This is a genomic window from Pseudomonas sp. GW823-FHT05G12, from assembly GCF_058795575.1.
The window spans coordinates 567,501-624,214 of sequence record NZ_CM179501.1 but is presented as its reverse complement, the minus strand read 5'-3'; the positions used below and the strand labels follow the sequence as shown (position 1 = coordinate 624,214).

Here is a 56,714-nt window from a genome sequence, read left to right as displayed (position 1 = left end):
TCGTCCTGACCCAGAACTCGCTGGCCGCCGTAGTCGGTGACTGGGGTCGCGTGTTCGTCAGCGTGGCGCTGTCGCTGTTTGTCTTTACCTGCATCCTCTACAACTACTACCTCGGCGAGAACAGCCTGCAGTTCCTCAGCCGTAACCGCGTAGTGTTGATGGTGTTCCGTGGCCTGGTACTGGCACTGGTCGTTTGGGGTTCGATGCAAGACCTGTCGACCGTGTTCGCCTTCGCCGACATCACCATGACCTGCCTGGCCTTCGTCAACCTGGTGGCCCTGGCCCTGCTGTTCAAGGTCGGCCTGCGAGTCATGCGCGACTACGACGAGCAGCGCAAGGCCGGTGTAAAGCAGCCTGTGTTCGACTCGTCCAAGTTTGCCGACCTGGACCTGGACCGCAATGCCTGGCCTGCCAATCCTCAGGTGGAAACAGCCACTGACAAAGCAGTCGGCCAAGTTCAGACGCAGCGCTGATATCCTCCCCTGCCCAGCCGCCCCTTCCGCGGGCGGCTTTTCTTTGTCCGCTCACCGCTACGGATGCTTTCCATGCGCGCAGTAAAGAATCTTCTCGTTCTCTATACCGGTGGCACCATCGGCATGCTCGAAACCCCCGAAGGCCTGGCACCGGCCGGTGGTTTTGACGCGCGGATGCGTGAACACTTTGCCCAGATGGCCAATGCACCCCAGGTGCAATGGACACTGCACGAGCTGAACCCGCTGCTCGACAGCGCCAACATGCAACAGCACAACTGGCTGGCGATGCGCGATGCCATCGTCGCGGCGGTGGATGTAACGGGCCACGATGGCGTGCTGGTGCTGCACGGTACCGACAGCATGGCCTACAGCGCTGCAGCGTTGTCGTTCCTGTTGCTGGGCCTGCCAGCACCGGTAGTGCTGACCGGCTCGATGCTGCCGGCAGGTGCCCCGGACAGCGATGCCTGGGACAACCTGTGCGGCGCATTGCGCCAGTTCGAGCACGGCCTGGAAGATGGCGTGCAACTGTACTTCCACGGTCAGCTGCTGCATGGCTGTCGGGCGTCGAAGCTGCGTAGCGAAGCGTTCGATGCCTTTGCTGCGCTGCCGCGCCATCGTGACGCTGAGCGGGCCGATACGATCCCTGCCGAGCTGGGTTACAAGCAACCGCGCAAACCGGTCAACCTGGCGGTTGTGCCGGTGTTCCCGGGGCTTCAGGCCGGGCATTTGCAGGCCTTGATCGACAGTGGTGTGCAGGGCTTGCTGCTGGAGTGCTACGGCAGCGGTACCGGTCCGTCGGATGACCAGGCGCTGCTGAATGTGCTGAGCGCAGCGCGCCAGCGCGGCGTGATGTTGGCGGCGATCAGCCAGTGCCCGGAAGGCTCGGTGGTGTTCGACACCTATGCAGCGGGTAACCGCTTGCGCGGGGCCGGGCTGGTCAGTGGCGGTGGCATGACCCGTGAAGCGGCACTGGGCAAGATGATGGCGCTACTGGGCGCAGGGTTGGATGCTGACGCAGCAGACCGCTGGTTTGTCCTGGATTTGTGTGGCGAGCGGGCTTGATCAGCGCCCTTTAGGGCCTCTTCGCGGGTAAACCCGCTCCTACGACGATAGCGTTTCCTGTGTAGGAGCGGGTTCACCCGCGAAGAGGCCCTAAAGGGTGAAAAAATGGCGGAAGGCAGCGGGAGTCGAACCTGCCCGGGAACGGCTGCCGTCCCCAACCGGGTTTGAAGCCCGGCCGCGCCACCGGGCGCGATTGCCTTCCTTGAACTCAGTGCCTGGCGTGCTGTTGAGCCAGGGCGCTGTCGGCGCGGATGTGACGCTGGTCGGCCACCCTCCGGGTCAGGCCGATGCGGTCGAAGTATTCCAGAATCTGCACACTGCGCTTGCGACCGATGCCCAACATATCGCGAAACGCGGCAACCTGCACTATCGTCGTTTCGCTGGCCTGCCCCAGCATCAACGCTGCCATGCGCTGTAGCGTCGCCTCGGGGTAGAACAAGTCGCGCACCACCTGATGTACCAGGCCCAGCCGGGCCAACTTGCGCAGTAACAGGCGCACATCGGCTTCGGCACGGTTCTCCTCACTCGCCAGCGTCCTGACCCAGGGTGGGTCAAATTGCCCTGCGATCAACTTCGGCTGCAGACGTGCCCACAATGCACTGTCGGCTTCGCTCAACTGTACCTTGTGATCGGGCAGATGCAGCCATGGCCCGCTGCTGGCGATGGCGCTGTCGTCGAGCAGTTCATCCAGCAAACTGACGAATGCCGGCCGTTCCAGAGGCAAGGCTACAAAGCGCCGCAAGCGATCACGGTCAGGGCCAAGCTGGTCGGGCTCTTGCTCGTGAAAGCGCGCCAGCTGCTCCAGGACCTGCTGCTTGAGCGCCTGCCATTGAGCGTTGGCGAACAGCAGTTGGCCCTGCCGGGTGGCCACCACCCGCACATCGTCCGGTAACTGCCAGGTTTCCCGCAGGCGGTTGAACTGCCGCTCGAGCCGCTGCGGGCTAATACCGCCCGGTGCACTGGCGAGCAGCGCTGGCAGTGCCTGCTCCAGATCCACTGCGTCGCGCAGCACCAGCAACTGTTGCAGACGGGCATCGCTGCGGCGTTGGCGACTTGGCGCGAACGGGTCGAGCACCTTGCCGCCGCCCAGTGTGCGCTGGGCGCGCTGATCGCGCAGCACCAGGCGGTCGCCGTGCACGGCCTGCAACGGCGCGTTGAGCAGCAACTGGGCAAACATGCGTTGGCCGGCAGCCAGGCTTTCGCCTTCGAGCAAGGCGACCCGGGCCGTTACATCCTGGGTGCCGAGGTGCACATGCACGGCGCTGAAATGTTCGAAAGTACGCTTCTCGTCCGGTAACAGGTACAGCTCGATATCCACCCGAACACTGGGCGCATGCAACCATTCGGGCACCAGCCAGTCGCCCCGGTGCACCTGCTCCACGGCCAGGCGCTCGGCAGCGATGTTCAGCGCCACCCGTTGGCCTGCTTCTGCCACCAACGCGGCCTGGTTCTGCGCATGCAGGCCACGCACGCGCACCACCTTGCCGGCCTTGCCCAGCAACAACGTATCACCCGCACTGACCCGCCCGGCCAGTGCCGTGCCGGTGACCACCACACCGGCGCCGGTAACCGCAAAGGCACGGTCGACGGCCAGGCGAAAACCACCGTGCACACTGCGTTGCCGTGTACCTGCTTCGGCCTCCAGCAGGGCCTGGCGCAACGCTTCCACGCCCTCCCCGCTGATGCTCGACAGCGGAAACTGCCGCGCACCGGCATACGGCCCAGGCGCCAGCAGTTCACTGACTTGCATCTGCACCTCGGCCAGACGCGACGGCTCTACCCGGTCGCATTTGCTGATCGCCACCAAGGCCTGGGGAATGCCCAGCAGCTCGATGATCGCCAGGTGCTCACGGGTCTGCGGCATGACCCCGTCGTCGGCCGCCACTACCAACAGCACCAGGTCGATGCCATGGGCGCCGGCCAGCATGTTGTGGATAAAGCGCTCGTGGCCCGGCACATCGATGAAGCCGGTCAGCGGCCCGCCTTCGCTCAGCGCCGCATAGCGGTAACCAAGGTCGATGGTCATGCCGCGGGCGCGCTCTTCTTGCCGCTGGTCGCCGGCCTGGCCGGTCAGCGCCAGCAGCAGTGCGGTCTTGCCGTGGTCGATGTGGCCAGCGGTACCAACGATCACTGCACCGGCCCCAGCTGCAGGGCTGGCAACTGGGCCAGCCACTGGGCTTCGTCATCCAGCTGGCGCAGGTCCAGCCACAGGGCATCGTCGTCAATGCGGCCCAGCACCGGCACCGGCAGGTCGCGCAGGGCGCGCTCCAGCACATGCAGGCTGCGCCCGCGCAACTTCTTCGACACTTGCGGGCGCAGGCACAGCGCGGCACTGGGCAAGCGCGCAACCGGCTGGCTGCCACTGCCGATCATGCCCAACGCGGGCTCTACGCTAATTGCCCATTGCTCACCGAGACGCGCCTTGAGTTCAGGCGCCAGGCGCTCGGCCTGGGCCTGAATCTCGGCCTGGCTGCGGGTCAGCAGGCGCAGGCTGGGCAGGCGCTCGGCCAGGCGATCGGGGTTGCGGTACAGCGCCAGCACCGCTTCGAGTGCAGCAAGGGTGATCTTGTCGACGCGCAACGCACGCTTGAGCGGATTTTTCTTGATCCTGGTGATCAAGTCCTTGCGGCCGACGATGATCCCGGCTTGCGGACCACCCAGCAGCTTGTCGCCACTGAAGGTGACGATATCGGCACCATCGGCCAGAGCCTGGCGTACCGTGGGTTCGGCGGGCAGGCCCCAGCGGGTAAGGTCGAGCAGGCTGCCGCTGCCCAGGTCTTCAAGCAGTGGCAGTTGATGTTGGTGGGCGATACGTGCCAGCTCGGCAGTAGGCACCTGGGTGGTGAAGCCCTGGATGCTGTAATTGCTGCAATGCACCCGCATCAGCAGGCCAGTGCGCGGGCCGATGGCGGCCTCGTAGTCGCGGGCGTGAGTACGGTTGGTAGTGCCAACCTCGTGCAGCTTCACGCCGGCGCGGGCCATGATGTCGGGAATACGGAACGCACCACCGATCTCGATCAGCTCGCCGCGAGAGATGATGCCTTCCTTGCGCGCGCCCAGGCTGTTGAGCGCTAGCAGCACGGCGGCGGCATTGTTGTTGACCACGGTGACGGCTTCGGCACCGGTCAGCTCGCGGATCAGGCCTTCGATCAGGTCATCACGGTCGCCACGTTTGCCGGTGGCCAGGTCGAATTCCAGGTTGAGCGGGTAACGAGCCGCGGTCTGCATGGCCTCGATGGCTTCATCCGGCAGCAAGGCGCGGCCCAGGTTGGTGTGCAGCACGGTCCCGGTGAGATTGAACACGCGGCGAACCTGGCTGCGTTGCTGGAGGGCGAGGCGTTCGCCGCTGCGGCCAAGGAGGATTTCCGGGGCCAGTTCGGCGCTGCCGAGTTCGCCATTACGGGCGGGCTCGCGCAGGTCATCGAGCAACTGGCGCAGGGTATTCAGCACGGCGTCACGGCCGTGGCGATCGATCAGAGGGAGGCAAGCCGGGTGGCGAAGGAGGGTATCGATGGACGGCAGGCGTGGGGTGTCGCTGGCAAGGCTGTTGGACATGCGGTACTACCTTGGACTGATCCGTTGTCTGTGCTGGCCCATTCGCGGGTGAACCCGCTCCTACAAGTACAGCGTGATCCGGAAGGTTGGCGCAATTACCTGTAGGTACGAAGGCAAGTCGGTGTTTCAGTGTAGACCCTCAGCCACTTCCCGGGGCGAGCATCAGGTTGGGCGCCAGGCGATGGAACCCCTCCCCGTCCAGGCGTATATCCAGGGCCAGGCTGGCCAGGTCATCGGCCAGCGGCTCGGCCGCCGCATCGTTCTCCAGGTAGTTCTGCTTCAGGTAGCTGTCGCACCCTGGGCAGCATTCGGCGCGCAGCGGCGCTTTGCCTGGCGCATGGCGATCATCCTCAAGGCTGGTGTAACGCAAGTCCTTGCTGGACTCGCAGTACACGCACTTGACCCGCACCACATGCCACTCACAGGCACACAACGAACAGGCCAGGTAACGCAAACCGTTGTGCTTTCCACGGTTGCGCACCACCCCGGCCATCGCCGGCGAACCACAAGCCGGGCATTGGGCCAGGCTGCCGGCAGGCTCGAGCTGGTGTGCGGGCAGCGCCAGCAGCCAGCTGGACCACGCCGCCTGCAACGCGGCCCCGAGGAACGGCACCAGTGCTGCAGGCACACCATCGTACTGACCTGCCAGCAAAGCAATGCCCCAGCCCTTGCGCTGATTGTCATCACTGCCTCGTAGCACCTGCAGCGCCTCACCCAGCGGGCCACTGCGTTCGCCGCTGAGGTGCTCTAGCAGTGCCTGCAACCAGACCAGCCACGGCCCTTCACGCACCAGGCTGTCAGCCGCCAGCGGCGGCAAACCATGATCCATGCACAGGCGCTGACGCTCCTCGGCCACGGGCAAGCCGCTGGGCGGGTTATCCACAAGCTGCTGCTGGATGCGGCATAAACGCGCAATCAACCTCAGGTAGTCGCCAAGCGCGTTGCCCTCGGCCAGTTGCTCCAGGCGGGCGGCGCGCAGTTCAAACAGGTTGGCGGCGGGCAGGTGCAGAAATGGCGGCGTGACTGCCGACGCTTCGATCTGCCCGGGTTCGAGTAGGGTGCTCAAGCGCTTATCCTTCTTTTCGTCCGTGATCACCCGGCGTCTTGTCGCCGGTCACTTCGCGGTACCACAACTCATGATGCTTGCGGGCCCAGGCGCGGCTGACCCAGCCATGCAGCATGGCGCCGATCGAGCCCTTGATCCAGATGCCGGCGTAGATGTGCACGATGATGCTGAGAATCAGCACGAAGGCCGCCAGCGCATGCAGCAGCGCAGACAAGCGAATGGCATCGATGCCAAACCAATGGCTGAAGTATGCGCGCCAGATCACCACGCCACTGACCAGCAATACCAGCATGCACACCAGCAGGGTCCAGAACAGCAGCTTCTGCCCGGCATTGTACTTGCCGATCGGCGGTACGCCCTCCTCCTCGTTGCGCATTACCCGGTCCACCCGGCGCAGCCACAGGCGATCATTGGCGGTGATGAAGTTGGCCCGCCAGAAGCGCAATACCAGGCCGAGGAAAAACACGAACATCGCCACCCCGATGAAGGGATGCAGAATGCGCGTCCACGGCCCGCCGCCGAACAGGTTGCTGAGCCAGAATAGCGCCGGATGGAACAGCGCAAGCCCCGACAGCCCAGCCAGGATGAACAGGATCGCCACCACCCAGTGGTTGCTACGCTCGTTGGCGTTGTAGCGCAGGATGGGTTTGTTGTCGTTCATGGCCGCTGCTCCCCTTGCCCACCGGGCTGCTTCGGATCATAGACATGGACCGACGGGTCCACTTGATGCACGCTTTCGTCCGGCGGTGTCGGGTGTTCATCCTCCTCGACACGCTGTGGGCCGATCCGCACATAGTGGAAGAACCCCGCCAGCACCGCCGCGCCCATGGCCAACAGCGCCAGCGGCTTGGTGAAGCCCTTCCACAACCCCACCAACGGGCTGATCACTGGCTGGTCCGGCAGGCCGGCATACAGCTTCGGCGTGTCGGCATGGTGCAGCACGTACATCACGTGGGTACCACCGACGCCGTCCGGGTCGTACAGCCCGGCCTTGTCGTAGCCCCGCGACTTCAGATCGACGATGCGCTCGGCCGCATGCACTTTCATCTCGTCCTTGCTGCCGAACACGATTGCCCCGGTCGGGCAGGTTTTCACACACGCCGGCTCCAGCCCCACGCTCACGCGATCGGAACACAGGGTGCACTTGTACGCCTTGTGGTCTTTCTGCGAGATGCGCGGGATGTTGAACGGGCAGCCGGTGATGCAGTAGCCGCAGCCGATGCAGTGGTCCTGGTTGAAATCGACGATACCGTTGGCGTGCTTGATGATCGCACCCGGGCTCGGGCAGGCCTTCAGGCAACCTGGGTCGGCACAGTGCATGCAGCCGTCCTTGCGGATCAGCCACTCCAGGTTGCCGTCGTCGCGCTCGTGCTCGGTAAAGCGCATCAGTGTCCAGGTCTCGGCAGTGAGGTCCTGGGGGTTGTCGTAGGTGCCGTGGTTGTGGCCAACCTCGTCACGCAGTTCATTCCACTCCGAGCACGCCACCTGGCAGGCCTTGCAGCCGATGCACTTGGTAGTGTCGATCAGCTTGGCGACCTCCTCCTGCTGACGCACCGAGGGCGGCACGGTAGTGGTGGCCGAGCGGGCGATGATGTCTTGGCTGGCCATCAGAGTTTCTCCACTTTCACGAGGAACGACTTGGACTCTGGCGTCTGCGTGTTGCCGTCACCGAGGAACGGCACCAAGGTATTGGTCAGGTAGCCATGCCGGGTAGCGCCGGTGAAGCCCCAGTGCAACGGAATGCCGATCTGGTGCACGGTCTGATTGTTGACCTGCAGCGGGCGAATCCGCTTGGTCACCACCGCCACCGCATCGATATGCCCACGCTTGCTCGACACCCGTACCCGGTCGCCGGCCTTGATGCCTTTCTCGTTGGCCAGCACCTCGCCTATCTCGACGAACTGCTCGGGCTGGGCAATGGCGTTGAGCCGGCAATGCTTGCTCCAGAAGTGGAAGTGCTCGGTCAGCCGGTAGGTGGTCGCCGCATAAGGGAACTCGTCGTGCGTGCCAAGGGTGTCCCACACAGAATCGAAGATGCGCCCGGCCGGGTTGCTGGTGGCCTTCTTGTTCTGCGGGTGCAGCGGGTTGATGCCGATCGGTGTTTCGAAGGGCTCATAGTGCTCGGGGAACGGGCCTTCGGCCATCTTGTCGATGGCGAAGAAACGCGCCACGCCTTCGGGGTTCATGATGAAGGGGTTCATCCCCGCCTCGGGCGGCGAGTCGACCTTGAAGTCCGGCACGTCGGTGCCGGTCCAGGCCTTGCCGTTCCACCATACCAGGCGCTTTTTCTCCGGGTCCCACGGCTTGCCTTGCGGGTCGCTGGAGGCACGGTTGTAAAGGATGCGGCGGTTGGCCGGCCAGGCCCAGGCCCAGTTCTGCACCTGGTGCATGCCATACGGGTCGCTGTTGTCGCGGCGAGCCATCTGGTTGCCTTGTTCGGTCCAGCTACCGGCAAAGATCCAGCAGCCAGACGCGGTGCTGCCATCGTCCTTGAGCTGGCCGAAGCCCGCCAGTTGCTGGCCCGCCTTGATCACCGCGCCAGTCGGGTCGGTGACATCGGCCACCGCCCAGCCGTTCATCTCCTTGGCCAGCTCCTCCGGGGAGGGCTCCTCAGGGATCTTGTACGGCCAGCTGATATTCATTATCGCGTCAGGATAGGCTCCCCCTTCGGCCTGGTAACGTTGGCGCAGGCGCAGGAACAGCTCGCTCATGATCTGCACGTCGGTACGCGTCTCGCCCGGGCCGTCTGCGCCCTTCCAGTGCCATTGCAGCCAGCGGCTGCTGTTGACCAGCGAGCCGTCTTCCTCGGCAAAGCAGGTAGTGGGCAAGCGGATCACTTCGGTCTGGATAGAGGCCGTGTCGACATCGTTGAACGGCCCGGCGTTGCGCCAGAATTCCGAGGTCTCGGTGGCCAAGGGATCCATGACCACCAGCCACTTGAGCTTGCCCAGTGCCGCAGTGACGCGGTTTTTGTCCGGCAGCGCGGCGATCGGGTTGAAGCCCTGGCACATATAACCATTGACTTTGCCCTGGCCCATCATCTCGAACATGCGCAGCACGTCGTAGGCCGGTACATCGAGTTTGGGCAGCCAGTCATAACCCCAGTTGTTTTCCGCCGTGGCGTTGGCGCCGTACCAGGCCTTCATCAGGCTGACGTGGAACTTGCCGTAGTTCTGCCAGTACGACAACTGCCCAGGCCGCAGCGGCTTGGAAGCGCGCTTGTCGATGTAGGCGGCGTAGTCCTGCTCGGCGTCACCGGCCAGGGTCAGGTAGCCCGGCAGCGAGTTGGACAGCAGGCCGAGGTCGGTCAGGCCCTGGATGTTGGAGTGCCCGCGCAGGGCATTGACCCCGCCACCGGGCATGCCGACGTTGCCGAGCAGCAGCTGGACCATGGCCGCACTGCGGATAATCTGCGCACCGATCGAATGCTGCGTCCAACCTAGCGCATAAAGGATCGTCATGGTCTTGCCCGGAACCGAGCAGGAGGCGATCTCTTCCCAGACCTTCATCATGGCGTCCTGTGGCATGCCACAGGTCATGCTCGCCAGTTCCGGGGTGTAGCGGCTGTAATGCTGCTTCATCAGCTGGAACACGCAGCGAGGGTGCTGCAGTGTCGGGTCGACCTTGGCATAGCCGTCCTCACCCAGCTCGTAACCCCAGCCGGACTTGTCGGCGTACACACGCTTGGCCTCGTCGTAACCGCTGAACAGGCCATCCTCGAAGCCATAGTTCTCTTTGACGATGAACGACACGTCAGTGTAGTTGCGCACGTACTCGTGCTGGATCTTGTCGTTGCTGAGCAGGTAGTTGATCAGCCCGCCCATGAAGGCGATATCGGTGCCGGTACGGATCGGCGCGTAGTAGTCCGCCACCGAAGCGGTACGGGTAAACCGCGGGTCGACCACAATAAGCCGCGCCTTGTTGTGCGCTTTGGCCTCGGTCACCCACTTGAAGCCACACGGATGCGCTTCTGCTGCGTTGCCACCCATCACCAGGACCAGATTCGCGTTGGCGATATCGGACCAGTGGTTGGTCATGGCGCCACGGCCGTACGTCGGGGCAAGACTTGCCACCGTCGGACCATGTCAGACACGTGCCTGGTTATCGAACCCCAGCATGCCTGTTGCGCGGATGACCTTGTGGGTCAGGTAGCCAGCCTCGCTGGAAGCGGCGGAGGCGGCAAGAAAACCGGTGGTGAGCCAGCGGTTGACCGTTTGGCCTTGGGCGTTCTTCTCGATGAAGTTGGCATCGCGGTCCTGCTTCATCAGGTCGGCGACGCGGTCCAGCGCCTCGTCCCAGCTGACCCGCACCCACTCTTTGCTGCCTGGCTTGCGAACCTCGGGGTACTGCAGGCGGCTCGGGCTGTGGATAAAGTCCAGCAAGCCAGCGCCCTTCGGGCAAAGTGTGCCACGGTTGACCGGGTGGTCGGCATCCCCTTCGATATGGATGATGTTCTGTTTGACGTTCTTACCCGCATCACCCTGGCTGTACAGGATCAGGCCGCAGCCGACCGAACAGTAGGGGCAGGTGTTACGGGTTTCTTTGGTATGCGCCAGCTTGAAGTGACGCACCTGCTCGGCGAATGCCGGCGTCGGGGCCATGCCCAACGCCGCAAGGCTCGAGCCTCCAAGGCCGACGGCGGCGACCTTGAAGAACTGCCGACGGTTCAGGTCCATCGTGCACTCCTGATCAGGTGGTGGACGCGCGGAACATTGCCGGCGCCTCTTGGTAGTCACGGTGGCGGCCAATTGATGGCCGCCAAAGGATAAGACTAGTCAAGAATCCAGAAGGTGCGATGACCTGGGTCAGTGGTGCGGCCCCGATCAGGCACGTGGCAGGTTGCGCACCACATTCAGCGCCGCACTGCTCTGCGCCACAGGCATGATCTCGATGGTATTGATATTCACGTGCGCCGGCTGCTCGGCAACCCAGGCTACCGTCGCTGCGATGTCCTCCGGCAGAAGGGCCTCTACATCACGATACAAGGCCTGCACGGCGTCCATATCACCATTGAGGCGCACAACCGAGAAGTCAGTGCCTGAGCACAGCCCCGGCTCGATGTTGCTCACCCGCACCCGGGTGCCAGCCAGGTCGGCACGCAGGTTGAGGCTGAACTGGCGGACGAACGCCTTGCTGGCGCCATACACGTTACCGCCCGGGTAGGGGTAAGTGCCGGCGATCGAGCCGATGTTGATGATCATGCCGCTATCGGCTTCCACCATCTGCGGCAGGATCTTGTGGGTGACCATGGCCAAGCCGGTGATGTTGGTGTCGATCATCTGCTGCCAGTTTGCGGCACTGCTGGTTTGGGCACGGTCCACGCCCAGCGCCAGTCCCGCGTTGTTGACCAGCAGATCGATCTGCAGCGACGCCTCACGCATCTGCTCGACCGCCTTCTCGAGCGACACTGAATCAGTGACATCCAGCGCCAGCGGAATGAAATTTACGCCCAGTTCGGCCTCCAGTGCTTTCAGTTTGTCCATGCGCCTGGCTCCACCGATCACACGGTAGCCTTTGCCGATCAGGGTGCAGCAGATGGCGCGGCCAAAGCCTGAGGAAGCACCGGTTACAAATGCGGTTTTCATTCGTTATCTCCTATCAATGGGTCAGGTCAGGTACTTCACGCCCAGGCTGGTGAACAGGCAGAGCATCGAGAACACCAACGCCTTGCGCACCACGTCGTTGCCTTTACGCAAGGCCAGGGAACTGCCCAGGTGGTTACCGAGGATGTTGCAGGCCACAAGTGGCAATGCCAGCAGGTAGACGACCTTGCCTGCGCTGACGAACGCCACCAAAGCACCGATGTTGGAAGCGAAGTTGAAGGTTTTGGAGTTGGCCGAACTGGAGACCAGGTCCATGCGCAGCAGGTAATGGAAAGCGATGATGAACATGCTGCCGGTACCGGGGCCGAAGAAGCCGTCGTAGAAGCCAATGGCCAGGCAAGTCAACGGCACTACGGTGTACAGCATTCGCGAAGACAGTTTGCGCTCCTCGACCGGACGATCCTTGGGGGTAAGGAAAATGAGAATGCCGAGGGGGATCAGTACCAGGATGATCTTGCCCACCGTTTCCTGCGAGATCGATACGATCAGATGAGCCCCCAGGTAGGCGCCTAATAGCGAAAACGGCACCCCGACCAACGCTACCTGCCAGACCATCTTGCTGTTGGCCAGGAAGTTGCGGATAGCAGCCAGCGTGCCAAGGGTACTGACCAGTTTTTCCTGGCCCAGTGCCACCTGGGGCGGCATGCCAACCAGCAGAAAACCCGGCACCAGAAACAAACCACCACCACCGGCAATGCTGTCGACGAAGCCCGCAACGAAGGCGATCGCGCCAAGTATGAGGACTGCCAGCAACCAGTGCTCCGCCCAGTAAGAACCCAACATTTCCATAGCGATGTCCATCCAGTGGAGCGTTATGCCAGGCACAGCCCGAGTGCGGCCGGCCTGATCGGTGCGATGATTGTAATTTCAAAAATTGAATCGATTCAATCCAAAATAAATTCAACTCAATTTAGCCGATTACCATCATTACCTGCATCCGAGCTTTCATGCTAGGCTTTCGCGCTCTTGCAGAGCCTGGTGCCATCTCCATGTGGGTCCCCCAATACAGCCATCAAACACAGCCGGTTTACCTGATGATCGCTGATGCCCTTGAACAGGACATCGAAAGTGGTCGGCTTGCAGAAGGCGATCGCTTACCCACGCTCAAGGACCTGGCCGAGGCGCTGAATGTAACCCCCGGCACTGTTGGCAGGGCCTACGACGAAGCAGCCAAGCGTGGTCTGGTGGCTGGCGAGGTGGGCCGAGGCACATTTGTCAGGCAACTGCGGCAGCCATTACCCGCCCCGTCGGTGCCCACACCCGTTGCCGGCGAGAGTAGCCAGATCGACCTCTCGATCATCAAGCCCAACGACGCTCACATGAGCGAGTGGCTAGGCACGGCTATCAGCGAACTGGCCGCCTCATCGGACTTGGGGCAGGTACTCGACTATGTGACAGAGGGTGGTCACACGTCCCACAAACAAGCCGGTGCGACCTGGATACAGCGCTGGCTGCCTGATGCTCGCTGGCAGCAGGTAGTACTGACCGCTGGCGCCCAACATGGGCTGCTGGTGGCCATCAGCAGCCTGTCGAAGAATGACGATGTGGTGCTGTGCGAGTCGCTCTGCTACCCGGGCATCATATCCCTGGCCCACAGCCTGGGCCGGCGCCTGCGCGGCGTCGCCATGGACGAACACGGGCTCATCCCGGAGGCATTGCGCGCGGCCTGCCTGGAACACCGCCCTTCCCTGCTGGTGTGCGTCACCACGCACCAGAACCCGACCAACTCGATCATGCCCCCAGCAAGGCGCCAGGCTATCGCCGAGATCGCCCGTGAGTTCGACCTGTTCATCGTGGATGACGATATCTACGGTTTTCTCGAGCCCAGCCCGGACTACAAGCCGCTTGCAGCGTATGCGCCTGAACGCTCGGTATACCTCACCAGCCTGTCCAAAAGCGTACTGCCGGCGCTGCGCATCGGCTACCTGTACGCCCCGCCGCAAACCCTGTCGCGGTTATCATCGATGGTACGCAGCAGCGTGTGGATGCCATCGCCTCTGATGGCGCAATTGGCCAGTAACCTGATCAACAGCGGCAAGGCCGACCAGTTGGTGCGTATGCAGCAGCAGGAGGCGGCCGCGCGCCAGCACATGGCCCGGGAGATTCTTGGCCAATACAAGATCCGCAGTCAGCCCCACAGCTTCCATATCTGGCTGGAGCTGCCAGAACCGTGGACCAGCGACGAGTTTGCCAACTTAGCGCGTGACAACGGCGTAACGGTGGTCAGCGGCAGCCAGTTCCTGCCTGAACGCAGCCACGCCACCAGCGGTGTGCGCATCGCCCTGATGGCACCCAGCCGCCAAGAACTGGGCTTTGCCCTGACCAAGCTGGCAAGCCTGCTGGATTCGCCGGAGCCCCGGTTGTTCTACTGAAAGCGATGCCAGATACGCAGTGCTGCCCATAAAAAAACCCAGGGCAACGGCCCTGGGTTTCTGGTCTTGCTGAACGCCCTACCGCTCTGATCAGAACGGAATATCGTCATCGAAGCTGTCGAAGTCAGCCGCCGGCTGCGGCGCAGGCTGTTGCGGCGCTGGGCGCTGAGGGGCCTGTTGCGGGCGCTGGGCCTGCTGGCGTGGCGGTGCCTGGTTGTACTGTTGCTGCTGGCCGCCACCATAATTGCCGCCACCCTGGTTGTACGGGTCGCCGCCCTGCTGCTGGCCCTGCGGACGACCGCCGAGCAGCTGCATGGTGCCGTTGATGTCGACGATGATCTCGGTGGTGTAGCGCTTGATGCCGTCTTTTTCCCACTCGCGGGTCTGCAGCTTGCCTTCGATGTAGCACTGCGAACCCTTGCGCAGGTATTCGCCAGCGATTTCGGCAACCTTGCCGAACAGCGACACACGGTGCCACTCGGTACGCTCGACCTTCTGGCCCGACTGCTTGTCAGTCCACTGCTCGCTGGTGGCCAGGCTCAGGTTGGTCACGGCGTTACCGTTGGGCAGGTAGCGGACTTCGGGATCCTGGCCACAGGTACCGACCAGAATGACTTTGTTAACCCCACGGGCCATAACGTTCTCCTAGGCTTCGCACGCCGAAGAGGCTGGATTCACCAGTCGCTCGAGGGTCGCACGGTCCAAAATTTTCGTATCCAGTTTGATATAGATGGCGGCTTCTTCTTCCACCACCACAGCGTCGGTCACACCCGGCACGGCCATCAGGCGCTCGGTCAGGCCGGCTTCCCGGACCGCCTCAGGCGTCAGGGGCATGCGCAGGCTGGTCACATATGGCGGCTCGTTCATGCGCAAGGCGACGATCAGCCAGATAGCACACAGCACCGCGCTACCGAGGAACACCGTGTTCAGCCCACCGTGCTGGAACAGCCAGCCGCCAAGAATCCCGCCTAACGCTGCACCGAGGAACTGGCTGGTGGAATACACCCCCATTGCCGTCCCCTTGCCACCGGCAGGCGACACCTTGCTCACCAGAGAAGGCAGCGAAGCCTCCAGCAGGTTGAATGCGGTAAAGAATACCACGGTGCCAATCACCAGTCCGCGCAAACCGTCAGCCCACTCCCAGAAGTATATCTCCGTCAGCAGCAGGACACTGACCGCGCCGGCCAACACACGTTTCATCTTGCGCTTTTTTTCGCCGTAGATGATGAACGGGACCATTGCAAAAAATGAGATGAACAGCGCGGTCAGGTACACCCACCAATGCTGCTCCTTGGGCAGGCCACCACGCTCGACGAACGCCAGCGGCAGCGCAACGAAGCTGGCCATGAGGACGGCGTGCAGGATGAAAATGCTGACGTCCAGGCGCAGAAGGTCCGGATGGCGCAGGGTCGGGCCGATGGCCTGGCGCGCCACACCCGACTCGCGGTGCTGCAAAATGCTGTGGGTGCTGGGCACGACAAACGCGATCAACAGCATGCCGACCAGGGCAAGCCCAGCCGTGACCAGGAACAAACCTGACAAACCAAAGGCACTTGTCAGCAATGGACCGACGACCATGGCGACAGCAAACGACAGGCCGATGCTCATGCCGATCATGGCCATGGCCTTGGTCCGGTGTTGTTCGCGGGTGAGGTCCGACAGCAGTGCCATGACCGCAGCAGAAATTGCCCCCGCGCCCTGCAGGATGCGCCCGGCAATCACGCCCCAGATAGAGTCGGCTTGGGCCGCCAGTACACTGCCCAGGGCGAAGATCACCAGCCCCAGATAAATCACCGGCCGACGACCGATGCGGTCGGAAATCATCCCGAACGGGATCTGCAATATCGCCTGGGTCAGGCCATAGGCACCAATGGCCAGGCCGATCAGGGCAGGCGTGGCGCCAGCCAGGTCCATGCCGTAGGTGGCCAGTACCGGCAAGACCATGAACATGCCCAGCATACGAAAGGCAAAGACCAAGGCAAGGCCGCCAGCGGCGCGGGTTTCGCCGCCACTCATGCGCTCGTTGTGGGTGTCGTGCATGGATTAACCTCGTGTGAACCGGCGGCGATTCTATCAGTCCGACAGCTTGACGGCATCTACGCGACGCTTTGCCGCGTCATACTGGCGCGCCGTATACTTCCTTGTTTATGCCCGCCAAGCGAGGCCGCAGTGGACAAGATCCTGATTCGTGGGGCACGTACCCACAACCTGAAGAACATCGACCTGACCCTGCCCCGGGACAAGTTGATCGTGATCACCGGCCTGTCCGGTTCCGGCAAGTCGTCCCTGGCGTTCGATACCTTGTACGCCGAAGGCCAGCGCCGCTATGTGGAATCGCTGTCGGCCTACGCCCGGCAGTTCCTGTCGATGATGGAAAAGCCCGACGTCGACACCATCGAAGGCCTGTCGCCGGCGATTTCGATCGAGCAGAAGTCGACCTCGCACAACCCGCGCTCCACGGTCGGCACCATCACCGAAATCTACGACTATCTGCGCCTGCTGTACGCCCGCGTCGGTACTCCACGCTGCCCGGACCACGATATCCCGCTGGAGGCGCAAACGATCAGCCAGATGGTCGACCTGGTGCTGGAGCGCCCGGAAGGCAGCAAGCTGATGCTGCTCGCGCCGGTGGTGCGCGAGCGCAAGGGCGAGCACCTGGCAGTGTTTGACGAGCTTCGCGCCCAGGGCTTCGTGCGGGCCAGGGTCAACGGCAAGCTCTACGAACTCGATGAGTTGCCCAAGCTGGACAAGCAGAAGAAGCACAGCATCGATGTGGTGGTGGACCGCTTCAAAGTCCGCGCCGACCTGCAACAGCGCCTGGCCGAATCGTTCGAGACCGCGTTGAAGCTGGCCGACGGTATTGCCCTGGTGGCACCGATGGACGACGAACAAGGCGAAGAGACGATCTTCTCCGCGCGCTTCGCCTGTCCGGTGTGCGGCCACGCGATCAGCGAGCTGGAACCGAAGCTGTTCTCCTTCAACAACCCGGCTGGCGCTTGCCCAACTTGCGACGGCCTGGGGGTCAAGCAGTTCTTCGACACCAAACGCCTGGTCAACACCGAGCTGACCTTGGCCGAAGGCGCGATCCGCGGCTGGGACCGGCGTAACGTGTACTACTTCCAGATGCTCGGTTCGTTGGCTGCGCACTACGGCTTCAGCCTGGAGGAGCCTTTCGGCGAGCTGTCAGCCGAACACCAGAAAGTGATCCTGCAGGGCAGCGGCAAGCAGAGTGTCGATTTCAAGTACCTCAACGACCGAGGCGACATCGTCAAGCGATCGCACCCGTTCGAAGGCATTGTGCCGAACCTTGAGCGCCGCTACCGCGAAACCGAATCGGCCACCGTGCGTGAAGAACTGGCCAAATTCCTTGGTACGCAACCGTGCCCGGATTGCCGGGGTACGCGCCTGCGCCGCGAGGCGCGCCATGTGTGGGTGGGCGAGAAAACCCTGCCGGCGGTAACCAATTTGCCGATCGGTGAAGCCAGCAACTACTTTGGTCAACTGACCCTTACTGGCCGGCGTGGCGAAATCGCGGCAAAAATCCTCAAGGAAATCTGCGAACGACTTCAGTTCCTGGTCAATGTCGGTCTCGACTACCTGACCCTGGATCGTAGCGCCGACACCCTGTCCGGTGGCGAAGCGCAACGTATCCGCCTCGCCAGCCAGATCGGCGCTGGTCTGGTGGGGGTGATGTACATCCTCGATGAACCGTCCATCGGCCTTCATCAACGCGACAACGACCGCCTGTTGGCCACCCTCAACCATTTGCGCGACCTGGGCAACACGGTGATCGTGGTGGAACACGACGAGGACGCCATTCGGCTGGCCGACTACGTGGTCGATATCGGCCCGGGCGCCGGTGTTCACGGTGGGCAGATTGTCGCCGAGGGCTCGCCCCAGGAGGTCATGGACCATCCCGATTCGCTGACTGGCAAGTACCTGTCCGGGCGCAAGAAGATCGTCGTGCCGGCCAAGCGCACGCCGCGCAACAAGAAGCTGCAGCTCAAGCTCAAGGGCGCACGTGGCAACAACCTGCAGAACGTCGACCTGGAAGTACCGATCGGCCTGCTGACCTGCGTGACCGGTGTATCCGGCTCGGGTAAATCGACGCTGATCAACAATACCCTTTACCCCTTGGCCGCTACCGCCCTCAATGGCGCAAGCAGCCTGGAAGCCGCACCGCACAGCAGCATGGACGGCCTGCAGCACCTGGACAAGGTGGTGGATATCGACCAGAGCCCGATCGGCCGCACACCACGCTCCAACCCGGCCACCTACACCGGCATCTTCACGCCGATCCGCGAGCTGTTCTCCGGTGTCCCGGAGTCACGCTCGCGTGGTTATGGCCCGGGGCGTTTCTCGTTCAACGTCAAGGGTGGCCGTTGCGAGGCCTGCCAGGGCGATGGCCTGATCAAGGTGGAAATGCACTTCCTGCCGGACATCTACGTGCCGTGTGACGTGTGCAAGAGCAAGCGCTACAACCGCGAAACCCTGGAGATCAAGTACAAGGGCAAGAACATCCACGAGGTGCTGGAAATGACCATCGAGGATGCCCGCGAGTTCTTCGATGCGGTGCCGGCGCTGGCGCGCAAGCTGCAAACGTTGATGGATGTGGGCCTGTCGTACATCAAACTGGGGCAATCAGCGACCACGTTGTCCGGCGGTGAGGCGCAGCGGGTAAAGCTGTCGCGCGAACTGTCCAAGCGCGATACCGGCAAGACCTTGTACATCCTCGACGAACCTACCACCGGCCTGCACTTTGCCGATATCCAGCAACTGCTGGACGTGTTGCATCGCCTGCGCGACCACGGCAATACCGTGGTGGTGATCGAGCATAACCTGGATGTGATCAAGACCGCCGACTGGCTGGTTGACCTGGGGCCTGAGGGTGGCTCCAAGGGTGGGCAGATCATTGCCTGCGGTACGCCTGAAGAGCTGAGCGAGATGAAGCAGTCATATACCGGCCATTACCTGAAACCATTGCTGGAGCGGGATAGGGCCTGAGTATTGCCGGCGCAATGAAAAAGCCCCTGGTACCGATGGTGCCAGGGGCTTTTACTTGAGTCTGTGGATAACTTACATCTGCGACTGCAGGTAGTTTTCCAGCCCGATGGCCTTGATCAGGCCCTGCTGCTTCTCAAGCCAGTAGGTGTGATCTTCTTCGGTGTCGGCCAGTTGCGCACGCAGGATGTCACGACTGACGTAGTCCTTGTGCAGTTCGCACAGCTCGATGCCTTTGCAAAGCGCACCGCGCACCTTGTACTCGAGCTTGAGGTCCGCCTCGATCATTTCCGGCACGGTGCTGCCGACCTCCAGGTCATCCGCTCGCATGTCAGGGGTCCCTTCGAGCATGAGGATACGACGCATCAGGGCATCGGCGTGTTGCGTCTCTTCCTCCATCTCGTGGTTGATGCGCTCGTAGAGCTTGGACAGGCCCCAGTCTTCGTACATACGCGAATGAATGAAGTACTGGTCGCGTGCCGCCAGTTCGCCCTTCAGCAGCGTGACGAGATAGTTGATTACATCCGGGTGGCCTTGCATCGCCCTGATTCTCCATGTGAAAACGTCTATGCCACATAGTGTGAACCAGCTTTTGTCTATGGTCACTGAAAAACGCGCAATCAAACGCAAAAAATCGGTTAAACAGTAGTGATATTCATTGAAAAACCGCCCAAATGAGGGCGGTTCTTCTTATCACTTCGACTTAGGCGAGATTGATGCCCAAAGCCCTTGCAATCCCTTCGCCGTAAGCCGGATCCGCCTTGAAGAAGTACTGTAGCTGACGCTGAATGACATCTTCGCTGACGCCCGCCATGGTACCGGCGATGTTGCTGATCAGCAGGGCCTTCTGCTCATCGTTCATCAAACGGAACAAAGCGCCGGCATGGCTGAAGTAGTCGGTGTCCTCGCGGTGATCGTAGCGATCAGCCGAACCATTCATGGCCAATGCTGGCTCAGCATGACGTGGCGACTGTTTCGGGGCATCGCTGTAGCTGTTTGGCTCGTAGTTCGGTGCACTAGCGTAACTGCCGGTGGCCATCGAGCCGTCACGCTGGTAGCTGTTCACCGGGCAGCGTGGCGCGTTGACTGGCAATTGCTGGTGGTTGGTCCCCACGCGATAGCGGTGCGCGTCGGCGTAGGCGAATACACGGCCTTGCAGCATGCGGTCCGGCGAAAGACCGACGCCGGGCACCATATTGCTCGGCCCGAACGCGGCCTGCTCGACCTCCGCAAAATAGTTGAGCGGGTTACGGTTGAGCTCCAGCACACCCACCTCGATGAGTGGATAATCCTTCTGCGACCAGGTCTTGGTCACGTCGAATGGGTTCTCGTCGCGGCTGGCAGCCTCGGCTTCGCTCATCACCTGAATGCAGACAGTCCAGCGCGGGTAGTCGCCACGCTCGATGGCCTCGAAGAGGTCGCGCTGAGCGTAATCCGGGTCGGTACCTGCCAGGCGTGCAGCGTCTGCCGGGGTGAGGTTCTTGATGCCTTGCTGGGTCTTGAAGTGCCACTTGACCCAAGTGCGCTCACCCTTTGCATTGATCAGGCTGTAGGTGTGGCTGCCAAAGCCATGCATGTGACGGTAGCCGTCCGGAATGCCACGATCGGAAAACAGGATGGTGACCTGATGCAGCGCTTCTGGGGAGTGCGACCAGAAGTCCCACATCATCTGAGCATTCTTCAGGTTGGACTGCGGGTGGCGCTTCTGGGTGTGGATAAAGTCCGGGAACTTCAGTGGGTCGCGAATGAAGAACACTGGCGTGTTGTTACCGACGATGTCCCAGTTGCCTTCTTCGGTGTAGAACTTCACAGCGAAGCCACGCGGGTCACGCTCGGTATCTGCAGAGCCGCGCTCGCCACCAACGGTGGAGAAGCGTAAGAAAGTCTCGGTTTGTTTACCGACCTCTTCGAACAGCTTGGCGCTGGTATAGCCGGTGATATCGTGAGTAACGGTAAAGGTACCGTAGGCGCCCGAGCCTTTGGCATGGACGCGGCGCTCAGGAATGTTCTCGCGGTTGAAATGGGCGAGCTTCTCGATCAGGTGGAAGTCGTCGAGCAGCAGCGGACCGCGCGGGCCGGCGGAGCGGGAGTTCTGGTTGTCGGCTACAGGTGCACCGCTAGCGGTGGTGAGAATCTTGCTCATGGGCTCTCCATTTCGGTCTTCAAGGGCCGGCTGATCGGCTGTAGAGAGAGTATTGACGAGCAAGATTACAGGGACAAATTCATTACATGACTTACATCAATAGAAATAAACAATAGATGTATAAACAAAAAACCGGGCACTAGGCCCGGTTTTCTGTAGCAGACAGAACGTCTTACTCAGCAGCTTCTACAGCACCGCCGACCGGACGATCAACCAGCTCGACATACGCCATAGGCGCGTTGTCGCCAGCGCGGAAACCGCACTTCAGGATGCGCAGGTAGCCGCCCTGACGGGTGGCGTAACGCTTGCCCAGGTCGTTGAACAGTTTGCCAACAGCGGACTTCGAACGGGTACGGTCGAAGGCCAGACGACGGTTAGCAACGCTGTCTTCCTTGGCCAGGGTGATCAGCGGCTCGGCAACGCGGCGCAGTTCCTTGGCTTTCGGCAGGGTGGTTTTGATCAGCTCGTGCTCGATCAGCGACACTGCCATGTTCTGGAACATAGCCTTGCGGTGAGAGCTGGTACGGCTCAGGTGACGTCCACTTTTACGATGACGCATGATTCATTCCTTACCAAACACTACGTTCGGTGATTACGACGATCAGGCGGTCGCCTTGTCGTCTTTCTTAAGACTTGCAGGCGGCCAGTTGTCGAGGCGCATGCCGAGAGACAGACCACGAGAGGCCAGAACGTCCTTGATTTCAGTCAGGGACTTCTTACCCAGGTTAGGAGTCTTCAACAGCTCTACTTCGGTACGCTGAATCAGGTCGCCGATGTAGTAGATGTTCTCCGCCTTGAGGCAGTTGGCCGAACGTACAGTCAGTTCCAGGTCGTCAACCGGACGCAGCAGGATCGGATCGATCTCGTCTTCCTGCTCGACTACGACAGGCTCGCTGTCACCTTTGAGGTCGACGAACGCGGCCAACTGCTGTTGCAGAATGGTCGCAGCGCGGCGGATAGCCTCTTCAGGATCCAGGGTGCCGTTGGTTTCCAGATCAATGACCAGTTTGTCCAGGTTGGTACGCTGTTCAACACGGGCGTTCTCGACCACATAGGCGATACGACGCACCGGGCTGAAGGAGGCGTCCAACTGCAGACGGCCAATGCTACGGCTTTCGTCTTCGTCGGTTTGACGGGAGTCGGCCGGCTCGTAACCACGACCACGAGCTACAGTGAGCTTCATGTTCAGAGCGCCGTTCGACGCCAGGTTCGCGATTACGTGATCGGGGTTGACGATCTCGACATCGTGATCCAGCTGAATATCGGCAGCGGTAACCACCCCCGAACCCTTTTTCGACAAGGTCAGCGTAACTTCGTCACGACCATGCAGTTTGATAGCGAGACCTTTCAGGTTCAACAGGATTTCAATTACGTCTTCCTGAACACCTTCGATCGCGGAGTACTCATGGAGTACGCCATCGATCTCGGCCTCGACTACTGCACAGCCAGGCATGGAGGACAACAGGATGCGGCGCAGCGCGTTGCCCAGGGTATGGCCGAAACCACGCTCGAGAGGCTCGAGCGTAATTTTGGCGCGGGTCGGACTGACTACCTGCACATCAATGTGGCGGGGAGTCAGGAACTCATTTACCGAAATCTGCATGGATGCACCTATTTTCTAGCCCTTACTTGGAGTAGAGCTCGACAATCAGGTTTTCGTTGATGTCGGCAGACAGGTCGCTGCGAGCAGGAACGTTCTTGAAAACGCCCGACTTTTTAGCAGCATCCACGTCAACCCACTCAACGCGGCCACGCTGGGCGCACAGTTCAAGGGCTTGAACAATGCGCAACTGGCCCAGCGATTTCTCGCGGACTGCGACCACGTCACCCGGACGAACTTGGTAGGATGGAATGTTTACAGTCTTACCGTTGACGCTGATCGCTTTGTGCGAAACCAGCTGACGGGACTCGGAACGAGTCGAGCCGAAGCCCATACGGTAAACGACGTTATCCAGACGGCACTCGAGCAGTTGCAGCAGGTTCTCACCGGTTGCGCCTTTTTTCGAGGCAGCAGCTTGGTAGTAACCGCGGAACTGACGCTCCAGAACACCGTAGATACGACGGACTTTTTGTTTCTCACGCAGCTGGGTGCCGTAGTCGGACTGACGGCCACGGCGCTGGCCGTGGATACCTGGGGCTGCTTCGATATTGCACTTCGATTCCAGAGCGCGAACGCCGCTCTTCAGGAACAGATCAGTGCCTTCACGACGAGACAGTTTGCATTTTGGACCAATGTAACGTGCCATTCTTCTGTCTCCTGATTACACGCGACGCTTCTTCGGCGGACGGCACCCGTTGTGCGGGATTGGCGTCACGTCGGTGATGCTGGCGATCTTGTAGCCGCAGCTGTTCAATGCACGAACGGCGGACTCACGACCTGGACCTGGACCCTTGACGTTAACGTCGAGGTTCTTCAGACCGTATTCCAGCGCAGCTTGACCAGCACGCTCAGCAGCGATCTGAGCTGCGAACGGGGTGGATTTGCGCGAACCACGGAAACCCGAACCACCGGAGGTCGCCCAGGACAAAGCATTGCCCTGACGGTCGGTGATGGTCACGATGGTGTTGTTGAAAGAAGCATGGATGTGGGCGATGCCATCAACCACTGTCTTTTTGACTTTCTTACGAGGACGAGCAGCAGGTTTTGCCATGTCTATATTCCTGGGCGATTACTTGCGGATCGGCTTACGCGGGCCCTTACGGGTGCGTGCGTTGGTCTTGGTGCGCTGACCGCGAACCGGCAGACCTTTACGATGACGCAGGCCGCGGTAGCAACCCAGGTCCATCAAGCGCTTGATCTTCATGTTGATGTCACGACGCAGGTCACCTTCGGTGGTGAACTTCGCGACTTCGCCACGCAGGGTTTCGATTTGCTCGTCGCTCAGATCCTTGATCTTAGCGGCTGGGTTTACACCAGCGTCTGCACAAATCTTCTGTGCAGTTGTGCGACCGACACCATAGATGTAGGTCAGCGAGATAACAGTATGCTTGTTATCTGGAATGTTGACGCCTGCAATACGGGCCATTCAGTGGGACTCCAATTGACAGCTACCTACGCCCCGGAAGCCAAGAAATAGGGCGCGAGATAATATCGCTGTAGAAACGAATAATCAACCCAGCAGCACACTAGCTGCTGGGTTTGAAGCGCAGATCACACTCAGCCTTGGCGCTGTTTGTGACGCGGTTCCGCGCTGCAGATCACTCGTACGACGCCTTCGCGACGGATGATCTTGCAGTTACGGCACAGCTTTTTCACCGATGCACGAACTTTCATTACCGACTCCTCGAACCTTAGGGGCGTATCAGCGCAGCAAACCGCTGCCACCGTAGCCTTTCAGGTTGGCTTTCTTCATCAGGGATTCGTACTGGTGCGAAACGAGGTGCGATTGTACTTGGGACATGAAGTCCATCACAACCACTACCACAATCAGCAACGAGGTCCCGCCAAGGTAGAACGGCACATTTGCTGCCACCACCAGGAACTGGGGCAGAAGGCAGACGGCCATCATGTAAAGAGCACCGAACATGGTCAAACGGGTCAGAACGCCATCAATGTAGCGTGCCGACTGCTCACCAGGACGGATACCCGGAATAAAGGCACCGGACTTCTTCAGGTTTTCCGCTACGTCTTTCGGGTTGAACATCAACGCTGTGTAGAAGAAGCAGAAGAAAATGATCCCTGCACTAAACAGCAGAATGTTCAACGGCTGACCAGGAGCGATCGACTGCGAGATGTCCTGCAGCCAGCCCATACCTTCGGACTGACCAAACCAGGCACCCAGCGAAGCCGGGAACAGCAGAATGCTGCTCGCGAAAATAGCCGGGATAACCCCCGCCATGTTCACTTTCAGCGGCAAGTGGCTAGTCTGCGCAGCGAAGACCTTACGGCCCTGCTGACGCTTGGCGTAATGAACGGCGATACGACGCTGACCACGCTCAATGAACACCACAAAACCGATAATCGCTACTGCCAGCAGACCGATGGCGACCAGGGCGAAAATGTTGATATCGCCTGTGCGTGCAGACTCGAAAGACTGCCCGATTGCTCTCGGAAGACCGGCAACGATACCCGCGAAAATCAACATCGAGATACCGTTGCCCACACCGCGCTCGGTGATCTGCTCGCCCAGCCACATCATGAACATCGCGCCTGCCACGAAAGTGGAAACAGCGACGACATGGAAGCCCAGGCCTACAGAAAACGCCACGCCCTGGTTGGCCAGGCCAATGGACATGCCAATGGCTTGGACCAGTGCCAGGATAACGGTGCCGTAGCGGGTGTACTGGCTGATCTTGCGACGGCCAGCTTCACCTTCCTTCTTCAACTGCTCCAGTTGCGGGCTGACCGCCGTCATCAACTGCATGATGATCGATGCCGAAATGTACGGCATGATCCCCAGTGCAAAGATGCTCATGCGCTCGAGCGCGCCACCGGAAAACATGTTGAACAAGCTAAGAATGGTCCCCTCATTCTGCCGAAACAGATCCGCCAGACGGTCCGGATTGATGCCGGGAACCGGGATATGCGCACCTATCCGATAGACGATGATCGCCATGAACAGAAAGCGCAGACGAGCCCAGAGTTCCGACATCCCGCCCTTACCGAGCGAAGAGAGAGCACCTTGCTTAGCCATTTATTCCTCGAATTTGCCGCCAGCTGCTTCGATAGCCGCACGCGCACCCTTGGTGGCTGCGATACCCTTGATGGTGACTGCGCGAGTAACTTCGCCAGACAGCATGATTTTCACACGCTGAATGTGCTGGTTGATCACGTTGGCATCCTTCAGGGATTGCACGGAGATCACGTCGCCTTCCACTTTGGCCAGCTCGGACAGACGCACTTCAGCGCGGTCCATGGCTTTCAGGGAAACGAAGCCGAACTTCGGCAGGCGACGGTGCAGCGGCTGTTGACCGCCTTCGAAGCCAGGAGCGATCGAACCACCCGAACGGGAAGTCTGACCTTTGTGGCCACGGCCGCCGGTCTTACCCAGACCGCTACCGATACCACGACCTGGACGATGCTTCTCGCGACGGGAACCCGGCGCTGGACTCAGATCATTGAGTTTCATCGATTAGCCCTCGACCTTCAGCATGTAGTAAGCCTTGTTGATCATCCCGCGGTTCTCGGGAGTATCCTGGACTTCTACAGTGTGACCGATGCGACGCAGACCCAGGCCTTTAACACACAGCTTGTGGTTAGGCAGACGGCCCGAGACGCTCTTGATCAGCGTTACTTTTACGGTTGCCATGATCAGAAGATCTCCTCGACGCTCTTGCCACGCTTGGCGGCAATGGATTCAGGAGATTGCATGGCTTTCAGACCCTTGAAGGTGGCGTAAACCACGTTCACTGGGTTGGTCGAACCGTAGCACTTGGCCAGAACGTTCTGAACACCAGCAACTTCCAGGACAGCACGCATTGCGCCACCGGCGATGATACCGGTACCTTCCGAGGCAGGCTGCATGTAAACCTTCGAGGCGCCGTGGGCAGCCTTGGTGGCGTACTGCAGGGTGGTGCCCTTCAGGTCAACCTGGATCATGTTGCGGCGAGCAGCTTCCATGGCTTTCTGGATCGCGGCTGGTACTTCGCGCGACTTGCCACGGCCGAAGCCAACACGACCTTTACCATCACCAACCACGGTCAGCGCGGTGAAGGTGAAGATACGGCCGCCTTTTACGGTTTTGGCAACGCGGTTAACTTGAACCAGCTTCTCGATGTAGCCTTCGTCGCGCTTTTGATCGTTATTTGCCATAACTTAGAACTCCAGCCCGCCTTCACGAGCAGCATCAGCCAGCGCTTTGACGCGGCCATGGTACTTGAAGCCGGAACGGTCAAAGGCAACTTGAGATACACCGGCGGCTTTCGCACGCTCAGCTACCAGCTTGCCAACCTTAGTGGCCGCGTCGATGTTGCCAGTGGCGCCATCACGCAGGTCTTTGTCCAAGGTCGAGGCGCTTGCCAGAACCTTGCTGCCGTCGGCCGAAATGACCTGGGCGTAGATGTGCTGCGAGGAGCGGAACACGCACAGGCGCACGACTTCGAGTTCGTGCATCTTGAGACGTGCTTTGCGAGCGCGACGCAGTCGAATAACTTTTTTGTCGGTCATTTACTAGGCCCTACTTCTTCTTGGCTTCTTTACGACGGACTACTTCGTCCGCGTAACGCACACCTTTACCTTTGTAAGGCTCTGGCGGACGGAAGTCGCGGATTTCAGCGGCCACCTGACCTACCAGCTGCTTGTCGATACCCTTGATCAGGATGTCGGTCTGGCTAGGTGTTTCAGCGGTGATACCGGCTGGCAGTTCGTAGTCCACTGGGTGAGAGAAGCCCAGGGCCAGGTTCAGGACGGTGCCTTTAGCCTGTGCCTTGTAACCAACACCGACCAGCTGGAGCTTGCGCTCGAAGCCTTGGCTTACGCCTTGGACCATGTTGTTGACCAGAGCGCGGGTGGTACCGGCCATGGCACGAGCTTGCTGGTCACCATTGCGAGCGACGAAACGCAGCTCACCAGACTCTTCGGTAACTTCAACAGACGAGTGAACGTTCAGTTCGAGAGTACCTTTGGCACCCTTCACCGAAAGCTGCTGACCGGCGAATTTGACTTCGACACCGGATGGCAGCTTAACGGGGTTCTTAGCGACGCGAGACATGTCTATCCCCCCTTAGAACACTGTGCACAGAACTTCGCCGCCGACACCGGCAGCGCGCGCAGCGCGATCAGTCATCACACCTTTGTTGGTGGAGACGATAGACACGCCCAGACCGCCACGTACTTTCGGCAGATCGGTGACGGCCTTGTACTGGCGCAGGCCTGGACGGCTGGAGCGCTTCAGTTCCTCGATGACCGGACGGCCTTCGAAGTACTTCAGTTCGATCGACAGGGAAGGCTTGGCCTCACCAGTTACCTGGTAGCCAGCGATGTAACCTTCGTCCTTCAGAACTTTGGCAACCGCGACCTTCAGGGTAGAGGAAGGCATGCTTACGACGGACTTTTCAGCCATCTGGGCATTACGGATGCGAGTTAGCATGTCCGCTAACGGGTCCTGCATACTCATGGGCTAGATGCTCCTGATACAAGAATTATTAGCCTTGCGGCTATGACAACCACCTGAACGGTTTGGGCAAAAACCCAGGCTCAGGTGAGCCGGTCATTCTAGACACAAGGCAGAAACGAAACAAGCCCCATATAGGGGCTTGTTTGTTGGCAAGGTCACCGGCGGTCGGAAGATTGCTCCCCTTCCACCCGTGCCTTGCCTGCAGCGATTACCAGGAGGCCTTGACCAGACCTGGTACGTCACCGCGCATTGCAGCTTGACGCAGCATGTTACGGCCCAGGCCGAACTTACGGTATACACCGTGAGGACGACCGGTCAGGCGGCAACGGTTACGCAGGCGCGAGGCGCTAGCGTCGCGTGGCTGCTTCTGCAGAGCGACAACGGCAGCGAAACGCTCTTCTGGAGAGGCGTTCAGGTTGACGATGGTCGCTTTCAGCTCAGCACGCTTCTTAGCGAACTTTGCTACCGTGAGCTGACGCTTCAGCTCGCGGTTTTTCATGCTCTTCTTGGCCATTTTCCTACTCCAATCAGTTGCGGAACGGGAACTTGAAAGCACGCAGCAGAGCGCGGCCTTCGTCGTCCGAACGAGCAGTGGTGGTCAGGGTGATGTCCAAACCGCGCAGAGCATCGATCTTGTCGTAGTCGATTTCCGGGAAGATGATCTGCTCTTTCACGCCCATGCTGTAGTTGCCACGACCATCGAAGGACTTGGCATTCAGGCCGCGGAAGTCGCGAACCCGAGGCAGGGAGATCGCCAGCAGGCGGTCCAGGAATTCGTACATCTTGTCGCTACGCAGGGTCACCTTGACGCCGATCGGCCAGCCTTCGCGGACTTTGAAGCCAGCGATGGATTTGCGAGCGAAAGTCACAACCGGCTTTTGACCGGTGATCTTTTCCAGGTCGGCAACAGCGTGCTCGATGACTTTCTTGTCGCCGATCGCTTCGCCCAGACCCATGTTCAGGGTGATCTTGGTAACGCGCGGAACTTCCATCACGTTCGACAGCTTAAGTTCTTCCTTAAGCTTAGGAGCGATTTCGTTCCGGTAAATCTCTTTCAGTCGTGCCATGGTCTTCTACCTAGCAGTGTTCAAGCATCAACCGCTTTTTGGGTCGACTTGAAGACACGAATTTTTTTACCGTCTTCTACTTTGAAACCAACGCGGTCAGCCTTGTTGGTTTCACCGTTGAAGATGGCAACGTTGGAAGCGTGCAGAGGCGCTTCTTTCTCGACGATACCGCCCTGTACGCCCGCCATCGGGTTAGGCTTGGTATGACGCTTGACCAGGTTCACGCCACCGATAACCAGACGGTCATCAGCCAGAACCTTCAGCACCTTACCGCGCTTACCTTTGTCTTTGCCGGCGATCACGATGATCTCGTCGTCACGACGAATCTTTTGCATGTCGGATCTCCTTACAGCACTTCAGGGGCGAGCGAGACGATCTTCATGAACTTCTCAGTACGAAGTTCACGGGTCACTGGCCCGAAGATGCGAGTGCCGATCGGCTCTTGCTTGTTGTTCAGCAGAACAGCAGCGTTGCCGTCGAAACGAATGATGGAACCGTCAGCGCGACGAACACCGTGACGGGTACGTACGACGACAGCGGTCATCACTTGGCCTTTTTTGACCTTACCGCGCGGAATTGCTTCCTTGACGGTTACTTTGATGATGTCACCGATACCGGCGTAACGGCGGTGCGAACCGCCGAGTACCTTGATGCACATGACGCGACGAGCGCCGCTGTTATCGGCCACATCGAGCATGGATTGAGTCTGAATCATAAAATTTCTCCGACCCTTAGCCCTTAGACTTCAACAGCGCGTTCGAGGACTTCAACCAGTGCCCAGGACTTGGTCTTGGCCAGCGGACGGGTTTCACGGATGGAAACCTTGTCGCCGATCTTGCACTGGTTGGCTTCGTCGTGCGCGTGCAGCTTAGTCGAACGCTTAACGTATTTACCGTAGATCGGGTGCTTTACGCGACGCTCGATCAGAACGGTGATGGTCTTGTCCATTTTGTCGCTGACGACACGGCCAGTCAGCGTACGGACGGTTTTTTCAGCTTCAGCCATGATCACTTACCTGCCTGCTGGTTGAGCACAGTTTTCACGCGAGCGATGTCACGCTTAACTTGCGAGAGCAGGTGCGACTGCCCCAACTGGCCAGTTGCTTTCTGCATACGCAGATTGAACTGGTCGCGCAGCAAGCCGAGCAGTTGCTCGTTCAGTTGCTGTGCCGATTTTTCACGAAGTTCATTCGCTTTCATCACATCACCGTCCGCTTAACAAAGGAGGTGGCGAGAGGCAGCTTTGCAGCAGCCAGGGCGAAAGCTTCGCGCGCCAGCTCTTCAGAAACACCCTCGATCTCGTACAGGACTTTGCCTGGCTGAATCTGGGCAACCCAGTATTCCACGGAGCCCTTACCTTTACCCATACGAACCTCAAGAGGTTTTTTGGAGATCGGCTTGTCCGGGAACACACGGATCCAGATCTTACCGCCACGCTTAACGTGACGGGTGAGCGCACGACGTGCGGACTCGATCTGGCGAGCGGTGAGGCGACCGCGAGCAACAGCTTTCAGGGCGAATTCGCCGAAGCTGACTTTGCTACCGCGCAGTGCCAGACCACGGTTGTGGCCAGTCATCTGCTTGCGGAATTTTGTACGCTTTGGTTGCAACATTTGGCGTACCCCTTACTTAGCAGCTTTTTTACGAGGCGCTGGTGCTTGTGGTTTCAGTTCTTCTTGGCGACCACCAATAACTTCGCCTTTGAAGATCCAAACCTTCACACCGATCACACCGTAAGTGGTGTGAGCTTCGTAGGTGTTGTAGTCGATATCGGCACGCAGGGTGTGCAGAGGCACACGACCTTCGCGATACCACTCGGTACGAGCAATCTCAGCACCGCCGAGACGACCGCTCACCTGGATCTTGATGCCCTTGGCACCAATACGCATGGCGTTCTGTACCGCGCGCTTCATGGCGCGACGGAACATTACACGGCGTTCCAGCTGCTGAGCTACGCTCTGCGCAACCAGCATAGCGTCGAGTTCCGGCTTGCGGATCTCTTCGATGTTGATGTGCACAGGCACACCCATCTGCTTGGTCAGGTCCTGACGCAGCTTCTCGACATCTTCACCTTTCTTACCGATAACGATACCGGGACGAGCGGTGTGGATGGTGATGCGTGCAGTTTGAGCCGGACGATGAATATCGATACGGCTTACGGACGCGCTTTTTAGTTTGTCTTGGAGGTACTCACGCGTTTTCAGATCCTTCAACAGGTAATCTGCGTAAGTAGCACCGTCTGCGTACCAGACGGAGGTGTGCTCCTTGACGATTCCCAGGCGAATGCCAGTGGGATGTACTTTCTGACCCATCTGATCGACTCCGTTACTTGTCCGCAACCTTGACAGTGATATGGCAAGACCGCTTGACGATGCGATCAGCACGGCCTTTGGCACGTGGCATGATGCGCTTCAGCGAACGCCCTTCGTTGACGAAGACGGTGGAGACCTTCAGGTCATCAACGTCTGCGCCTTCGTTGTGTTCGGCGTTGGCTACGGCCGACTCGAGGACTTTCTTCATGATTTCAGCGGCTTTTTTGCTGCTGAAGGCCAACAGGTTGAGCGCTTCGCCCACCTTCTTCCCGCGGATCTGGTCGGCGACCAAGCGGGCTTTCTGGGCGGAGATGCGAGCGCCCGACAACTTAGCGGCTACTTCCATTTCCTTACCCCTTAACGCTTGGCTTTCTTGTCAGCCACGTGCCCGCGATAGGTGCGGGTACCGGCGAACTCGCCCAGTTTGTGGCCGACCATGTCTTCGTTCACGAGAACTGGAACATGCTGGCGACCGTTGTGAACCGCGATGGTCAGACCGACCATTTGTGGCAGGATCATCGAACGGCGCGACCAGGTTTTAACTGGCTTGCGATCGTTCTTCTCCACCGCCACTTCGACCTTCTTCAACAGGTGAAGATCGATAAAAGGACCTTTTTTCAGAGAACGTGGCACTGTCGTATCCCTCTAGTTACTTGCGACGACGGACGATCATGTTGTCGGTACGCTTATTACCACGGGTTTTAGCACCCTTGGTTGGGAAGCCCCATGGCGATACCGGATGACGACCACCGGAGGTACGACCTTCACCACCACCGTGTGGGTGGTCAACCGGGTTCATGGCAACACCACGAACGGTTGGGCGAACGCCGCGCCAGCGTTTGGCACCAGCTTTACCCAGCGAACGCAGGCTGTGCTCGGAGTTCGAGACTTCGCCCAGGGTCGCACGGCACTCAGCCAGGACTTTACGCATTTCACCAGAGCGCAGACGCAGGGTCACGTAGACACCTTCGCGAGCGATCAGCTGAGCCGAAGCACCAGCGGAACGAGCGATCTGAGCACCTTTACCCGGCTTCAGTTCGATGCCGTGAATGGTGCTACCTACTGGAATGTTGCGCAGCTGCAGGGAGTTACCGGCCTTGATTGGGGCCAGGGCACCTGCGATCAGCTGGTCGCCAGCGCTCACGCCTTTAGGCGCGATGATGTAGCGACGCTCACCGTCTGCGTAGCACAGCAGGGCGATGTGAGCAGTACGGTTTGGATCGTATTCGATACGCTCGACAGTGGCTGGAATGCCATCTTTGTCGTTGCGACGGAAGTCGACCAGACGGTAATGCTGCTTGTGACCACCACCAACGTGACGAGTGGTAATGCGGCCATTGTTGTTACGACCACCAGACTTCGATTTTTTCTCGATCAGCGGTGCGTGAGGAGCGCCTTTGTGCAGCTCCTTGTTGACCACCTTGACCACGAAACGGCGGCCAGGGGAAGTCGGTTTGCATTTAACGATTGCCATGATGCACCCCTTCCTTACTCAGCACTGCTGCTGAAATCGAGATCTTGGCCTGGCTGAAGGGAGACGATCGCCTTCTTCCAGTCATTACGCTTGCCCAGACCACGTGCGGTACGCTTGGTTTTACCCAGAACGTTAACAGTCGACACGTTTTCAACTTTTACGTTGAACAGGCCTTCGACAGCTTTCTTGATTTCCAGCTTGGTTGCATCAGTAGCAACCTTGAATACGAACTGGCCTTTTTTCTCAGCCAGAACGGTAGCCTTCTCGGAAACGTGCGGGCCAAGGAGGACTTTGAATACGCGTTCCTGGTTCATCCCAGCAGCTCCTCGAATTTCTTCACGGCCGAGACAGTGATCAACACTTTCTCGTATGCGATCAGACTGACCGGGTCGGAACCTTGTACGTCACGTACGTCGACGTGCGGCAGGTTACGAGCAGCCAGGTACAGGTTCTGATCAACAGCGTCGGAAACGATCAGTACATCGCTCAGACCCATGCCGTTCAGCTTGTTCAGCAGATCTTTGGTTTTCGGTGCTTCAACAGCGAAGTCCTGAACCACGACCAGACGGTCGCTACGCACCAGCTCAGCGAGGATGGAGCGCAGAGCTGCGCGATACATCTTCTTGTTGAGCTTTTGCGAGTGATCTTGAGGGCGAGCTGCGAAGGTTACACCACCGCCACGCCAGATCGGACCACGAGTGGTACCAGCACGAGCACGGCCAGTACCCTTCTGACGCCATGGGCGCTTACCGCCACCAGCCACGTCGGAACGGGTCTTCTGCTGCTTGGTGCCCTGACGGCCGCCGGCCATGTAGGCCACGACTGCTTGGTGAACCAGCGTCTCGTTGAATTCGCCACCGAAAGTCAGTTCGGAAACTTCGATCGCCTGAGCGTCATTTACATTAAGTTGCATGTCAGTTTCCCCTTAACCGCGAGCCTTGACAGCTGGACGTACAACCACGTCGCCGCCAGTAGCGCCAGGTACGGCACCCTTGATCAGCAGCAGGTTGCGTTCAGCGTCTACGCGAACTACTTCCAGGGACTGAACAGTCACGCGCTCGGCGCCCATGTGACCGGACATTTTCTTGCCCTTGAACACACGACCAGGAGTCTGGCACTGGCCGATGGAACCAGGAACACGGTGCGACACGGAGTTACCGTGGGTGTTGTCCTGACCACGGAAGTTCCAGCGCTTGATGGTACCGGCGAAGCCTTTACCTTTGGACTGACCAGTAACGTCTACCAGCTGGCCTGCAGTGAAGAGTTCAGCTTTGATCAGATCGCCAGCCTGGAAATCGCCTTCTTCAAGACGGAACTCCCAAACACCGCGACCAGCGGCAACGTTGGCCTTGGCGAAGTGGCCTGCCTGAGCGGCAGTCACACGCGAAGCACGACGCTCGCCGACAGTGACTTGCACTGCACGGTAGCCATCGGTTTCTTCAGTTTTGAACTGGGTGACGCGATTCGGCTCGATCTCAATGACCGTGACCGGAATGGAGACACCTTCTTCGGTGAAAATGCGGGTCATACCGCACTTGCGACCGATTACACCAATAGTCATGTTGTAAACCTCATGAGTGTACGGGGCTTTCACCCGCTATGGCCGCCCATTTCAGAGCGTTACACGACTAGACCGAAGTCTTAGCCGAGGCTGATCTGTACTTCCACACCTGCCGCCAGATCAAGCTTCATCAGCGCGTCAACGGTTTTATCCGTTGGCTGGACGATGTCCAGAACACGCTTATGAGTGCGAATCTCGTACTGGTCACGCGCGTCTTTGTTGACGTGCGGGGAGACCAGAACGGTGAAACGCTCTTTGCGGGTAGGCAGTGGAATTGGACCACGCACTTGTGCACCAGTACGTTTCGCGGTTTCCACGATTTCCTGGGTGGATTGGTCGATCAGGCGATGGTCGAAAGCCTTCAACCTGATACGGATTTGCTGATTTTGCATTGGATTTCAGACTCCAGGCTGTTCCCAACGGACGCACTACGCCCGCTAAAAGGAGGCGTGATTCTATAGACGCCCCCAATTAGTGTCAACCCAATAAAAAAAACCCCCGCTGAGCGGGGGTTTTTTCAATCGGTCGAGTGATTACTCGATGATTTTGGCCACAACGCCGGCGCCGACGGTACGACCGCCTTCACGGATAGCGAAGCGCAGACCGTCTTCCATTGCGATGGTCTTGATCAGGGTAACAGTCATCTGAATGTTGTCACCTGGCATTACCATTTCAACGCCTTCCGGCAGTTCGCAGTTACCGGTCACGTCAGTGGTACGGAAGTAGAACTGTGGACGGTAGCCTTTGAAGAACGGAGTGTGACGGCCGCCTTCTTCCTTCGACAGGACGTAGACTTCTGCGGTGAACTTGGTGTGCGGCTTGACCGAACCCGGCTTGACCAGAACCTGGCCACGCTCAACGTCGTCACGCTTGGTACCACGCAGCAGAACGCCGCAGTTCTCGCCAGCACGACCTTCGTCCAGCAGCTTGCGGAACATCTCAACACCGGTGCAGGTGGTGGTGGTGGTGTCACGCAGACCAACGATTTCCAGCGGATCCTGAACGCGGACGATACCACGCTCGATACGACCGGTAACAACGGTACCACGACCCGAGATCGAGAATACGTCTTCGATCGGCATCAGGAACGGCTGGTCGATGGCACGAACTGGCTCAGGGATGTAGGCATCCAGAGTTTCTACCAGCTTCTTGACAGCGGTAGTGCCCATTTCGTTGTCGTCTTTGCCTTCCAGGGCCATACGAGCGGAACCGATGATGATCGGAGTGTCGTCGCCTGGGAAGTCGTAGGTGGACAGCAGGTCGCGAACTTCCATCTCGACCAGTTCCAGCAGCTCAGCGTCGTCTACCAGGTCAGCCTTGTTCAGGAAGACCACGATGTACGGAACGCCTACCTGACGGGACAGCAGGATGTGCTCACGGGTTTGTGGCATCGGACCATCGGCGGCCGAGCAAACCAGGATCGCGCCGTCCATCTGGGCAGCACCGGTGATCATGTTCTTCACGTAGTCAGCGTGACCTGGGCAGTCAACGTGAGCGTAGTGACGAATGTTCGAGTTGTACTCGACGTGAGCGGTGTTGATGGTGATACCGCGCGCTTTTTCTTCCGGAGCCGAGTCGATCTTGTCGAACTCAACGACTGCCGAACCGAAAACTTCGGAGCAGACGCGAGTCAGAGCTGCGGTCAGAGTGGTCTTACCGTGGTCAACGTGGCCGATGGTGCCGACGTTAACGTGGGGAAGGGAACGATCAAATTTTTCTTTAGCCACGACAGTGAACCTCTTGCCTAAAGGGGATTAGCCTTGTTTTTTAACGAGTGCTTCGACGATGTTCGACGGAGCTTCGGCGTATTTGGAGAATTCCATGGAGTAGCTTGCGCGACCCTGAGACATGGAACGAACGTCGGTTGCGTAACCGAACATCTCTCCGAGCGGTACTTCAGCACGGACGACACGGCCAGAGACCGACTCATCCATACCCTGGACCAGACCACGACGACGGTTCAGGTCACCCATCACGTCACCCAGGTAGTCTTCCGGGGTTACAACTTCGACTTTCATGATCGGCTCGAGAACCACGCCACCGCCCTTCTGGGCCAGTTGCTTGGTCGCCATCGAAGCAGCGATCTTGAACGCCATTTCGTTGGAGTCGACGTCGTGGTACGAACCGTCGAATACCGCGGCCTTCAGGCCGATCAGAGGATAACCGGCAACAACGCCGTTTTTCATCTGCTCTTCGATACCCTTCTGGATCGCAGGGATGTATTCCTTAGGAATCACACCACCAACGACTTCGTTGGAGAACACCAGACCTTCTGTGATGTTGCCCTTGTCGTCCACGTCCGGCTCGGAGAAGCGAACCCAGCAGTGACCGAACTGACCACGACCACCCGACTGACGAACGAACTTGCCTTCGATCTCGACGTTGGATTTGGTGATCTTCTCGCGGTACGAAACCTGCGGCTTGCCGATGTTGGCTTCGACGTTGAATTCGCGCTTCATGCGGTCAACGAGGATGTCCAGGTGCAGCTCACCCATACCGGAGATGATGGTCTGACCGGTTTCTTCATCGGTCTTGACGCGGAACGATGGGTCTTCCTGAGCCAGCTTGCCCAGTGCGATACCCATCTTCTCCTGGTCCTGCTTGGTTTTCGGCTCTACAGAGAGCGAAATCACAGGCTCAGGGAAGTCCATACGCTCAAGGATGATCGGCTTGTCGGCGTTGCACAGGGTATCACCAGTAGTGACGTCCTTCATGCCGATCAGAGCAGCGATGTCGCCTGCACGTACTTCTTTGATCTCTTCACGCTGGTTGGCGTGCATCTGGACCATACGACCAACGCGCTCTTTCTTGCCTTTGACCGAGTTGATGACGGAGTCACCGGAGGTCAGGAAGCCCGAGTAAACGCGAACGAAGGTCAGAGTACCAACGAACGGGTCGGTGGCAATCTTGAAGGCCAGGGCCGAGAACGGCTCGTCGTCGTCAGCATGACGCTCGTCGAACTGCTCTGGCTTGACTTCGTCCTTAGGCACGTCGATCAGGTCAGGGTGGATACCCTTGATCGCAGGGATCTCGGTCGGAGCTGGCAGGAAGTCGATAACGGCGTCGAGAACCAGGGGAACACCCTTGTTCTTGAACGACGAACCGCAGACAGCCGGAACGATCTCGCTGGCCAGGGTGCGCGCGCGCAGGCCTGCCTTGATCTCTTCGACGGACAGCTCACCTTCTTCAAGGTACTTGTTCATCAGCTCTTCGGTGGCTTCGGCGGCGGCTTCAACCATGTTGTTGCGCCATTCGTTAGCCAGCTCGACCATATCCGCAGGAATTTCTTCCTCGCGGTAGGTAGTACCCTTGTCGTCGTCGTTCCAGTAGATAGCCTTCATCTTGATCAGGTCAACCTGACCCTGGAAGTTATCTTCCGAACCGATGGCCAGCTGAACAGGAACCGGAGTGTGACCCAGACGGTTCTTGATCTGACCTACGACGCGCAGGAAGTTTGCACCAGCACGGTCCATCTTGTTCACGTAGACAACACGCGGAACGCCGTACTTGTTGGCCTGACGCCATACGGTTTCGGACTGCGGCTCAACGCCGGAGGTGCCACAGAACACAACGACCGCGCCGTCGAGTACACGCAGCGAACGCTCTACTTCAATGGTGAAGTCAACGTGGCCAGGGGTATCGATAACGTTTACGCGGTAGTTGTCATACTGACCACGGGAACCTTTCCAGAAGGTGGTAACGGCAGCGGAGGTAATGGTGATACCCCGCTCCTGCTCCTGCACCATCCAGTCGGTGGTCGCGGCGCCGTCATGCACCTCGCCCATTTTGTGGCTCAGACCTGTGTAGAACAGGATCCGCTCGGTAGTGGTGGTCTTGCCCGCGTCAACGTGGGCACAGATACCAATGTTACGGTAGCGGTTAATTGCTGTAGTACGAGCCATAAAGCCCTCGCAAAAAGATTGATGCTTGAATTAGAAGCGGTAGTGCGAGAACGCTTTGTTGGCTTCAGCCATACGGTGAACGTCTTCACGCTTCTTGACTGCAGCACCCTTGCCTTCGGCAGCATCCAGCAGTTCGCCGGCCAGACGCAGAGCCATCGACTTCTCGCCGCGCTTGCGGGCGTAGTCTACGAGCCAGCGCATTGCCAGAGCGTTACGACGGGATGGACGAACTTCAACCGGGACCTGGTAAGTGGCACCGCCGACACGACGGGACTTTACTTCGACCAGCGGAGCGATGGCGTCGAGAGCTTTCTCGAAGATTTCCAGGGGGTCGCTGTTCTTGCGTGCTTTGACGGTATCCAGGGCACCGTAAACGATGCGCTCGGCTACGGCCTTCTTGCCGCTTTCCATCACGTGGTTCATGAACTTCGCGAGAATCTGGGATCCGTACTTCGGATCGTCAAGGATCTCACGTTTTGCTGCTACACGACGTCTTGGCATGATAAGCCCTCAAACGGTCTTCAGGTTAGCCCGGGACCAGGTCATTCGACCCACGCCCGACCTTACTCTTATCGACTCAAAAAAATGGATGTCTGCAAACGACCGATTACTTCGGACGCTTGGTACCGTACTTCGAACGACCCTGGTTACGGCCTTTAACGCCCGAAGTATCCAGAGAGCCGCGAACGGTGTGGTAACGAACACCTGGCAAGTCTTTTACACGGCCGCCACGAATCAGGACGACGCTGTGCTCTTGCAGGTTGTGGCCTTCACCACCGATGTACGAGGAAACCTCGAAACCGTTGGTCAGACGCACACGGCATACTTTACGCAGTGCCGAGTTAGGTTTTTTCGGCGTGGTGGTGTACACACGGGTGCACACGCCACGACGCTGCGGGCAGTTCTGCAGCGCAGGAACGTCGGACTTCTCGACCGAACGCTTACGCGGCTGACGTACCAGCTGGTTGATAGTTGCCATCTACTAGCTCCACTGATTGTCTTGCGACTCTATTGTCTTGCAAGAAAGCCAAAAATTGGCGAGACGGAGCCTCACCAAATTTAAGGGTACAAAAGTCTAAAGAGGATCTTGCACCCAGTCAAGACGAGGCCCCGGCCCTCCCCGCCCGATCATCGGCAACATTTCATGTCGCCGATGATCGCCCGAGGCTTGCCGGGGCCTTGCCCTGTACTTAATTACCGCTGGAATTCAGCGCTTCGGTCAGTGCAGCTTCCACTTCACTGGCGCTTACACGCAGCGGTTTGTCGGCATCACGGCGACGCTTGCGCTCGCTGTGGTAGGCCAGACCAGTACCGGCCGGGATCAGACGACCCACGACCACGTTCTCTTTCAGACCGCGCAGGTAGTCGCGCTTGCCGGTTACCGCCGCTTCGGTCAGTACGCGGGTTGTTTCCTGGAAGGAAGCCGCGGAGATGAACGACTCGGTGGACAGCGAGGCCTTGGTGATACCCAGCAGCACTCGGGTGAACTTGGAGATGAACTTGTCCTCGCTAGCGAGACGCTCGTTCTCTACCAGCACCTGGGTCAGTTCCATCTGGTCGCCCTTGATGAAGCTGGAATCGCCCGACTCGGAGATCTCAACCTTGCGCAGCATCTGACGCAGAATGGTCTCGATGTGCTTGTCGTTGATCTTCACGCCTTGCAGACGGTAAACGTCCTGGATCTCGTTGACGATGTACTTCGCCAGCGCACTCACACCCAGCAGACGCAGGATGTCATGCGGATCGCTCGGGCCGTCGGAGATAACTTCGCCGCGGTTTACCTGTTCACCTTCGAAGACGTTCAGGTGGCGCCACTTCGGAATCAGCTCTTCGTACGGTTCGCTACCGTCGGTCGGAGTGATCACCAGGCGACGCTTGCCCTTGGTCTCTTTACCGAATGCGATGGTGCCGCTGACTTCAGCCAGAATCGAGGCTTCTTTCGGACGACGCGCTTCGAACAGGTCGGCAACGCGTGGCAGACCACCGGTAATGTCACGGGTCTTCGACGTCTCTTGCGGGATACGCGCGATAACGTCACCAACACCGATCTGAGCACCGTCAGCCACACCGACAAGGGCGTTGGCCGGCAGGAAGTACTGGGCAGGTACATCAGTACCTGGCAGGTACAGGTCCTTGCCTGCAGCATCGACCATCTTGATTGCTGGACGGATTTCCTTGCCTGCGGCAGGGCGATCCTTGACGTCCAGTACTTCAATGTTGGTCAAGCCGGTCAGTTCGTCGGTCTGACGCTTGATGGTGATGTTTTCTTCCATGCCCACGAAGGTCACGGTACCTTTCAGCTCGGTAACGATCGGGTGGGTGTGCGGGTCCCACTTGGCGACGATGGCGCCAGCTTCGACCTTTTCACCTTCCTTGACCGAAATCACCGCACCGTAAGGCAGCTTGTAGCGCTCACGCTCACGACCGAACTCGTCAGCAATCGCCAACTCACCCGAACGCGATACGGCAACCAGGTTACCGTCGGCACGCTCAACCTGCTTCAGGTTGTGCAGACGCACCATACCGCCATTCTTAACCTGGACGCTGTCGGCAGCCGAGGTACGGCTTGCAGCACCACCGATGTGGAACGTACGCATGGTCAGCTGGGTACCCGGCTCACCGATCGACTGGGCAGCGATAACGCCGACAGCCTCACCGATGTTCACCTGGTGACCACGAGCCAGATCACGACCGTAGCACTTGGCGCAAATGCCGTAGCGGGTTTCGCAGTTGATCGGCGAACGCACGATCACTTCGTCGATGCTGTTCAGCTCGATGAACTCGACCCACTGCTCGTCGACCAAGGTACCGGCCGGAACGATAACGTCCTCGGTGCCTGGCTTGAACACGTCACGGGCGATGACACGACCCAATACACGCTCACCCAGTGGCTCTACAACGTCGCCGCCTTCGATGTGTGGCGTCATCACCAGGCCCTGATCGGTGCCGCAGTCGATCTCGGTCACTACCAGATCCTGGGCAACGTCCACCAGACGACGAGTCAGGTAACCGGAGTTAGCGGTTTTCAGTGCGGTATCCGCCAGACCCTTACGAGCACCGTGAGTCGAGATGAAGTACTGAAGTACGCTCAGACCTTCACGGAAGTTCGCGGTGATCGGCGTCTCGATGATGGAGCCGTCCGGCTTGGCCATCAGACCACGCATACCGGCCAGCTGACGGATCTGGGCTGCGGAACCCCGCGCACCCGAGTCAGCCATCATGTACATCGAGTTGAAGGACTCTTGCTCGACTTCCTTGCCTTCGCGGTCGATGACCTTCTCTTTCGAGAGGTTGGCCATCATCGCCTTGGACACTTCGTCGTTCGCCTTCGACCACAAGTCGATGACCTTGTTGTACTTCTCGCCCTGGGTTACCAGGCCGGAGGCGTACTGGCTCTCGATTTCCTTCACTTCGTCGGTAGCGTTACCGATGATGCGGGCTTTCTCGTCCGGGATAACGAAGTCGTTAACACCGATGGAAACGCCGGAAATGGTCGAGTATGCGAAACCGGTGTACATCAGTTGGTCGGCGAAGATAACGGTCTCTTTCAGACCAACCACGCGGTAGCACTGGTTGATCAGCTTGGAGATCGCCTTTTTCTTCATCGGCTGGTTGACCACGTCATACGGCAGACCTGCCGGCACAACCTGGAACAGCAGCGCACGGCCGACGGTGGTGTCGACGATGCGGGTGTTCTTGACCACCGAGCCATCACGCTCTTTCACGGTTTCGTTGATACGAACCTTGATTTTCGCGTGCAGGGCGGCTTCGCCGGCGCGGAATACGCGGTCGACTTCCTGCAGGTCGGCGAACACGCGACCTTCGCCCTTGGCATTGATGGCTTCCCGGGTCATGTAGTACAGACCCAGTACAACGTCCTGCGACGGAACGATGATTGGCTCACCGTTGGCTGGCGACAGGATGTTGTTGGTCGACATCATCAGCGCACGCGCTTCGAGCTGGGCTTCCAGGGTCAGCGGCACGTGAACGGCCATCTGGTCACCGTCGAAGTCGGCGTTGTACGCAGCACAGACCAGCGGGTGCAGCTGAATAGCCTTACCTTCGATCAGTACGGGTTCAAACGCCTGGATACCCAGACGGTGAAGGGTCGGTGCACGGTTGAGCAGTACGGGGTGTTCGCGAATCACTTCAGCGAGAACGTCCCACACCTCTGGCAGCTCGCGCTCGACCATCTTCTTGGCAGCCTTGATGGTGGTCGCCAGACCACGCATTTCCAGCTTGCCGAAAATGAACGGCTTGAACAGCTCGAGGGCCATCTTCTTCGGCAGACCGCACTGGTGCAGACGCAGGGTCGGACCTACGGTAATTACCGAACGGCCGGAGTAGTCAACACGCTTACCGAGCAAGTTCTGACGGAAGCGACCTTGCTTACCTTTGATCATGTCGGCCAGGGACTTCAGCGGACGCTTGTTCGAGCCAGTGATGGCGCGACCACGACGGCCGTTGTCCAGCAGAGCGTCAACCGCTTCCTGCAGCATGCGCTTTTCGTTGCGCACGATGATGTCCGGCGCCGACAGATCCAGCAGGCGCTTCAGACGGTTGTTACGGTTGATCACCCGACGATACAGGTCGTTCAGGTCGGAAGTCGCGAAACGGCCACCATCCAGCGGAACCAGCGGACGCAGGTCCGGCGGCAGCACTGGCAGGACGGTCAGGACCATCCACTCAGGCAGGTTGCCCGAGCCCTGGAAAGCTTCCATCAGCTTCAGACGCTTGGAAAGCTTCTTGATCTTGGTTTCCGAGTTGGTCTGCGGAATTTCTTCGCGCAGGCGGCCGATCTCGTGCTCCAGGTCGATAGCGTGCAGCAGCTCGCGGACAGCCTCGGCACCCATACGGGCATCGAAGTCGTCACCGAACTCTTCCAGCGCTTCGAAGTACTGCTCGTCGTTCAGCAGCTGGCCCTTTTCCAGGGTAGTCATGCCCGGGTCGATAACGACATAGCTCTCGAAGTAGAGCACGCGCTCGATATCACGCAGGGTCATGTCCATCAGCAGGCCGATACGGGACGGCAGCGACTTCAGGAACCAGATGTGGGCAACCGGCGAGGCCAGCTCGATGTGCGCCATGCGCTCACGACGAACCTTCGCCAGGGCAACTTCAACGCCGCACTTCTCGCAGATTACGCCGCGGTGCTTGAGGCGCTTGTACTTGCCGCACAGGCACTCGTAGTCCTTGACTGGGCCAAAGATCTTGGCGCAGAACAGGCCGTCACGCTCAGGCTTGAACGTACGGTAGTTGATGGTTTCCGGCTTCTTAACTTCACCGAACGACCACGAACGGATCATTTCAGGCGACGCCAGACCGATGCGGATGGCGTCGAACTCTTCGACTTGACCCTGGTTTTTCAGCAAATTCAGTAGGTCTTTCAAGGCCTTTCCTCCTGGCGGAGCAGGGAGCGGGCATTACCTGCCCCACTCCCCTTCGCGTCACGTGTTATTCGGTTTCCAGATCGATATCGATACCGAGCGAACGGATCTCTTTGATCAACACGTTGAAGGACTCGGGCATGCCCGGCTCCATACGGTGATCGCCATCCACGATGTTCTTGTACATCTTGGTACGGCCGTTCACGTCGTCCGACTTCACTGTGAGCATTTCTTGCAGGGTGTATGCCGCGCCGTATGCTTCCAGCGCCCACACTTCCATCTCCCCGAAACGCTGACCACCGAACTGCGCCTTACCACCCAGCGGCTGCTGGGTAACCAGGCTGTAGGAACCAGTGGAACGCGCGTGCATCTTGTCGTCCACCAAGTGGTTCAGCTTGAGCATGTACATGTAACCAACGGTCACAGGACGCTCGAACTTGTTGCCGGTACGGCCGTCGAACAGCACCATCTGGCCGCTCTCTGGCAGGTCGGCCAGTTTCAGCATGGCCTTGATCTCGCGTTCCTTGGCACCATCGAAGACCGGGGTAGCCATCGGCACGCCTTTCTTCAGGTTGTTAGCCAGGGCCAGGATCTCTTCGTCGGTGAATTCGTCGAGATTTTCCTGACGACCGCCGATCTCGTTGTAGACCTCGGTCAGGAACACGCGCAGCTCAGCGGCTTTACGCTGCTCTTCGAGCATGCGGTCGATCTTCTCGCCCAGACCCTTGGCCGCGAGGCCCAGGTGGGTTTCAAGGATCTGACCAACGTTCATACGCGAAGGTACACCCAGCGGGTTCAGTACGACGTCAACCGGAGTACCGTTGGCATCGTGCGGCATGTCTTCAACCGGCATGATGACCGAGACGACACCCTTGTTACCGTGACGACCGGCCATCTTGTCACCCGGCTGGATGCGGCGGCGGATTGCCAGGTAAACCTTGACGATCTTCAGTACGCCCGGTGCCAGGTCATCGCCCTGCTGCAGCTTGCGCTTCTTGTCTTCGAACTTGTCGTCCAGCAGACGGCGACGGTCGACGATGTACTGCTGAGCCTTTTCCAGCTGCTCGTTCAGTGCATCTTCAGCCATGCGCAGTTTGAACCACTGGCCGTGCTCCAGACCGTCCAGCACCTCGTCAGTGATCACGGTGCCTTTCTTCAGGCCTGCACCACCATCAACCACCTGGCCGTTCAGAGCAGAACGCAGACGCTCGAAGGTTGCACCTTCAACAATGCGGAACTCTTCGTTGAGGTCTTTGCGGATCTCGTCGAGCTGCATCTTCTCGATGGCCAGCGCGCGGCTATCGCGCTCCACGCCATCACGGGTGAAGACCTGTACGTCGATGACAGTACCCTTGGTGCCGGTTGGCACACGCAGGGAGGTGTCCTTAACGTCGCTGGCCTTCTCACCGAAGATTGCGCGCAGCAGTTTTTCTTCCGGAGTCAGCTGGGTTTCGCCTTTTGGCGTGACCTTGCCAACCAGGATGTCGCCAGCGCCAACTTCAGCACCTACGTAAACGATACCGGCTTCGTCCAGCTTGTTCAGTGCGGCTTCACCCACGTTCGGGATGTCCGCAGTGATTTCCTCTGGGCCGAGCTTGGTGTCACGCGCCACACAGGTCAGTTCCTGAATGTGGATGGTGGTGAAGCGATCTTCCTGAACAACACGCTCGGACAGGCAGATGGAGTCTTCGAAGTTGAAGCCGTTCCACGCCATGAACGCGATGCGCATGTTCTGACCCAGAGCCAGCTCACCCATGTCGGTGGACGGGCCGTCGGCCATGATGTCACCACGCTGAACCTTGTCACCCTTGCTCACCAGCGGACGCTGGTTGATGCAGGTGTTCTGGTTCGAACGGGTGTACTTGGTCAGGTTGTAGATATCCACACCCGCTTCGCCGGTTTCCACTTCGTCGTCGGCAACGCGAACAACGATACGGCTGGCGTCGACCGAGTCGATCACACCACCGCGGCGAGCAACCACGCAGACACCGGAGTCACGGGCAACGTTGCGCTCCATGCCGGTACCTACCAGCGGCTTGTCGGCACGCAGGGTCGGTACAGCCTGACGCTGCATGTTCGAACCCATCAACGCACGGTTGGCGTCGTCGTGCTCGAGGAACGGAATCAGCGACGCTGCAACGGAAACAACCTGCTTCGGCGAAACATCCATCAGGGTGACGTCTTCCGGCGCCTTGACGGTGAATTCGTTCAGGTGACGAACTGCTACCAGCTCATCGATCAGTTGCTTCTTGTCGTTCATCGCGGCCGAAGCCTGTGCGATAACGTGATCTGCCTCTTCGATTGCCGACAGGAACACGATGTCGTCGCTGACAACGCCTTCCTTCACCACGCGGTACGGGCTTTCCAGGAAGCCGTACTGGTTGGTGCGGGCGTAGGCCGCCAGGGAGTTGATCAGACCGATGTTCGGACCTTCAGGGGTCTCGATCGGGCACACACGGCCATAGTGGGTCGGGTGTACGTCACGGACTTCGAAGCCGGCACGCTCACGGGTCAGACCGCCAGGGCCGAGTGCGGAGACGCGGCGCTTGTGGGTAATCTCCGAGAGAGGGTTGTTCTGGTCCATGAACTGGGACAGCTGGCTGGAACCGAAGAACTCTTTCACCGCTGCCGCTACCGGCTTGGCGTTGATCAGGTCTTGCGGCATCAGGCCTTCGCTTTCCGCCATCGACAGGCGTTCCTTGACCGCGCGCTCGACACGCACCAGGCCAACGCGGAACTGGTTCTCGGCCATCTCGCCGACGCAACGTACGCGACGGTTACCCAGGTGGTCGATGTCGTCGACGATGCCTTTGCCGTTACGGATATCGACCAGGGTCTTCAGAACCTCGACGATGTCTTCCTTGCTCAGCACGCCCGAACCCTCGATCTCGGTACGACCGATACGACGGTTGAACTTCATGCGGCCTACGGCGGACAGATCGTAACGCTCGGCACTGAAGAACAGGTTGTTGAACAGGGTCTCGGCTGCGTCCTTGGTTGGCGGCTCGCCTGGACGCATCATGCGGTAGATCTCGACCAGCGCTTCCAGTTGGTTGCTGGTGGTATCGATCTTCAGAGTGTCAGAGATGAACGGACCGCAATCGATGTCGTTGGTGTACAGGGTCTCGATACGGACAACCTGCGCCTTGGCGACCTTGATCAGCAGCTCGGTAGTCATCTCGGTGTTGCATTCGGCGAGAATTTCGCCGGTAGCCGGATGCACGATAGCCTTGGCGGTAGTGCGGCCCAGGACGTATTCCATTGGAACGTCCAGTTGCTTGACGCCGGCCTTCTCGAGCTGGTTGATGTGGCGCGCGGTAATACGGCGGCCTTGCTCGACGATGACTTTGCCGGTTTCGTCATGGATGTCCATGACTGCAACTTCACCACGCAGACGCTGCGGTACCAGTTCCAGGCTGAGTTTTTCGCCGGAAATGTGGAACACGTTGGTGGTGTAGAAGGTGTTCAGCACTTCTTCAGTGCTGTAACCCAGGGCGCGCAGCAGCACCGAGGCCGGCAGTTTGCGGCGACGGTCGATACGCACGAACACGCAGTCCTTCGGGTCGAACTCGAAGTCCAGCCAGGAACCGCGGTAAGGGATGATGCGAGCGGAGTACAGCAGCTTGCCCGAGCTGTGGGTCTTGCCACGGTCGTGGTCGAAGAACACACCAGGCGAACGGTGCAGCTGGGAAACGATCACACGCTCGGTACCGTTGATAACGAAGGTACCGTTCTCAGTCATCAGGGGGATTTCACCCATGTAGACTTCTTGCTCTTTGATGTCCTTGATCGCTTTGTTCGACGATTCCTTGTCGAAGATGATCAGGCGCACCTTGACCCGCAGTGGGACCGCGAAGGTCACGCCACGCAGGACACATTCCTTCACATCGAAGGCGGGTTCGCCCAGGCGATAGCCTACGTACTCCAGGGCAGCATTGCCGGAGTAGCTGATGATCGGGAATACCGATTTGAAGGCCGCGTGCAGGCCGACGTCGCGGAAGTGATCCTTGGATGCTCCCGCTTGCAGGAATTCGCGATACGAATCCAGCTGGATGGCCAGGAGGTAAGGCACATCCATGACGTCCGGCAACTTGCTAAAGTCCTTGCGGATACGTTTTTTCTCAGTGTATGAGTAAGCCATCAGCGTTCCCCAGCTTGGTCACCTGCTTGTTTGGCTTCTCCCGGCGGGAGCAGCCAGAAAATCGTGCAAACCCCTTGGTTTGCGCCACCCACATGGGTGTCTTGCAGCTCGTTATCGGGACCGGCCTGACCGGCCACCAATAACGGAAAAAGGCCGGTGGCATAAGCCACCAGCCATCAGCCTTTCGCTCAACGCTCAGGCTGGCATCGCAAGGTCGAGATTACTTCAGCTCGACTTTAGCGCCTGCTTCTTCCAGCTTCTTCTTAGCGTCTTCAGCGGCTTCTTTCGAAACGCCTTCAGCTACAACCTGAGGAGCGCCATCGACTTTCTCTTTGGCTTCTTTCAGGCCCAGACCGGTCAGTTCGCGAACGGCCTTGATCACGTTCACTTTCTTGTCGCCGGCTTCAACCAGAACAACGTTGAACTCGGTCTGCTCTTCAACAACGGCAGCAGCAGCAGCTGGGCCAGCAGCGGCAACAGCAGCGGTAACGCCGAAGGTTTCTTCCATTGCTTTGATCAGCTCAACAACTTCCAGAACGGTTTTCTGGCCGATTGCTTCGATGATTTGTTCGTTAGTCAGAGACATGACTTAAATCCTGTATTGGGGTGACAGCCTACGCAGCCATCAAATTAAACGTATGATTTTGAAAGAATTCGCGCGCCTTAGGCGGCGGTAGCTTCTTTCTGGTCGCGAATGGCTGCCAGAGTACGAGCCAGCTTGCTGGTGGCGCCTTGAATAACGCTCATCAGTCGTGCAATAGCTTCGTCGCGGGTCGGCAGGGTAGCCAACACGTCGATCTGGTTCGCTGCAATGAAATTGCCGTCAAACGCAGCTGCCTTGATCTCGAACTTGTCCTGACCCTTGGCGAACTCTTTGAACAGACGAGCAGCAGCGCCCGGGTGTTCGTTGGAGAAAGCAATCAGGGTCGGGCCTTTGAACGCGTCGTTGAGGATCGAGAATTCGGTGCCTTCAACAGCGCGCTTGAGCAGGGTATTACGCACTACACGTACGTATACGCCAGCTTCGCGGGCCTCTTTACGGAGTCCGGTCATTGCGCTTACAGTCACACCACGGGCATCAGCCACGACAGCGGACAGAGCGACTTTGGCAGCCTCGTTGACTTCAGCGACGATGGCCTTCTTGTCTTCGAGTTTAATTGCCACGGGTTTACTCCTGGTTTTTACCGTTTCATCTGGCCGAGGCCGGATGTCGTTTTGGTGTCTGATTCGGTAACGAATCGGGAGCACCATCTGCGTGGGCTGATGTTTTAAGGCTTGCGCCGCCTACGGTCTTGGATAGCCCCCGCCAGGCAGGGACCCCAATTTTTGCTGGCGGCGCGACTGGTCGCGCCGCCATGTTCTTACACGTTCAGCGAGCTCTGATCGATGACCAGACCTGGGCCCATGGTGGTGCTCAGGGTAACGCGCTTAACGTAGATACCTTTCGAGGAAGCTGGCTTGATACGCTTCAGGTCAGCGATCAGGGCTTCAACGTTTTCCTTCAGCTTGTCAGCTTCAAAGCCGATCTTGCCAACGGAGGTGTGGATGATACCGTTTTTGTCGGTACGGTAGCGAACCTGACCAGCCTTGGCGTTTTTCACGGCAGTGGCTACGTCTGGGGTCACGGTACCAACTTTCGGGTTAGGCATCAGGCCGCGAGGACCCAGAACCTGACCCAGCTGACCTACAACGCGCATGGCATCAGGCGATGCGATAACGACGTCATAGTTCAGGTCGCCGCCTTTCATTTCGGCAGCCAGATCGTCCATACCTACGCGATCAGCGCCGGCAGCCAGAGCAGCTTCAGCAGCTGGACCCTGGGTGAAGACAGCAACGCGAACGGTCTTGCCAGTGCCGTGTGGCAGCACGGTAGCGCTACGTACGACCTGGTCGGATTTACGCGGGTCAACACCGAGGTTAACGGCGATGTCGTAGGACTCGACGAACTTGGCAGCAGGCAGCGAGGCCAGCAGAGTTGCCGCTTCTTCGAAGTTGTAGGCCTTGCCTGCTTCGATTTTCTCGGCGATTGCCTTTTGGCGTTTGGTCAGCTTAGCCATTACACACCCTCCACGTTCAGGCCCATGCTGCGGGCAGAGCCAGCGATGGTGCGTACAGCAGCGTCCAGGTCAGCGGCAGTCAGGTCAGCCTGTTTGGCTTTCGCGATGTCTTCCAGCTGAGCACGGGTAACGGTACCGACTTTAACGGTGTTCGGGCGAGCCGAACCACTGGTCAGGCCAGCAGCTTTCTTCAGCAGAACCGAGGCAGGGGTGCTCTTGGTCTCGAAGGTGAAGCTACGGTCGCTGTAGACAGTGATGATCACTGGAGTCGGCAGGCCGGCTTCTTGACCCTGGGTACGGGCGTTGAAGGCCTTGCAGAATTCCATGATGTTCACACCATGTTGACCCAGAGCTGGACCAACGGGTGGGCTTGGGTTGGCCTGGCCGGCCTTAACTTGCAGCTTGATGTAAGCCTGAATCTTCTTAGCCATGAGCTACTCCAAAATCGGGTACGAACGCCTGATGGCTCCCCGGATGACTTGCGTTTTATCCCAGTGACGACAAAACCCCGCAGCACACAGGGCTGCGGGGTATGGGATGCTTCGTCCGCCTAGACCTTTTCGACCTGGCTGAACTCGAGCTCCACCGGAGTAGAGCGACCGAAAATGAGCACCGCAACCTGCAGGCGACTCTTTTCGTAGTTAACTTCTTCGACACTACCATTGAAGTCAGCGAACGGACCATCAATGACTCGAACCACTTCACCTGGCTCGAACAGCGTCTTGGGCTTCGGCTTATCGCTACCGTCGGCAACGCGACGCAGGATGGCCTCAGCTTCTTTATCGGTAATCGGCGCAGGCTTGTCAGCAGTACCGCCAATAAAGCCCATCACGCGAGGGGTGTCCTTGACCAAGTGCCAAGTCCCTTCATTCATCTCCATCTGGACCAGTACATAGCCAGGGAAGAATTTACGCTCACTCTTGCGCTTCTGGCCGTTGCGCATTTCGACAACTTCTTCGGTCGGGACCAAGATCTCGCCGAAACCGTCTTCCATGCCAGCCAGCTTGACGCGCTCGATGAGGGAGCGCATTACATGCTTCTCGTAACCCGAGTAAGCATGCACAACATACCAACGCTTAGCCACGGGACACCTTTAGCCAACGATCAAGGAGACCGCCCAGCCGAGCAGGGAATCGAGCCCCCACAGCAGCAGTGCCATAACCAGCACGACAGCCACGACAATCAGCGTGGTCTGGGTGGTTTCCTGGCGGGTCGGCCACACGACTTTACGAATCTCGGTACGAGCTTCCTTCGCCAGCGCAAAGAACGACTTGCCCTTCGCAGTCTGCAGAGCTACAAAGCCCGCGACAGCAGCAAGGACGAGAAGCACAAGAACGCGATACAGGATTGGAGAGCCGGAGTAATATTGATTACCCACAACACCAACAACCACCAAAGCCACTACAGCCAGCCACTTGAACAGATCAAAACGCGATTCTTGGGCTTCAGTTTTGGGGGTCATCGAGGAGGATCCTGTAAGAAGAAAGCCATCACACCGAGGTGAAATGGCAGGTCAGGAGGGAATCGAACCCCCAACCTACGGTTTTGGAGACCGTCGCTCTGCCAATTGAGCTACTGACCTGTAACGCTGTATCAGGCCGGCCATTATACCGGCCTGATCAAGTAAATCAACTACTTATTCAATAATTTTTGCTACGACGCCGGCGCCGACGGTACGACCGCCTTCACGGATAGCGAAGCGCAGACCGTCTTCCATTGCGATGGTCTTGATCAGGGTAACAGTCATCTGAATGTTGTCACCTGGCATTACCATTTCAACGCCTTCCGGCAGTTCGCAGTTACCGGTCACGTCAGTGGTACGGAAGTAGAACTGTGGACGGTAGCCTTTGAAGAACGGAGTGTGACGGCCGCCTTCTTCCTTCGACAGGACGTAGACTTCTGCGGTGAACTTGGTGTGCGGCTTGACCGAACCTGGCTTGACCAGAACCTGGCCACGCTCAACGTCGTCACGCTTGGTACCACGCAGCAGAACGCCGCAGTTCTCACCAGCACGACCTTCGTCCAGCAGCTTGCGGAACATCTCAACACCGGTGCAGGTGGTGGTGGTGGTGTCACGCAGACCAACGATTTCCAGCGGATCCTGAACGCGGACGATACCACGCTCGATACGACCGGTAACAACGGTACCACGACCCGAGATCGAGAATACGTCTTCGATCGGCATCAGGAACGGCTGGTCGATGGCACGAACTGGCTCAGGAATGTAGCTATCCAGAGTCTCTACCAGCTTCTTGACAGCGGTAGTGCCCATCTCGTTGTCGTCTTTGCCTTCCAGGGCCATACGAGCGGAACCGATGATGATCGGAGTGTCGTCGCCTGGGAAGTCGTAGGTGGACAGCAGGTCGCGAACTTCCATCTCGACCAGTTCCAGCAGCTCAGCGTCGTCTACCAGGTCAGCCTTGTTCAGGAAGACCACGATGTACGGAACGCCTACCTGACGGGACAGCAGGATGTGCTCACGGGTTTGCGGCATCGGACCATCGGCGGCCGAGCAAACCAGGATCGCGCCGTCCATCTGGGCAGCACCGGTGATCATGTTCTTCACGTAGTCAGCGTGACCTGGGCAGTCAACGTGAGCGTAGTGACGAATGGTCGAGTTGTACTCGACGTGAGCGGTGTTGATGGTGATACCGCGCGCTTTTTCTTCCGGAGCCGAGTCGATCTTGTCGAACTCAACGATTGCCGAACCGAAAACTTCGGAGCAAACGCGAGTCAGAGCTGCGGTCAGAGTGGTCTTACCGTGGTCAACGTGGCCGATAGTGCCGACGTTAACGTGGGGAAGGGAACGATCAAACTTTTCCTTAGCCATCGATACAATCCTCCGCAGAAGAAATAGTCTTGCGCTGATAAAACAAAGGCAGATATTTTCATATCTGCCTTGTTTATATGGAGCTCTTGAGCGGACTTGAACCGCTGACCTCACCCTTACCAAGGGTGTGCTCTACCAACTGAGCTACAAGAGCGAAACACTTTGTGCAAAATCCGGCAAACTTGGAGCGGGTAGCGGGAATCGAACCCGCATCATCAGCTTGGAAGGCTGAGGTTCTACCACTAAACTATACCCGCGGAGCTTGCGGCTCTCGCTAAAACTGGTGGAGGGAGAAGGATTCGAACCTTCGAAGCTCTCGCAACGGATTTACAGTCCGTCCCCTTTGACCGCTCGGGAATCCCTCCAGATGTGGCCGGCATTCTATTTGTCTGCCGCCCTAGTGTCAAGCGTTTTTTTCAAATTTTTTCAATCAAATCTGAAACTTAGCTGCTTTGACACCGCTTCCAGTTCTACCACCTGAGTGGTGTTCCCTGTGAAGCGGGCGCCATTCTATCAAGCTATTCGTCAGTTGCAATACCCTGGCAGAAAATAATTTTATGTTTTAAGTCTTTGAAATCATTGGAAAGAGCCAAGAGCACCGTTTGGTCCAGCAAACGCTCGCTTTCGGGGGCAACCTTGAGCCAGCGACCATCCGCCCCAGGCAGCTGTCCTGACACCGGCAAGGTGGCAATATCCAGACTCAGCAGGCGTTGACGCAGCGCATCCAACTGCTCCTGCCCCTTCACGCCACCGACCACCAGGCATTCATCACGACGCTTGGGCGGTGCCGACACACCTGTTTCACGCAACAGACGGATTTCTTGCTGATTCCCCTTGTACAGTGACAATGGGGCGACTTCCTTGACCTTCAGCGGGGCTTCCTGCTGATGCCATACGTAATAAAAGACGTTGAGCACCAGTAACAGCAGAAACAACCAGCGCATAGGCACCTCAATCCAATGGGCAGGCCATTGCCAGGCCAACGAAAACCAGGTCAGGCACGACACGCGCCTGTGGTAGGGCCGCCCTCACCAGTGGCGCATCACCGCCAGTGAGGAACACGGTGAACTCCTCACCCCATAGCACACGAGCCTGCTCAAGCTGGGTGTAGGCAAAGCCCTGGAGCATCAATACGCAACCGCGCTCTACCGCTTCGACAGTCGAGCGACCTGGTGACAAGCTGCTCAATGCGCGCTCCGCGGAGGCGTCGTCATAGCGGATACGACGGGTGTGAGTGCGCAGCTGGCTACGCATCAATGGCATACCCGGGCAGATGTAGCCCCCAAGATGCTCGCCATCTGCAGAAACGAAGTCCGCTTTTGCCGCGGTACCCAGGTCAATCACCAGGCACGCACCCTTGGCCAGGTGAAATGCCCCCAACGCCGCCAGCCAACGATCCATACCCAGGCGCTGATAGTCGTCATAGCCATTGCGCACACCTGCCATTTCACGGACAGGGTGGGCAACCTTCGCCTGCACGGCAAATGCCTGAGCAATCAACGCGCAAAGCGCATCGGTCTCTTCTTCGCTGCGCACACTGACAATACGGCAACCCGTGAGACGCACTGAAGCGAGCGCAGCCACTTCCGCCACCAGCGCCTGATCGGAATCGACGATCCCACCACCTTCAATCACAGCATCGGCGACATGGATCACCCGCCACTTGATGAAGCTGTTACCGCAATCGAGCTCAAGAATCATCACGCAACCTCAAACTGAGCTCACCACCACTGAAGCTCTTTTCCATCCCGTCCACCTCAAGGCGCAAACCACCCTGCCCGTCGACGCCAAGAACCACGCCATCAATACGTGTACTACCAGCAACCAGCGATACATTGCGCCCCTGCCACAAGTGCGCCTGCTCCCACTCCTCCTGGAATGCGGCAAAGCCGTAGCGGCGATGGCGCGCCAATTCGTGCTGTAGCTGCTGACTGAGCAGCGCGACCAAGTGATTGCGATCTATGGCTGCACCAACCTCACGCCGCATAGAAGTCCACTGCTGATCGACCTGTTCGTTTACCTGCATGTTTACATTGATACCAATGCCTAGCACCACATGACAGACATCTGCAGGATCGCCCACCAACTCCAGGAGGATCCCGGTGATCTTCTGCCCACGTACCAACACATCGTTAGGCCATTTGAGCCCGACATCCTTTACACCGAACGCCTGTAAGGTGCGCATTACCGCCAACCCCACTACCAAGCTCAACCCCTCGAGCTGACGCATGCCTCCATCAACGCGCAGCACCAGGCTGTAATAGAGATTTTCAGCAAATGGGCTGACCCACTGCCGGCCGCGCCGACCGCGTCCGGCGCTCTGGCGCTCAGCCAGAACCAGGAATGGAGCCGCCTGCCCTTCACTGGCAAGGCGCAAGCCTTCGGCATTGGTCGAATCGATGGTTTCGTGGATGAAGACCGGCCACTGTTCGCCCACGGCGAATCCGGCGATTGCCTGCGCCTCAAGCAACGCCAGTGGCGCGGCCAGCTGGTAACCGCGCCCACGAACTTTGTGAATGGTGAGGTTCAGCTCACTTTCCAGATGCTGCAGCTGTTTCCAAACTGCGCTGCGACTCACCCCTAGGGCTGCCCCCAGAGCTTCTCCGGAATGGAACCGACCGTCCTTGAGGAGATTCAACAACTTCAGCATGCCAGTCTCGACTTGGAATAAGGCAGGCATGATAGCCATGGGCTGTTGGCTTGCATAGGAAAAGGACCTGCAGGAGAGGCCGCGTATCGCAATCACAGGGAGGAGCATTGGCAAGGCCAGGCTTTTTAAGCCCACAAAGACAAAACCCCTACCTGCATGCGCAGATAGGGGTTTTGCGAAATGAATCTTGACGATGACCTACTCTCACATGGGGAAACCCCACACTACCATCGGCGATGCATCGTTTCACTACTGAGTTCGGGATGGGATCAGGTGGTTCCAATGCTCTATGGTCGTCAAGAAATTCTGTTGCCAGAATGTCCAGATGGACAGCCCAGCGAATTCGGATATGCGATATTTGTGGTCTTACGAATTTTCGGGTTTTTCGTCTTCACCACCGCAATCTGCGTCAGCAAATTGCTTGGGTGTTATATGGTCAAGCCTCACGGGCAATTAGTATTGGTTAGCTCAACGCCTCACAGCGCTTACACACCCAACCTATCAACGTCGTAGTCTTCGACGGCCCTTTAGGGGATTCAAGATCCCAGTGAGATCTCATCTTGAGGCAAGTTTCCCGCTTAGATGCTTTCAGCGGTTATCTCTTCCGAACATAGCTACCCGGCAATGCCACTGGCGTGACAACCGGAACACCAGAGGTTCGTCCACTCCGGTCCTCTCGTACTAGGAGCAGCCCCTCTCAAATCTCAAACGTCCACGGCAGATAGGGACCGAACTGTCTCACGACGTTCTAAACCCAGCTCGCGTACCACTTTAAATGGCGAACAGCCATACCCTTGGGACCGGCTTCAGCCCCAGGATGTGATGAGCCGACATCGAGGTGCCAAACACCGCCGTCGATATGAACTCTTGGGCGGTATCAGCCTGTTATCCCCGGAGTACCTTTTATCCGTTGAGCGATGGCCCTTCCATACAGAACCACCGGATCACTAAGACCTACTTTCGTACCTGCTCGACGTGTTTGTCTCGCAGTCAAGCGCGCTTTT

Annotated in this window: 60 protein-coding genes, 5 tRNA genes and 2 rRNA genes (2 of these 67 cut by a window edge); 4 read left to right on the top strand and 63 right to left on the bottom strand. The window is 58.8% G+C overall.

Annotated elements, in window-relative coordinates; translation table 11 throughout:
- Both AC3RCM_RS02840 and AC3RCM_RS02835 read left to right on the top strand, forming a co-directional pair.
- Positions 1-473, top strand: partial view of an alanine/glycine:cation symporter family protein gene (locus tag AC3RCM_RS02840; protein ID WP_064492906.1) — the end only. Its footprint begins 970 nt before the window's first position; 473 of the gene's 1,443 nt are visible here — the last part of the coding sequence; its start codon lies off the left edge, out of view; the stop codon is at positions 471-473.
- A gap of 63 nt (positions 474-536) precedes the next feature.
- Entirely contained in the window at positions 537-1,535 is a 999-nt protein-coding gene (locus AC3RCM_RS02835) for an asparaginase (RefSeq protein WP_081273286.1), read from the top strand.
- Between the two features lie 106 nt (positions 1,536-1,641).
- Here the strand turns inward: AC3RCM_RS02835 and AC3RCM_RS02830 are convergent.
- The 9 genes from AC3RCM_RS02830 to AC3RCM_RS02790 form a co-directional block, all read right to left on the bottom strand.
- Positions 1,642-1,737, bottom strand: a tRNA-Sec gene (locus AC3RCM_RS02830).
- A gap of 6 nt (positions 1,738-1,743) precedes the next feature.
- Entirely contained in the window at positions 1,744-3,666 is a 1,923-nt protein-coding gene (gene selB, locus AC3RCM_RS02825) for a selenocysteine-specific translation elongation factor (RefSeq protein ID WP_064492918.1), read from the bottom strand.
- Entirely contained in the window at positions 3,663-5,090 is a 1,428-nt protein-coding gene (gene selA / locus AC3RCM_RS02820) for an L-seryl-tRNA(Sec) selenium transferase (protein WP_064492904.1), read from the bottom strand. The genes selB and selA overlap by 4 nt, the downstream gene beginning before the upstream one ends.
- A 139-nt stretch (positions 5,091-5,229) precedes the next feature.
- Entirely contained in the window at positions 5,230-6,156 is a 927-nt protein-coding gene (gene fdhE, locus AC3RCM_RS02815; protein WP_064492903.1) for a formate dehydrogenase accessory protein FdhE, read from the bottom strand.
- Between the two features lie 4 nt (positions 6,157-6,160).
- The gene (locus AC3RCM_RS02810) at positions 6,161-6,817 is read right to left on the bottom strand and encodes a formate dehydrogenase subunit gamma (RefSeq protein WP_011953329.1); all 657 of its coding nucleotides are present in this window, start codon (positions 6,815-6,817) and stop codon (positions 6,161-6,163) included.
- Positions 6,814-7,764, bottom strand: coding sequence for a formate dehydrogenase subunit beta (gene fdxH / locus AC3RCM_RS02805; protein ID WP_003255436.1), 951 nt, complete (start codon positions 7,762-7,764; stop codon positions 6,814-6,816). Before fdxH ends, AC3RCM_RS02810 begins: the two co-directional genes overlap by 4 nt.
- Positions 7,764-10,832: a formate dehydrogenase-N subunit alpha gene (gene fdnG / locus AC3RCM_RS02800; protein WP_336089737.1), complete on the bottom strand. Its 3,069-nt coding sequence runs from the start codon at positions 10,830-10,832 to the stop codon at positions 7,764-7,766. Before fdnG ends, fdxH begins: the two co-directional genes overlap by 1 nt.
- Before the next feature lie 147 nt (positions 10,833-10,979).
- On the bottom strand, positions 10,980-11,741 hold the full coding sequence (locus AC3RCM_RS02795; RefSeq protein WP_020192248.1) for an SDR family NAD(P)-dependent oxidoreductase: 762 nt from the start codon (positions 11,739-11,741) through the stop codon (positions 10,980-10,982).
- A gap of 21 nt (positions 11,742-11,762) precedes the next feature.
- On the bottom strand, positions 11,763-12,548 hold the full coding sequence (locus AC3RCM_RS02790) for a sulfite exporter TauE/SafE family protein (protein WP_409262029.1): 786 nt from the start codon (positions 12,546-12,548) through the stop codon (positions 11,763-11,765).
- 200 nt (positions 12,549-12,748) lie between these two features.
- Here AC3RCM_RS02790 and AC3RCM_RS02785 point away from each other — a divergent pair, with 200 nt between their 5' ends.
- The gene (locus AC3RCM_RS02785; protein WP_064492900.1) at positions 12,749-14,131 is read left to right on the top strand and encodes an aminotransferase-like domain-containing protein; all 1,383 of its coding nucleotides are present in this window, start codon (positions 12,749-12,751) and stop codon (positions 14,129-14,131) included.
- 90 nt (positions 14,132-14,221) lie between these two features.
- Here the strand turns inward: AC3RCM_RS02785 and AC3RCM_RS02780 are convergent, their stop codons facing one another.
- Both AC3RCM_RS02780 and AC3RCM_RS02775 read right to left on the bottom strand, forming a co-directional pair.
- Positions 14,222-14,767, bottom strand: a complete 546-nt coding sequence (locus AC3RCM_RS02780; RefSeq protein ID WP_003255446.1) for a single-stranded DNA-binding protein — start codon at positions 14,765-14,767, stop codon at positions 14,222-14,224.
- Between the two features lie 9 nt (positions 14,768-14,776).
- A complete protein-coding gene (locus AC3RCM_RS02775; protein ID WP_064492899.1) occupies positions 14,777-16,171 on the bottom strand; it encodes an MFS transporter in 1,395 nt (464 codons plus the stop codon).
- A gap of 129 nt (positions 16,172-16,300) precedes the next feature.
- Between AC3RCM_RS02775 and uvrA the strand changes: the two genes are divergently transcribed.
- A complete protein-coding gene (gene uvrA, locus AC3RCM_RS02770) occupies positions 16,301-19,135 on the top strand; it encodes an excinuclease ABC subunit UvrA (RefSeq protein WP_010951778.1) in 2,835 nt (944 codons plus the stop codon).
- A gap of 72 nt (positions 19,136-19,207) precedes the next feature.
- Here the strand turns inward: uvrA and bfr are convergent, their stop codons facing one another.
- From bfr to AC3RCM_RS02510, 52 genes are all read right to left on the bottom strand, one after another.
- The gene (bfr, locus tag AC3RCM_RS02765) at positions 19,208-19,672 is read right to left on the bottom strand and encodes a bacterioferritin (protein ID WP_003255449.1); all 465 of its coding nucleotides are present in this window, start codon (positions 19,670-19,672) and stop codon (positions 19,208-19,210) included.
- A 163-nt stretch (positions 19,673-19,835) separates the two neighbouring features.
- Positions 19,836-21,275: a catalase gene (locus AC3RCM_RS02760; protein ID WP_409319825.1), complete on the bottom strand. Its 1,440-nt coding sequence runs from the start codon at positions 21,273-21,275 to the stop codon at positions 19,836-19,838.
- Positions 21,276-21,447: 172 nt separating this feature from the next.
- A complete protein-coding gene (rplQ, locus tag AC3RCM_RS02755) occupies positions 21,448-21,834 on the bottom strand; it encodes a 50S ribosomal protein L17 (RefSeq protein WP_003255451.1) in 387 nt (128 codons plus the stop codon).
- A gap of 42 nt (positions 21,835-21,876) precedes the next feature.
- A complete protein-coding gene (locus AC3RCM_RS02750) occupies positions 21,877-22,878 on the bottom strand; it encodes a DNA-directed RNA polymerase subunit alpha (RefSeq protein WP_003255452.1) in 1,002 nt (333 codons plus the stop codon).
- Positions 22,879-22,900: 22 nt separating this feature from the next.
- The gene (rpsD, locus tag AC3RCM_RS02745) at positions 22,901-23,521 is read right to left on the bottom strand and encodes a 30S ribosomal protein S4 (protein ID WP_003255453.1); all 621 of its coding nucleotides are present in this window, start codon (positions 23,519-23,521) and stop codon (positions 22,901-22,903) included.
- Positions 23,522-23,536: 15 nt separating this feature from the next.
- On the bottom strand, positions 23,537-23,926 hold the full coding sequence (gene rpsK / locus AC3RCM_RS02740; RefSeq protein WP_003255454.1) for a 30S ribosomal protein S11: 390 nt from the start codon (positions 23,924-23,926) through the stop codon (positions 23,537-23,539).
- Between the two features lie 18 nt (positions 23,927-23,944).
- Complete coding sequence (rpsM, locus tag AC3RCM_RS02735) at positions 23,945-24,301, bottom strand: 30S ribosomal protein S13 (RefSeq protein WP_003255457.1); 357 nt, start codon at positions 24,299-24,301, stop codon at positions 23,945-23,947.
- Between the two features lie 131 nt (positions 24,302-24,432).
- Complete coding sequence (gene rpmJ, locus AC3RCM_RS02730) at positions 24,433-24,549, bottom strand: 50S ribosomal protein L36 (protein ID WP_002555468.1); 117 nt, start codon at positions 24,547-24,549, stop codon at positions 24,433-24,435.
- A 28-nt stretch (positions 24,550-24,577) separates the two neighbouring features.
- A complete protein-coding gene (gene secY / locus AC3RCM_RS02725; RefSeq protein WP_003257108.1) occupies positions 24,578-25,909 on the bottom strand; it encodes a preprotein translocase subunit SecY in 1,332 nt (443 codons plus the stop codon).
- A complete protein-coding gene (rplO, locus tag AC3RCM_RS02720) occupies positions 25,910-26,344 on the bottom strand; it encodes a 50S ribosomal protein L15 (RefSeq protein WP_003255461.1) in 435 nt (144 codons plus the stop codon).
- 3 nt (positions 26,345-26,347) lie between these two features.
- Entirely contained in the window at positions 26,348-26,524 is a 177-nt protein-coding gene (gene rpmD, locus AC3RCM_RS02715) for a 50S ribosomal protein L30 (RefSeq protein WP_003255463.1), read from the bottom strand.
- Positions 26,525-26,526: 2 nt separating this feature from the next.
- A complete protein-coding gene (rpsE, locus tag AC3RCM_RS02710; RefSeq protein ID WP_003255465.1) occupies positions 26,527-27,027 on the bottom strand; it encodes a 30S ribosomal protein S5 in 501 nt (166 codons plus the stop codon).
- 3 nt (positions 27,028-27,030) lie between these two features.
- Positions 27,031-27,381, bottom strand: a complete 351-nt coding sequence (gene rplR / locus AC3RCM_RS02705) for a 50S ribosomal protein L18 (protein ID WP_003255467.1) — start codon at positions 27,379-27,381, stop codon at positions 27,031-27,033.
- Positions 27,382-27,391: 10 nt separating this feature from the next.
- Complete coding sequence (gene rplF / locus AC3RCM_RS02700) at positions 27,392-27,925, bottom strand: 50S ribosomal protein L6 (protein ID WP_003255469.1); 534 nt, start codon at positions 27,923-27,925, stop codon at positions 27,392-27,394.
- Between the two features lie 12 nt (positions 27,926-27,937).
- Positions 27,938-28,330, bottom strand: coding sequence for a 30S ribosomal protein S8 (gene rpsH, locus AC3RCM_RS02695; RefSeq protein WP_003255471.1), 393 nt, complete (start codon positions 28,328-28,330; stop codon positions 27,938-27,940).
- Between the two features lie 208 nt (positions 28,331-28,538).
- Positions 28,539-28,844 carry a 30S ribosomal protein S14 gene (gene rpsN / locus AC3RCM_RS02690; protein WP_003255472.1) on the bottom strand — a complete coding sequence of 102 codons (306 nt, stop codon included), beginning with the start codon at positions 28,842-28,844 and terminating at the stop codon, positions 28,539-28,541.
- A gap of 13 nt (positions 28,845-28,857) precedes the next feature.
- Positions 28,858-29,397: a 50S ribosomal protein L5 gene (gene rplE / locus AC3RCM_RS02685; RefSeq protein ID WP_003255474.1), complete on the bottom strand. Its 540-nt coding sequence runs from the start codon at positions 29,395-29,397 to the stop codon at positions 28,858-28,860.
- A 20-nt stretch (positions 29,398-29,417) separates the two neighbouring features.
- A complete protein-coding gene (rplX, locus tag AC3RCM_RS02680; RefSeq protein WP_003255476.1) occupies positions 29,418-29,732 on the bottom strand; it encodes a 50S ribosomal protein L24 in 315 nt (104 codons plus the stop codon).
- A gap of 11 nt (positions 29,733-29,743) precedes the next feature.
- Complete coding sequence (gene rplN / locus AC3RCM_RS02675) at positions 29,744-30,112, bottom strand: 50S ribosomal protein L14 (protein ID WP_002555479.1); 369 nt, start codon at positions 30,110-30,112, stop codon at positions 29,744-29,746.
- A gap of 23 nt (positions 30,113-30,135) precedes the next feature.
- Complete coding sequence (gene rpsQ / locus AC3RCM_RS02670; RefSeq protein WP_003255478.1) at positions 30,136-30,402, bottom strand: 30S ribosomal protein S17; 267 nt, start codon at positions 30,400-30,402, stop codon at positions 30,136-30,138.
- A gap of 2 nt (positions 30,403-30,404) precedes the next feature.
- Positions 30,405-30,596 carry a 50S ribosomal protein L29 gene (gene rpmC, locus AC3RCM_RS02665; protein WP_002555481.1) on the bottom strand — a complete coding sequence of 64 codons (192 nt, stop codon included), beginning with the start codon at positions 30,594-30,596 and terminating at the stop codon, positions 30,405-30,407.
- Positions 30,596-31,009: a 50S ribosomal protein L16 gene (gene rplP, locus AC3RCM_RS02660; RefSeq protein ID WP_003255479.1), complete on the bottom strand. Its 414-nt coding sequence runs from the start codon at positions 31,007-31,009 to the stop codon at positions 30,596-30,598. Before rplP ends, rpmC begins: the two co-directional genes overlap by 1 nt.
- 12 nt (positions 31,010-31,021) lie before the next feature.
- A complete protein-coding gene (gene rpsC / locus AC3RCM_RS02655; RefSeq protein ID WP_003255481.1) occupies positions 31,022-31,708 on the bottom strand; it encodes a 30S ribosomal protein S3 in 687 nt (228 codons plus the stop codon).
- Between the two features lie 13 nt (positions 31,709-31,721).
- Positions 31,722-32,054 (bottom strand): 50S ribosomal protein L22, encoded by a 333-nt coding sequence (gene rplV, locus AC3RCM_RS02650; RefSeq protein WP_003103908.1) that lies wholly within the window; start codon positions 32,052-32,054, stop codon positions 31,722-31,724.
- 11 nt (positions 32,055-32,065) lie between these two features.
- Complete coding sequence (gene rpsS, locus AC3RCM_RS02645) at positions 32,066-32,341, bottom strand: 30S ribosomal protein S19 (protein WP_003255482.1); 276 nt, start codon at positions 32,339-32,341, stop codon at positions 32,066-32,068.
- A gap of 16 nt (positions 32,342-32,357) precedes the next feature.
- A complete protein-coding gene (rplB, locus tag AC3RCM_RS02640) occupies positions 32,358-33,182 on the bottom strand; it encodes a 50S ribosomal protein L2 (RefSeq protein WP_003255483.1) in 825 nt (274 codons plus the stop codon).
- Positions 33,183-33,196: 14 nt separating this feature from the next.
- A complete protein-coding gene (gene rplW, locus AC3RCM_RS02635) occupies positions 33,197-33,496 on the bottom strand; it encodes a 50S ribosomal protein L23 (RefSeq protein WP_003255484.1) in 300 nt (99 codons plus the stop codon).
- Positions 33,493-34,095: a 50S ribosomal protein L4 gene (gene rplD / locus AC3RCM_RS02630; RefSeq protein ID WP_003255485.1), complete on the bottom strand. Its 603-nt coding sequence runs from the start codon at positions 34,093-34,095 to the stop codon at positions 33,493-33,495. Before rplD ends, rplW begins: the two co-directional genes overlap by 4 nt.
- Before the next feature lie 12 nt (positions 34,096-34,107).
- Entirely contained in the window at positions 34,108-34,743 is a 636-nt protein-coding gene (rplC, locus tag AC3RCM_RS02625; RefSeq protein WP_003255486.1) for a 50S ribosomal protein L3, read from the bottom strand.
- An 80-nt stretch (positions 34,744-34,823) separates the two neighbouring features.
- A complete protein-coding gene (gene rpsJ / locus AC3RCM_RS02620; RefSeq protein ID WP_003186070.1) occupies positions 34,824-35,135 on the bottom strand; it encodes a 30S ribosomal protein S10 in 312 nt (103 codons plus the stop codon).
- 141 nt (positions 35,136-35,276) lie between these two features.
- Positions 35,277-36,470 carry an elongation factor Tu gene (gene tuf / locus AC3RCM_RS02615; RefSeq protein ID WP_010951775.1) on the bottom strand — a complete coding sequence of 398 codons (1,194 nt, stop codon included), beginning with the start codon at positions 36,468-36,470 and terminating at the stop codon, positions 35,277-35,279.
- Positions 36,471-36,497: 27 nt separating this feature from the next.
- A complete protein-coding gene (gene fusA, locus AC3RCM_RS02610; protein ID WP_003255490.1) occupies positions 36,498-38,645 on the bottom strand; it encodes an elongation factor G in 2,148 nt (715 codons plus the stop codon).
- Between the two features lie 30 nt (positions 38,646-38,675).
- Positions 38,676-39,146, bottom strand: coding sequence for a 30S ribosomal protein S7 (rpsG, locus tag AC3RCM_RS02605; RefSeq protein ID WP_003246741.1), 471 nt, complete (start codon positions 39,144-39,146; stop codon positions 38,676-38,678).
- A gap of 106 nt (positions 39,147-39,252) precedes the next feature.
- Positions 39,253-39,624: a 30S ribosomal protein S12 gene (gene rpsL / locus AC3RCM_RS02600; protein ID WP_003255492.1), complete on the bottom strand. Its 372-nt coding sequence runs from the start codon at positions 39,622-39,624 to the stop codon at positions 39,253-39,255.
- Between the two features lie 211 nt (positions 39,625-39,835).
- Positions 39,836-44,035, bottom strand: a complete 4,200-nt coding sequence (gene rpoC, locus AC3RCM_RS02595) for a DNA-directed RNA polymerase subunit beta' (protein ID WP_010951774.1) — start codon at positions 44,033-44,035, stop codon at positions 39,836-39,838.
- 64 nt (positions 44,036-44,099) lie between these two features.
- Positions 44,100-48,173 carry a DNA-directed RNA polymerase subunit beta gene (gene rpoB / locus AC3RCM_RS02590; RefSeq protein WP_003255495.1) on the bottom strand — a complete coding sequence of 1,358 codons (4,074 nt, stop codon included), beginning with the start codon at positions 48,171-48,173 and terminating at the stop codon, positions 44,100-44,102.
- Positions 48,174-48,393: 220 nt separating this feature from the next.
- Positions 48,394-48,759 (bottom strand): 50S ribosomal protein L7/L12, encoded by a 366-nt coding sequence (rplL, locus tag AC3RCM_RS02585; protein WP_003255496.1) that lies wholly within the window; start codon positions 48,757-48,759, stop codon positions 48,394-48,396.
- Positions 48,760-48,836: 77 nt separating this feature from the next.
- Positions 48,837-49,337 (bottom strand): 50S ribosomal protein L10, encoded by a 501-nt coding sequence (rplJ, locus tag AC3RCM_RS02580; RefSeq protein ID WP_003255497.1) that lies wholly within the window; start codon positions 49,335-49,337, stop codon positions 48,837-48,839.
- A 197-nt stretch (positions 49,338-49,534) separates the two neighbouring features.
- The gene (rplA, locus tag AC3RCM_RS02575; protein ID WP_003255499.1) at positions 49,535-50,230 is read right to left on the bottom strand and encodes a 50S ribosomal protein L1; all 696 of its coding nucleotides are present in this window, start codon (positions 50,228-50,230) and stop codon (positions 49,535-49,537) included.
- Entirely contained in the window at positions 50,230-50,661 is a 432-nt protein-coding gene (gene rplK, locus AC3RCM_RS02570; protein ID WP_003255500.1) for a 50S ribosomal protein L11, read from the bottom strand. The genes rplA and rplK overlap by 1 nt, the downstream gene beginning before the upstream one ends.
- A 119-nt stretch (positions 50,662-50,780) precedes the next feature.
- A complete protein-coding gene (gene nusG / locus AC3RCM_RS02565) occupies positions 50,781-51,314 on the bottom strand; it encodes a transcription termination/antitermination protein NusG (protein WP_003255501.1) in 534 nt (177 codons plus the stop codon).
- Between the two features lie 9 nt (positions 51,315-51,323).
- A complete protein-coding gene (gene secE, locus AC3RCM_RS02560) occupies positions 51,324-51,692 on the bottom strand; it encodes a preprotein translocase subunit SecE (protein ID WP_010951773.1) in 369 nt (122 codons plus the stop codon).
- Between the two features lie 44 nt (positions 51,693-51,736).
- Positions 51,737-51,812 (bottom strand) — tRNA-Trp (locus AC3RCM_RS02555).
- Positions 51,813-51,866: 54 nt separating this feature from the next.
- Complete coding sequence (tuf, locus tag AC3RCM_RS02550) at positions 51,867-53,060, bottom strand: elongation factor Tu (protein ID WP_003255489.1); 1,194 nt, start codon at positions 53,058-53,060, stop codon at positions 51,867-51,869.
- 78 nt (positions 53,061-53,138) lie between these two features.
- A tRNA-Thr gene (locus AC3RCM_RS02545) sits at positions 53,139-53,214 on the bottom strand.
- Between the two features lie 29 nt (positions 53,215-53,243).
- Positions 53,244-53,317 (bottom strand) — tRNA-Gly (locus AC3RCM_RS02540).
- A gap of 24 nt (positions 53,318-53,341) precedes the next feature.
- Positions 53,342-53,425, bottom strand: a tRNA-Tyr gene (locus tag AC3RCM_RS02535).
- A 153-nt stretch (positions 53,426-53,578) separates the two neighbouring features.
- The gene (locus AC3RCM_RS02530; RefSeq protein WP_014589472.1) at positions 53,579-54,004 is read right to left on the bottom strand and encodes a hypothetical protein; all 426 of its coding nucleotides are present in this window, start codon (positions 54,002-54,004) and stop codon (positions 53,579-53,581) included.
- 7 nt (positions 54,005-54,011) lie between these two features.
- Entirely contained in the window at positions 54,012-54,761 is a 750-nt protein-coding gene (locus tag AC3RCM_RS02525) for a pantothenate kinase (RefSeq protein WP_010951771.1), read from the bottom strand.
- Positions 54,751-55,710 (bottom strand): bifunctional biotin--[acetyl-CoA-carboxylase] ligase/biotin operon repressor BirA, encoded by a 960-nt coding sequence (gene birA / locus AC3RCM_RS02520; protein WP_010951770.1) that lies wholly within the window; start codon positions 55,708-55,710, stop codon positions 54,751-54,753. Before birA ends, AC3RCM_RS02525 begins: the two co-directional genes overlap by 11 nt.
- Before the next feature lie 185 nt (positions 55,711-55,895).
- A 5S ribosomal RNA gene (gene rrf, locus AC3RCM_RS02515) occupies positions 55,896-56,011 on the bottom strand.
- A 131-nt stretch (positions 56,012-56,142) separates the two neighbouring features.
- Positions 56,143-56,714, bottom strand: a 23S ribosomal RNA gene (locus AC3RCM_RS02510) (it continues 2,318 nt past the right edge of the window).

Bases quoted from the DNA above. Each gene is read 5' to 3' on its own strand.
- fusA (WP_003255490.1), bottom strand. From the start codon at position 38,645: ATGGCTCGTACTACAGCAATTAACCGCTACCGTAACATTGGTATCTGT.
- AC3RCM_RS02810 (WP_011953329.1), bottom strand. From the start codon at position 6,817: ATGAACGACAACAAACCCATCCTGCGCTACAACGCCAACGAGCGTAGC.
- rplN (WP_002555479.1), bottom strand. From the start codon at position 30,112: ATGATTCAGACTCAATCCATGCTCGATGTGGCCGATAACAGCGGCGCT.
- rplC (WP_003255486.1), bottom strand. From the start codon at position 34,743: ATGACTATTGGTGTAATCGGTCGCAAGTGCGGTATGACCCGCATTTTC.
- rplK (WP_003255500.1), bottom strand. From the start codon at position 50,661: ATGGCTAAGAAGATTCAGGCTTACATCAAGCTGCAAGTTAAGGCCGGC.
- rplA (WP_003255499.1), bottom strand. From the start codon at position 50,230: ATGGCTAAGCTGACCAAACGCCAAAAGGCAATCGCCGAGAAAATCGAA.
- rpmC (WP_002555481.1), bottom strand. From the start codon at position 30,596: ATGAAAGCGAATGAACTTCGTGAAAAATCGGCACAGCAACTGAACGAG.
- AC3RCM_RS02795 (WP_020192248.1), bottom strand. From the start codon at position 11,741: ATGAAAACCGCATTTGTAACCGGTGCTTCCTCAGGCTTTGGCCGCGCC.
- rpmJ (WP_002555468.1), bottom strand. From the start codon at position 24,549: ATGAAAGTTCGTGCATCGGTGAAAAAGCTGTGCCGTAACTGCAAGATC.
- rpsN (WP_003255472.1), bottom strand. From the start codon at position 28,844: ATGGCCAAGAAGAGCATGAAAAACCGCGAGCTGAAGCGTCAGCTCACG.
- rplR (WP_003255467.1), bottom strand. From the start codon at position 27,381: ATGACCGACAAAAAAGTTATTCGACTGCGTCGCGCTCGCAAAGCACGT.
- rplD (WP_003255485.1), bottom strand. From the start codon at position 34,095: ATGCAACTTAATGTAAATGACGCTCAGGCGATCGAAGTTTCCGAACTG.
- AC3RCM_RS02525 (WP_010951771.1), bottom strand. From the start codon at position 54,761: ATGATTCTTGAGCTCGATTGCGGTAACAGCTTCATCAAGTGGCGGGTG.
- tuf (WP_003255489.1), bottom strand. From the start codon at position 53,060: ATGGCTAAGGAAAAGTTTGATCGTTCCCTTCCCCACGTTAACGTCGGC.
- rpsQ (WP_003255478.1), bottom strand. From the start codon at position 30,402: ATGGCTGAAGCTGAAAAAACCGTCCGTACGCTGACTGGCCGTGTCGTC.
- AC3RCM_RS02530 (WP_014589472.1), bottom strand. From the start codon at position 54,004: ATGCGCTGGTTGTTTCTGCTGTTACTGGTGCTCAACGTCTTTTATTAC.
- rpoB (WP_003255495.1), bottom strand. From the start codon at position 48,173: ATGGCTTACTCATACACTGAGAAAAAACGTATCCGCAAGGACTTTAGC.
- AC3RCM_RS02750 (WP_003255452.1), bottom strand. From the start codon at position 22,878: ATGCAGATTTCGGTAAATGAGTTCCTGACTCCCCGCCACATTGATGTG.
- AC3RCM_RS02785 (WP_064492900.1), top strand. From the start codon at position 12,749: ATGTGGGTCCCCCAATACAGCCATCAAACACAGCCGGTTTACCTGATG.
- rplL (WP_003255496.1), bottom strand. From the start codon at position 48,759: ATGTCTCTGACTAACGAACAAATCATCGAAGCAATCGGCCAGAAAACC.
- fdxH (WP_003255436.1), bottom strand. From the start codon at position 7,764: ATGGCCAGCCAAGACATCATCGCCCGCTCGGCCACCACTACCGTGCCG.
- AC3RCM_RS02835 (WP_081273286.1), top strand. From the start codon at position 537: ATGCTTTCCATGCGCGCAGTAAAGAATCTTCTCGTTCTCTATACCGGT.
- rplW (WP_003255484.1), bottom strand. From the start codon at position 33,496: ATGAACCAGGAACGCGTATTCAAAGTCCTCCTTGGCCCGCACGTTTCC.
- rpsK (WP_003255454.1), bottom strand. From the start codon at position 23,926: ATGGCAAAACCTGCTGCTCGTCCTCGTAAGAAAGTCAAAAAGACAGTG.
- rpmD (WP_003255463.1), bottom strand. From the start codon at position 26,524: ATGGCAACCGTAAAAGTAACGCTGATCAAGAGCGTCTCGGGCCGTCTG.
- rpsH (WP_003255471.1), bottom strand. From the start codon at position 28,330: ATGAGTATGCAGGACCCGTTAGCGGACATGCTAACTCGCATCCGTAAT.
- rplQ (WP_003255451.1), bottom strand. From the start codon at position 21,834: ATGCGTCATCGTAAAAGTGGACGTCACCTGAGCCGTACCAGCTCTCAC.
- secY (WP_003257108.1), bottom strand. From the start codon at position 25,909: ATGGCTAAGCAAGGTGCTCTCTCTTCGCTCGGTAAGGGCGGGATGTCG.
- AC3RCM_RS02760 (WP_409319825.1), bottom strand. From the start codon at position 21,275: ATGAGCAAGATTCTCACCACCGCTAGCGGTGCACCTGTAGCCGACAAC.
- rplE (WP_003255474.1), bottom strand. From the start codon at position 29,397: ATGGCACGACTGAAAGAGATTTACCGGAACGAAATCGCTCCTAAGCTT.
- rpsJ (WP_003186070.1), bottom strand. From the start codon at position 35,135: ATGCAAAATCAGCAAATCCGTATCAGGTTGAAGGCTTTCGACCATCGC.
- AC3RCM_RS02775 (WP_064492899.1), bottom strand. From the start codon at position 16,171: ATGCACGACACCCACAACGAGCGCATGAGTGGCGGCGAAACCCGCGCC.
- rpsL (WP_003255492.1), bottom strand. From the start codon at position 39,624: ATGGCAACTATCAACCAGCTGGTACGTCAGCCGCGTAAGCGTTCGGTC.
- birA (WP_010951770.1), bottom strand. From the start codon at position 55,710: ATGCTGAAGTTGTTGAATCTCCTCAAGGACGGTCGGTTCCATTCCGGA.
- rpsM (WP_003255457.1), bottom strand. From the start codon at position 24,301: ATGGCCCGTATTGCAGGCGTCAACATTCCAGATAACAAGCATACTGTT.
- rpsE (WP_003255465.1), bottom strand. From the start codon at position 27,027: ATGGCAAATAACGATCAAAAGCGCGACGAAGGCTACATCGAGAAGCTG.
- rpsD (WP_003255453.1), bottom strand. From the start codon at position 23,521: ATGGCACGTTACATTGGTCCAAAATGCAAACTGTCTCGTCGTGAAGGC.
- secE (WP_010951773.1), bottom strand. From the start codon at position 51,692: ATGACCCCCAAAACTGAAGCCCAAGAATCGCGTTTTGATCTGTTCAAG.
- bfr (WP_003255449.1), bottom strand. From the start codon at position 19,672: ATGCAAGGCCACCCGGATGTAATCAACTATCTCGTCACGCTGCTGAAG.
- rplX (WP_003255476.1), bottom strand. From the start codon at position 29,732: ATGCAAAAGATTCGTCGTGACGACGAGATCATCGTGATCGCCGGCAAA.
- rpsC (WP_003255481.1), bottom strand. From the start codon at position 31,708: ATGGGTCAGAAAGTACATCCCACTGGCATTCGCCTGGGAATCGTCAAG.
- AC3RCM_RS02780 (WP_003255446.1), bottom strand. From the start codon at position 14,767: ATGGCCCGTGGGGTTAACAAAGTCATTCTGGTCGGTACCTGTGGCCAG.
- rpsG (WP_003246741.1), bottom strand. From the start codon at position 39,146: ATGCCAAGACGTCGTGTAGCAGCAAAACGTGAGATCCTTGACGATCCG.
- rplF (WP_003255469.1), bottom strand. From the start codon at position 27,925: ATGTCTCGCGTCGCTAAGAACCCCGTTAAGCTGCCATCCGGTGTCGAA.
- AC3RCM_RS02790 (WP_409262029.1), bottom strand. From the start codon at position 12,548: ATGGAAATGTTGGGTTCTTACTGGGCGGAGCACTGGTTGCTGGCAGTC.
- selA (WP_064492904.1), bottom strand. From the start codon at position 5,090: ATGTCCAACAGCCTTGCCAGCGACACCCCACGCCTGCCGTCCATCGAT.
- rplV (WP_003103908.1), bottom strand. From the start codon at position 32,054: ATGGAAGTAGCCGCTAAGTTGTCGGGCGCTCGCATCTCCGCCCAGAAA.
- rplO (WP_003255461.1), bottom strand. From the start codon at position 26,344: ATGAAACTCAATGATCTGAGTCCAGCGCCGGGTTCCCGTCGCGAGAAG.
- rplP (WP_003255479.1), bottom strand. From the start codon at position 31,009: ATGTTGCAACCAAAGCGTACAAAATTCCGCAAGCAGATGACTGGCCAC.
- rplB (WP_003255483.1), bottom strand. From the start codon at position 33,182: ATGGCAATCGTTAAATGCAAACCGACTTCCCCTGGCCGCCGTTTCGTG.